52 protein-coding genes and 1 other RNA gene (2 of these 53 only partly in view) are annotated in these 57,671 nt (G+C 37.6%); 19 read left to right on the forward strand and 34 right to left on the reverse strand.

Going from position 1 to position 57,671, the window contains the following annotated elements:
- Both AC1Z3T_RS10555 and nudC read left to right on the forward strand, forming a co-directional pair.
- On the forward strand, positions 1-56 hold the end of the coding sequence (locus tag AC1Z3T_RS10555; protein ID WP_483396639.1) for a chemotaxis protein. It extends 1,588 nt beyond the left edge of the window; the window shows 56 of its 1,644 coding nt (coding positions 1,589-1,644); the start codon falls outside the window, past its left edge; the stop codon is at positions 54-56.
- Complete coding sequence (nudC, locus tag AC1Z3T_RS10560; RefSeq protein ID WP_004831720.1) at positions 56-814, forward strand: NAD(+) diphosphatase; 759 nt, start codon at positions 56-58, stop codon at positions 812-814. Before AC1Z3T_RS10555 ends, nudC begins: the two co-directional genes overlap by 1 nt.
- Before the next feature lie 36 nt (positions 815-850).
- Here the strand turns inward: nudC and AC1Z3T_RS10565 are convergent, their stop codons facing one another.
- The 4 genes from AC1Z3T_RS10565 to AC1Z3T_RS10580 form a co-directional block, all read right to left on the reverse strand.
- Positions 851-1,753, reverse strand: a complete 903-nt coding sequence (locus AC1Z3T_RS10565) for an alpha/beta hydrolase (protein WP_004831721.1) — start codon at positions 1,751-1,753, stop codon at positions 851-853.
- Complete coding sequence (locus AC1Z3T_RS10570; RefSeq protein WP_004831722.1) at positions 1,737-2,441, reverse strand: BON domain-containing protein; 705 nt, start codon at positions 2,439-2,441, stop codon at positions 1,737-1,739. Before AC1Z3T_RS10570 ends, AC1Z3T_RS10565 begins: the two co-directional genes overlap by 17 nt.
- 107 nt (positions 2,442-2,548) lie before the next feature.
- Positions 2,549-2,965 carry a YraN family protein gene (locus tag AC1Z3T_RS10575; protein WP_058971670.1) on the reverse strand — a complete coding sequence of 139 codons (417 nt, stop codon included), beginning with the start codon at positions 2,963-2,965 and terminating at the stop codon, positions 2,549-2,551.
- A gap of 11 nt (positions 2,966-2,976) precedes the next feature.
- Positions 2,977-3,927 carry a penicillin-binding protein activator gene (locus tag AC1Z3T_RS10580; RefSeq protein WP_004831726.1) on the reverse strand — a complete coding sequence of 317 codons (951 nt, stop codon included), beginning with the start codon at positions 3,925-3,927 and terminating at the stop codon, positions 2,977-2,979.
- Positions 3,928-3,937: 10 nt separating this feature from the next.
- Between AC1Z3T_RS10580 and rsmI the strand changes: the two genes are divergently transcribed.
- Together rsmI and lptA are read left to right on the forward strand one after the other, a co-directional pair.
- Positions 3,938-4,780: a 16S rRNA (cytidine(1402)-2'-O)-methyltransferase gene (gene rsmI / locus AC1Z3T_RS10585; RefSeq protein WP_004831728.1), complete on the forward strand. Its 843-nt coding sequence runs from the start codon at positions 3,938-3,940 to the stop codon at positions 4,778-4,780.
- A 125-nt stretch (positions 4,781-4,905) separates the two neighbouring features.
- Entirely contained in the window at positions 4,906-5,421 is a 516-nt protein-coding gene (lptA, locus tag AC1Z3T_RS10590) for a lipopolysaccharide transport periplasmic protein LptA (RefSeq protein ID WP_004831730.1), read from the forward strand.
- Between the two features lie 73 nt (positions 5,422-5,494).
- On the opposite strand, the gene AC1Z3T_RS10595 is transcribed toward lptA, so the two are convergent.
- The 5 genes from AC1Z3T_RS10595 to AC1Z3T_RS10615 form a co-directional block, all read right to left on the reverse strand.
- Positions 5,495-5,746: a hypothetical protein gene (locus tag AC1Z3T_RS10595; protein WP_004831732.1), complete on the reverse strand. Its 252-nt coding sequence runs from the start codon at positions 5,744-5,746 to the stop codon at positions 5,495-5,497.
- Positions 5,747-5,918: 172 nt separating this feature from the next.
- Positions 5,919-7,160 carry an FAD-dependent monooxygenase gene (locus AC1Z3T_RS10600; RefSeq protein WP_004831733.1) on the reverse strand — a complete coding sequence of 414 codons (1,242 nt, stop codon included), beginning with the start codon at positions 7,158-7,160 and terminating at the stop codon, positions 5,919-5,921.
- On the reverse strand, positions 7,157-8,368 hold the full coding sequence (gene ubiH, locus AC1Z3T_RS10605; protein WP_004831735.1) for a 2-octaprenyl-6-methoxyphenyl hydroxylase: 1,212 nt from the start codon (positions 8,366-8,368) through the stop codon (positions 7,157-7,159). The genes AC1Z3T_RS10600 and ubiH overlap by 4 nt, the downstream gene beginning before the upstream one ends.
- Before the next feature lie 287 nt (positions 8,369-8,655).
- Positions 8,656-9,978, reverse strand: coding sequence for a Xaa-Pro aminopeptidase (gene pepP, locus AC1Z3T_RS10610; RefSeq protein WP_004831737.1), 1,323 nt, complete (start codon positions 9,976-9,978; stop codon positions 8,656-8,658).
- 308 nt (positions 9,979-10,286) lie between these two features.
- On the reverse strand, positions 10,287-10,919 hold the full coding sequence (locus tag AC1Z3T_RS10615) for a UPF0149 family protein (RefSeq protein ID WP_004831738.1): 633 nt from the start codon (positions 10,917-10,919) through the stop codon (positions 10,287-10,289).
- 64 nt (positions 10,920-10,983) lie between these two features.
- Between AC1Z3T_RS10615 and AC1Z3T_RS10620 the strand changes: the two genes are divergently transcribed.
- From AC1Z3T_RS10620 to ssrS, 3 genes are all read left to right on the forward strand, one after another.
- Positions 10,984-11,535, forward strand: coding sequence for a hypothetical protein (locus AC1Z3T_RS10620; RefSeq protein ID WP_004831739.1), 552 nt, complete (start codon positions 10,984-10,986; stop codon positions 11,533-11,535).
- Between the two features lie 2 nt (positions 11,536-11,537).
- Positions 11,538-11,822 (forward strand): cell division protein ZapA, encoded by a 285-nt coding sequence (locus tag AC1Z3T_RS10625; RefSeq protein ID WP_004831740.1) that lies wholly within the window; start codon positions 11,538-11,540, stop codon positions 11,820-11,822.
- Between the two features lie 100 nt (positions 11,823-11,922).
- Positions 11,923-12,104: non-coding RNA, 6S RNA (gene ssrS, locus AC1Z3T_RS10630), on the forward strand.
- 269 nt (positions 12,105-12,373) lie between these two features.
- Here the strand turns inward: ssrS and AC1Z3T_RS10635 are convergent.
- On the reverse strand, positions 12,374-12,790 hold the full coding sequence (locus AC1Z3T_RS10635) for a GFA family protein (protein ID WP_151713420.1): 417 nt from the start codon (positions 12,788-12,790) through the stop codon (positions 12,374-12,376).
- On the reverse strand, positions 12,791-12,961 hold the full coding sequence (locus tag AC1Z3T_RS10640; protein ID WP_483396640.1) for a hypothetical protein: 171 nt from the start codon (positions 12,959-12,961) through the stop codon (positions 12,791-12,793).
- A 198-nt stretch (positions 12,962-13,159) separates the two neighbouring features.
- Here AC1Z3T_RS10640 and AC1Z3T_RS10645 point away from each other — a divergent pair, with 198 nt between their 5' ends.
- Positions 13,160-13,591, forward strand: a complete 432-nt coding sequence (locus AC1Z3T_RS10645) for a GNAT family N-acetyltransferase (protein WP_483396641.1) — start codon at positions 13,160-13,162, stop codon at positions 13,589-13,591.
- Positions 13,592-14,206: 615 nt separating this feature from the next.
- On the opposite strand, the gene AC1Z3T_RS10650 is transcribed toward AC1Z3T_RS10645, so the two are convergent.
- The 3 genes from AC1Z3T_RS10650 to AC1Z3T_RS10660 all read right to left on the reverse strand — a co-directional run bounded on the left by AC1Z3T_RS10650 (position 14,207) and on the right by AC1Z3T_RS10660 (position 18,458).
- On the reverse strand, positions 14,207-16,792 hold the full coding sequence (locus AC1Z3T_RS10650) for a TonB-dependent hemoglobin/transferrin/lactoferrin family receptor (RefSeq protein ID WP_483396642.1): 2,586 nt from the start codon (positions 16,790-16,792) through the stop codon (positions 14,207-14,209).
- Positions 16,793-16,936: 144 nt separating this feature from the next.
- On the reverse strand, positions 16,937-17,920 hold the full coding sequence (locus AC1Z3T_RS10655) for a FecR family protein (protein WP_483396643.1): 984 nt from the start codon (positions 17,918-17,920) through the stop codon (positions 16,937-16,939).
- A complete protein-coding gene (locus AC1Z3T_RS10660) occupies positions 17,910-18,458 on the reverse strand; it encodes a sigma-70 family RNA polymerase sigma factor (RefSeq protein WP_483396644.1) in 549 nt (182 codons plus the stop codon). Before AC1Z3T_RS10660 ends, AC1Z3T_RS10655 begins: the two co-directional genes overlap by 11 nt.
- A gap of 160 nt (positions 18,459-18,618) precedes the next feature.
- On the opposite strand from AC1Z3T_RS10660, the gene AC1Z3T_RS10665 reads away from it, so the two are divergent.
- A complete protein-coding gene (locus AC1Z3T_RS10665; RefSeq protein WP_171498184.1) occupies positions 18,619-18,993 on the forward strand; it encodes a hypothetical protein in 375 nt (124 codons plus the stop codon).
- A 256-nt stretch (positions 18,994-19,249) separates the two neighbouring features.
- On the opposite strand, the gene AC1Z3T_RS10670 is transcribed toward AC1Z3T_RS10665, so the two are convergent.
- The 15 genes from AC1Z3T_RS10670 to kdpA all read right to left on the reverse strand — a co-directional run bounded on the left by AC1Z3T_RS10670 (position 19,250) and on the right by kdpA (position 41,129).
- Positions 19,250-21,577 (reverse strand): TonB-dependent receptor, encoded by a 2,328-nt coding sequence (locus AC1Z3T_RS10670; RefSeq protein WP_483396645.1) that lies wholly within the window; start codon positions 21,575-21,577, stop codon positions 19,250-19,252.
- Between the two features lie 581 nt (positions 21,578-22,158).
- Positions 22,159-23,649 carry a surface lipoprotein assembly modifier gene (locus AC1Z3T_RS10675; protein ID WP_100884726.1) on the reverse strand — a complete coding sequence of 497 codons (1,491 nt, stop codon included), beginning with the start codon at positions 23,647-23,649 and terminating at the stop codon, positions 22,159-22,161.
- 62 nt (positions 23,650-23,711) lie between these two features.
- Positions 23,712-24,470 (reverse strand): Slam-dependent surface lipoprotein, encoded by a 759-nt coding sequence (locus AC1Z3T_RS10680; RefSeq protein WP_009586465.1) that lies wholly within the window; start codon positions 24,468-24,470, stop codon positions 23,712-23,714.
- Between the two features lie 202 nt (positions 24,471-24,672).
- Positions 24,673-27,804 (reverse strand): TonB-dependent receptor, encoded by a 3,132-nt coding sequence (locus AC1Z3T_RS10685; RefSeq protein WP_100886264.1) that lies wholly within the window; start codon positions 27,802-27,804, stop codon positions 24,673-24,675.
- 424 nt (positions 27,805-28,228) lie between these two features.
- On the reverse strand, positions 28,229-29,242 hold the full coding sequence (locus AC1Z3T_RS10690) for a FecR family protein (protein ID WP_100884725.1): 1,014 nt from the start codon (positions 29,240-29,242) through the stop codon (positions 28,229-28,231).
- Entirely contained in the window at positions 29,243-29,812 is a 570-nt protein-coding gene (locus AC1Z3T_RS10695) for a sigma-70 family RNA polymerase sigma factor (protein ID WP_004828693.1), read from the reverse strand. It lies immediately after the preceding gene.
- 235 nt (positions 29,813-30,047) lie between these two features.
- Positions 30,048-30,485, reverse strand: a complete 438-nt coding sequence (locus AC1Z3T_RS10700; RefSeq protein ID WP_004828689.1) for a Fur family transcriptional regulator — start codon at positions 30,483-30,485, stop codon at positions 30,048-30,050.
- Between the two features lie 21 nt (positions 30,486-30,506).
- Complete coding sequence (locus AC1Z3T_RS10705) at positions 30,507-30,932, reverse strand: YbaN family protein (protein WP_100884724.1); 426 nt, start codon at positions 30,930-30,932, stop codon at positions 30,507-30,509.
- 30 nt (positions 30,933-30,962) lie between these two features.
- Complete coding sequence (locus tag AC1Z3T_RS10710) at positions 30,963-31,559, reverse strand: biliverdin-producing heme oxygenase (protein ID WP_005030494.1); 597 nt, start codon at positions 31,557-31,559, stop codon at positions 30,963-30,965.
- A 41-nt stretch (positions 31,560-31,600) separates the two neighbouring features.
- Complete coding sequence (locus AC1Z3T_RS10715; protein WP_100884723.1) at positions 31,601-32,458, reverse strand: TonB family protein; 858 nt, start codon at positions 32,456-32,458, stop codon at positions 31,601-31,603.
- A 367-nt stretch (positions 32,459-32,825) separates the two neighbouring features.
- Positions 32,826-33,536: a response regulator gene (locus tag AC1Z3T_RS10720; RefSeq protein WP_004828685.1), complete on the reverse strand. Its 711-nt coding sequence runs from the start codon at positions 33,534-33,536 to the stop codon at positions 32,826-32,828.
- Positions 33,537-33,563: 27 nt separating this feature from the next.
- Complete coding sequence (locus tag AC1Z3T_RS10725; protein WP_100884722.1) at positions 33,564-36,221, reverse strand: sensor histidine kinase; 2,658 nt, start codon at positions 36,219-36,221, stop codon at positions 33,564-33,566.
- 519 nt (positions 36,222-36,740) lie between these two features.
- Positions 36,741-37,343 (reverse strand): potassium-transporting ATPase subunit KdpC, encoded by a 603-nt coding sequence (gene kdpC, locus AC1Z3T_RS10730; RefSeq protein ID WP_100886263.1) that lies wholly within the window; start codon positions 37,341-37,343, stop codon positions 36,741-36,743.
- 20 nt (positions 37,344-37,363) lie between these two features.
- Positions 37,364-39,394, reverse strand: a complete 2,031-nt coding sequence (kdpB, locus tag AC1Z3T_RS10735) for a potassium-transporting ATPase subunit KdpB (protein ID WP_100884721.1) — start codon at positions 39,392-39,394, stop codon at positions 37,364-37,366.
- A 10-nt stretch (positions 39,395-39,404) separates the two neighbouring features.
- Positions 39,405-41,129 carry a potassium-transporting ATPase subunit KdpA gene (gene kdpA, locus AC1Z3T_RS10740; protein ID WP_100884720.1) on the reverse strand — a complete coding sequence of 575 codons (1,725 nt, stop codon included), beginning with the start codon at positions 41,127-41,129 and terminating at the stop codon, positions 39,405-39,407.
- Between the two features lie 315 nt (positions 41,130-41,444).
- Here kdpA and AC1Z3T_RS10745 point away from each other — a divergent pair, with 315 nt between their 5' ends.
- Positions 41,445-42,245 carry an undecaprenyl-diphosphate phosphatase gene (locus AC1Z3T_RS10745; protein WP_100884719.1) on the forward strand — a complete coding sequence of 267 codons (801 nt, stop codon included), beginning with the start codon at positions 41,445-41,447 and terminating at the stop codon, positions 42,243-42,245.
- 191 nt (positions 42,246-42,436) lie between these two features.
- Here AC1Z3T_RS10745 and hfq read toward each other — a convergent pair whose 3' ends face one another.
- A complete protein-coding gene (hfq, locus tag AC1Z3T_RS10750) occupies positions 42,437-42,778 on the reverse strand; it encodes an RNA chaperone Hfq (RefSeq protein ID WP_005030511.1) in 342 nt (113 codons plus the stop codon).
- A gap of 153 nt (positions 42,779-42,931) precedes the next feature.
- Positions 42,932-43,198, reverse strand: coding sequence for a hypothetical protein (locus tag AC1Z3T_RS10755; RefSeq protein WP_100884718.1), 267 nt, complete (start codon positions 43,196-43,198; stop codon positions 42,932-42,934).
- Positions 43,199-43,352: 154 nt separating this feature from the next.
- On the opposite strand from AC1Z3T_RS10755, the gene AC1Z3T_RS10760 reads away from it, so the two are divergent.
- Together AC1Z3T_RS10760 and AC1Z3T_RS10765 are read left to right on the forward strand one after the other, a co-directional pair.
- Positions 43,353-44,033 carry a heavy metal response regulator transcription factor gene (locus tag AC1Z3T_RS10760; RefSeq protein ID WP_004828666.1) on the forward strand — a complete coding sequence of 227 codons (681 nt, stop codon included), beginning with the start codon at positions 43,353-43,355 and terminating at the stop codon, positions 44,031-44,033.
- Complete coding sequence (locus AC1Z3T_RS10765; protein ID WP_100884717.1) at positions 44,026-45,402, forward strand: heavy metal sensor histidine kinase; 1,377 nt, start codon at positions 44,026-44,028, stop codon at positions 45,400-45,402. The genes AC1Z3T_RS10760 and AC1Z3T_RS10765 overlap by 8 nt, the downstream gene beginning before the upstream one ends.
- A 300-nt stretch (positions 45,403-45,702) precedes the next feature.
- Here the strand turns inward: AC1Z3T_RS10765 and AC1Z3T_RS10770 are convergent, their stop codons facing one another.
- Positions 45,703-48,072 (reverse strand): heavy metal translocating P-type ATPase, encoded by a 2,370-nt coding sequence (locus tag AC1Z3T_RS10770; protein WP_100884716.1) that lies wholly within the window; start codon positions 48,070-48,072, stop codon positions 45,703-45,705.
- A 268-nt stretch (positions 48,073-48,340) separates the two neighbouring features.
- Between AC1Z3T_RS10770 and AC1Z3T_RS10775 the strand changes: the two genes are divergently transcribed.
- From AC1Z3T_RS10775 to cueR, 4 genes are all read left to right on the forward strand, one after another.
- Positions 48,341-48,712, forward strand: coding sequence for a copper resistance CopC family protein (locus AC1Z3T_RS10775; RefSeq protein ID WP_100884715.1), 372 nt, complete (start codon positions 48,341-48,343; stop codon positions 48,710-48,712).
- Positions 48,713-48,774: 62 nt separating this feature from the next.
- Complete coding sequence (locus AC1Z3T_RS10780; protein WP_100884714.1) at positions 48,775-49,656, forward strand: copper resistance D family protein; 882 nt, start codon at positions 48,775-48,777, stop codon at positions 49,654-49,656.
- Positions 49,657-50,302: 646 nt separating this feature from the next.
- Entirely contained in the window at positions 50,303-52,783 is a 2,481-nt protein-coding gene (locus AC1Z3T_RS10785) for a heavy metal translocating P-type ATPase (protein ID WP_100886262.1), read from the forward strand.
- Positions 52,784-52,800: 17 nt separating this feature from the next.
- Positions 52,801-53,262 carry a Cu(I)-responsive transcriptional regulator gene (cueR, locus tag AC1Z3T_RS10790; protein ID WP_100884713.1) on the forward strand — a complete coding sequence of 154 codons (462 nt, stop codon included), beginning with the start codon at positions 52,801-52,803 and terminating at the stop codon, positions 53,260-53,262.
- A 76-nt stretch (positions 53,263-53,338) separates the two neighbouring features.
- On the opposite strand, the gene AC1Z3T_RS10795 is transcribed toward cueR, so the two are convergent.
- Positions 53,339-53,527 carry a heavy-metal-associated domain-containing protein gene (locus AC1Z3T_RS10795; RefSeq protein ID WP_100884712.1) on the reverse strand — a complete coding sequence of 63 codons (189 nt, stop codon included), beginning with the start codon at positions 53,525-53,527 and terminating at the stop codon, positions 53,339-53,341.
- Positions 53,528-54,157: 630 nt separating this feature from the next.
- On the opposite strand from AC1Z3T_RS10795, the gene AC1Z3T_RS10800 reads away from it, so the two are divergent.
- The 3 genes from AC1Z3T_RS10800 (at position 54,158) to AC1Z3T_RS10810 (ending at position 56,525) form a co-directional block, all read left to right on the forward strand.
- The gene (locus AC1Z3T_RS10800; RefSeq protein WP_100884711.1) at positions 54,158-55,051 is read left to right on the forward strand and encodes a LysR family transcriptional regulator; all 894 of its coding nucleotides are present in this window, start codon (positions 54,158-54,160) and stop codon (positions 55,049-55,051) included.
- Positions 55,052-55,148: 97 nt separating this feature from the next.
- Complete coding sequence (locus AC1Z3T_RS10805) at positions 55,149-55,472, forward strand: hypothetical protein (protein WP_004828645.1); 324 nt, start codon at positions 55,149-55,151, stop codon at positions 55,470-55,472.
- Between the two features lie 153 nt (positions 55,473-55,625).
- Positions 55,626-56,525, forward strand: coding sequence for a LysR family transcriptional regulator (locus AC1Z3T_RS10810; RefSeq protein WP_100884710.1), 900 nt, complete (start codon positions 55,626-55,628; stop codon positions 56,523-56,525).
- Positions 56,526-57,199: 674 nt separating this feature from the next.
- Here the strand turns inward: AC1Z3T_RS10810 and AC1Z3T_RS10815 are convergent.
- Positions 57,200-57,671 carry the 3' end of a fimbrial protein gene (locus AC1Z3T_RS10815; RefSeq protein WP_100884709.1) on the reverse strand. The gene runs 686 nt beyond the window's last position, so the window shows 472 of its 1,158 coding nt (coding positions 687-1,158); its start codon lies off the right edge, out of view — the gene reads right to left on this strand; it ends in the stop codon at positions 57,200-57,202.

Raw genomic sequence — 57,671 nt, forward strand, 5'->3', positions numbered from 1 at the left:
AAACGATGTTTGATGTAGCATTAGCAAGTAGTCAAAATTTAAAATTGGTAGCCTAATGTCAGAATTATCAGTTGCTTATATCTTTCATCACCAACAACTTTTAGTAGATGAAAACTTACAACTTCCGAAAGTAGAGAAATTGGCAAGTGATATCAGTTTTAACTCGGGTGATCAAATCATTGCCCGAGATCTTTTTATCGAAGATGAAATTCCACAAGGTTATCAACTGATTCCAATTCGACAGCTCATCTCACAATGGACAAAATCTGAATTTGAACAAGCCAGCCGAGCAGTGCAACTGCTTGAATGGCGTCGAAATCATAAATTTTGTAGTCACTGTGGACATGAAACAGAAGTTCACCCGATTGAATATGCAATGGTTTGCCCTGCCTGTCGTTATCACCAATACCCTCGTGTACAGCCGTGTATTATTACGGTGATCACACGTGGCGAGAATGAAATTTTATTGGCTAAAAATGCCAAGAATAAAAGTAATATGTATGGTCTGATTGCAGGTTTTGTTGAAGTCGGTGAAACCCTTGAAGAAGCGGTAAAGCGTGAAACTTTGGAAGAAGTCGGTTTAAAAGTAAAGAATGTACAATATTTATCGAGTCAACCGTGGCCTTTTCCAAGTAATTTGATGCTCGCCTTTAAAGCCGAATATGAGGCGGGTGAAATCGTATTACAAGAAGAAGAGATCAGTGATGCGCAATTTTTCAAATTTGATCAATTGCCTGAAACGCCGTTCACAGGCAGTATTGCACATGCCATGATTGAACATGTGATTCACAATACACCGATGCACCAAGATTAATTTGATCCATATCCTTAATAAAAAGCCTAGCGATTGCTAGGCTTTGTTCATTGCATCATCGAGTACTTTTATAATTTCCGATCGTGTCATAAAGAAACGACTGAATAAACTCGAAACACTTCCCATAATCGAGATATGTCCCGTTTTAGGAATCGTCAAGATTTCACAATGATTACCTTGTTCATGTAATTGTTGTTTGAAATCAAATGAGTTCGAAGGCTTTACGATTTGATCATTTTCAGCCAGAAATAAATAATGCTTTACATCATTCTTAGCAACAAAGTAATAAGGCATCACTTGTTGATATGGAATCGCCTGATCAAATGCATCTTCAGCCAAAGCATCACCTTTATAATCAAAATGATAAGGTCCCGCAATTCCAATCATAGCTTTGATGTTTGGTTTTAGCGCCAAAGCATAACTTTTGGGATGATAAAGCAATGAGGCAATATTAAATGCCCCAGCTGAATGCCCCATGAGTGCAATTTTATCTGTAGTAATCCCTAAACGTGTTTGCTGTTGTTCAAGATAATTCAAAGCAACGGCTAAATCATCAACATAGCTTGGAAACTTATGTTCAGGTGCTAAATGATAATTCATAATCGCAACGTTATAGCCATAGCGACTAAATGCTTCACCTACAAATTTATAGGCACTTTTATCACCATGATTCCAAGCACCACCATGTACAAAAACAATTAAAGCTTTGTTATGTGTTTGATGGGAAAGATATAGATCTAAACGTTGTCGAGCTTTTAAACCATAAGCAATGTTTGATTTTATGGAATACCCTTTTTTAGGGGTTAGTCCATTGATCGTTATGCTGCCTAAATCATATAAACGAAAATCTTGATAATGTGCTTTAAACTTAACTTTAAGCTGTTGAAATTGCTTATCAAGTTTAATTTTTAGCAATTCTAATCTATTGTTGGATAACATTATTGTTTTGCCCTGAAGCATCTGGATCAATTGCAACAGGGGTTTGCACATCTGGTTGTTGTGCATTGTTTACCACAGGTGCCGTAAACGATGAAGTTTGAACTGAATTATTTGCTTGCTCAACATTGTCAATCAAGGTCACAATTTTAGTCACATTTCCAACCTTTTGTAGAACATCATTTAAATCTGCGATTTCAGCATTATTTAAACGACCCAAAACATACAGTACGCCATCTTCAGTATGAACCAAAACTTTGTTATCAGAAACGACAGGCGCTTTCATGATTAAGCCACGCGTATTTACGGTTACAGAAGCGTCTTGCATAATCGTGCTATAGCCGATTTGATTGCCAACAGTTAAATAATTATGTACCGCTTTTACGTCACTCATTGCACGTAAATTGTCTTCGGCAAGCTGCTTTAAATGTGCATCAGGCACTTGTCCAGTCAGTAAAACATTACTATGGAAACTATTAATATTTACACGAGATTGTTTAAATCGAGCATCCAGCTTATATAGATTAATTTTCGCAGTACGCTCAATAGAAGAATCAATAAAAACCTGCCCTAAAGATCGGACACCGCTTTCTGTTCCCACTGGTGAAGAACCAGTACCACCTGAGATAAAACTAGCGCAACCAGACAAACTTGCTACACACATCATGGTGATGACAATACGCTTTAACACTCAGCAAGACTCCTAATGATTTTAACTGACAACACAACATCCTGATTACTCATTAAGATGTTGGAACATATCTTTTTTTTGATAAAAAACTGTGAGGCAATTCTTCATCACAGATTAATCAAGTCTGCATCCAAAGTAAATGCATTTTCAATCCAAGACTGATCATAAGAGATTTTACTTAAGTCTTGCTGTACGTTTTTTGCAATTTTATGATGTAAATCAAACCCAATTACATCAAAACGACAATAATACTGTTCATATTGCGGATATTCTTGTAAAAACCTAAACGCCGTTTTGATCATTTTTTGTTGCTTAATCAAATTCACAGCTTCAAAGGCATATCCCCTATAGCTTGACGTTCTGGCTTTCACTTCAATAAAAACTAATTCTTGCTGTGTCTCAGCAATAATATCGATTTCGCCAAAGCGAGAAAAATAGTTCAATTTGACAATCGTGTAGCCAGACTGCCGCAGTATTTTTACTGCCTCATGCTCTGCCCATTGCCCTAAATTATTTTTAGCCATCGATCATTCAACTATAAGGGCACTAAGTTATTTTTAGAGCGCTCAAAACATTGTGGAATGCGCTCAACGCGATTACCTTCAATTTTAATTTTTCCTGTCCGCCCATTAAAGGTTAGACTTTTGACATTGGGATCTAACACAAATTGTTCAGCAATGTACCAAGCATCACCACCAAACGCATATAAACGTTGATAAGGTAATGACTTTGGTTGATCCTTATAGGCTTTCACCACATCTTCCCATTCTTTGATATACAAAGCAGGCACATCACAGAACTTCATCCCTTTCGGTAATGTTTTACTTTCATTTACGGCGATCGCTTGAGTATAAATATTCTTTTTCTTTAACTTCTTTAAATTTGCCAACCATTGATTTGACCCAAGCAATAAAATACCTTCACTTGCTTTGGTCGTATTTGGCATCGCATCTACTGGGTCAACTTCTCCTGCATAATTTGCGAAAAGTGCATTTAAAAAGCTGATTGATTCTGCCTCAGTGCCCTTTTCACGAACAACATAGAGTTTGCTCACTTTATCATGCTGAATATAATCCAGAAGTGCTAAAGCATCGTCATTTTTAGACAGACTATATTGCCAAACATTTTTATGGGTCGGATACACCTCATTCAAAGCAAGCACTGGAACTTTAGGTTTTAAATTAATCAATGCTTCTACATCTGGACGTGCCAAAGGACCAATAATCATTTTGGTCTTTTTATTCACATTTTGCTTCAATATGGTTTTGATGGTTTTTTGATCAGAATCGACAAATTTTAATGGAATTTGGTTCTTGGATGCATGAGATGCATTCAATATTCCTTGTTTGATACTTAAACCTGCTCGCGACATGGGACCTGTTTCAGGTAAGATAACAAGAATTTCTGCGTGAACTTGGATTGTAAATCCAATTATTCCCAAACATCCCAGTCTTTTAATACTGTTCAACACTATCTTATTTTTCATGGAGACCTTTATGAGTGCTCAATTATTTGTCGTAGCGACCCCAATTGGGCACTTAGATGATATGACTTTCCGTTCTATTGAAGTTTTAAAGTCGGTTTCTATTATTGCGGCAGAAGATACCCGCCAATCCGCTCAATTATTAAAACATTATAATATCTCAACTCCACTTACAGCGTGTCATGATCATAATGAAAGTAACAAAATTGATATACTTATCGAAAAATTAAAGCAAGGTCAAGATATTGCACTGGTCAGTGATGCTGGAACCCCGCTCATTAGTGATCCTGGATTTAAATTGGTTCGTGCTGCACAAGACAATGGAATCCGTGTCATTCCTGTACCGGGCGCTTGCGCTGCAATTGCAGCTTTGTGTGCTGTTGGCTTGCCTAGTGACCGTTTTAGTTTTGAAGGCTTTCTATCTTCAAAACAATCTCAGCGCTTAATACAACTAGAAAAATTAAAATATGAAACGCAAACCATGATTATCTATGAAGCACCCCACCGTATTTTAGACAGTGTCAAAGATATGGCTCAGGTTTTTGGTGAACAACGCCCCGTCGGTTTCGCTCGCGAGATCACCAAGACCTTTGAAACTATTAAAAAAATGACGCTAGGTGAATTGGTGAGTTTTATTGAAAATGATCATCACCAACAAAAAGGTGAGATCGTTTTAGTCATCGGTGGTCTACCTGATGCCAAAGATCAAGATGTTGAACAAGATAAGTTAGATCAACTACTCACACGATTATTACAGGACTTATCTGTTAAAGCTGCATCGCAACTCGCAGCTGATTTAATGGGTATCAAAAAGAAAATTGCTTACCAACGAGCGTTAGAACTCACCAATCAATAATCACTTGATATAACAATAAAAGTAGAATGATCATCATTGAGGAATAGGATGTTTAGTGGCTGTTCCTCAATGTATCTAAGAATATGATTGAACATTTATTTTTTATTTATCAGAAATTTTAACTTATGATCAATAAACCAAAGATTCAAATTTTTAAAATATCAAAACCACGACTCTTTTTATTGTCATGGCTGATGACATCATCTTTATTTGCTGCACAAGATCCGGATTTTAATGAACCACTTCAACTGTCAGGTGATTTTGCTCAATTTAATATCCATAACTCCTCTGGCTATTACAAAGGGAACTTTAGCGCCAAACAAGGAAGTATGCAGATCAAAGGAAATGAAATACAGCTCAATCAAGATAAAAATAAACAACTTGTGTCTATCATCGCTTTTGGCACCCCTCTAAAACTGAATAAGAGAATCTATAAAACGAAAGAAAACATTCAGGCTTCTGCAAATAAAATGATTTTCGATGCGAAAAAATCAATAATCACTCTAGAAGGTAATGCAATAATTAGAAGTGATGTTGGAAAACAAATTAAAAGTTCAAAAATTACTTATGATTTAATCAGTAATGACTTTGAAGCGATTGGGAATGATCAACAACGTGTTGAAATCATCATGCAACCTTAAGCGTTGAATCAATCAGCCGCCCCCTAATCAAATTTTAAAGACATTAAAAAAGCACCTGACGGTGCTTTTAAAATCAATCTCTTGCAGATTCATCAGGGGGAACTTCAGTAATTTTCCCACCACGCGCTAAAAATGCAGCGATTTCATCTTCTAATGCTTCACGTTGTCTTTTTTTCGCAGTCACCGTGAGTGTTTCTGCTTCAGCCAAATCTGTATCAGACACCGTTGATTCACTTACCGCAGCACCTTTTTCCGCTGCTTTAGCTTCATCATCGTCAACTGCATGATCTTCTGAATTATCATCATAATCATTTGTATCTGTCATCTTGAACTCCCCATCAACGACGTCAATTTACCATCCAAAAAATGGTGATGTTTTACAGAGAAATGTACCAATCTCTTGCGGATTCGACTAGTCTCTAGATACATAAAATCGTGTTTTTTTTCATCAAATTCGTAATATTGTTTAAATGATTGTTTAAAAAGTATCAGTCAACTCATGAAATGGCATATTGCGTGCTTTTTAACGTTTCTAATCCACTGGCTTTTGTTAAAAATTGATCTTTTAAAAGCGGAGTATTTTCCACTTGTTTCAGTCCAAAATTACGCGCCCAGATCATAGGAAAGAATTCAGCAGTTTCCAAGAAACCAATCATCGACATGCTATGCATCATGGCATCATTTTGCCCTTTACGAGTGTGTTCATAACGTTTTAAGGTCTGTTGGTGTGCCCACACACCACGCTTTTTATCTTGCAATAAGACATCACAAAGCACTGCCGCATCCAAACAACCTATATTCACTCCTTGCCCAGCCAAAGGATGAATCACATGTGCTGCATCACCAATCAATGCCAACCCTTCCTTGACATAACGCTGCGCTGCGCGTGCTTTGAGTGGAAATTTTGCACGTGGTGTTGCTTCAATTATTTCACCCAACATATGATGACTTTCACGAGTGAGCAACTGGCAAAAATCTACATCATTCAAACTGGCATATTCATCTGCATAATCATCAGGCAGTGTCCAGACAATTGAAATCCAATACTCAGCTTGTTGAGGATTCAAACTCGCCATCGGTAAAAATGCCAAAGGACCAGTTGGATGGAAAATTTGACGAGCCACATAACGGTGCGGTTGTGTGGTACGAATCGCACAAGTCAAACCTGCTTGCTGATAATCAAGAATATCGTAATCAATAAAAGCCTGCTCACGCACAAATGAGTTTGCCCCATCTGCCCCAATGACCAATTTGGTCTTTAACTGACTGCCATCTGCAAGATGGATTATCCAACAACCAACGCCTTGTTCAACACGAACGACTTTCACCTCGGTACGATAGTCGTTTAATTGTTCCAGCATTTGTTGTTGAATGGCGAGATTTAATAAGCTGGGTTCAACCATTGAACCTAAACTATGTTCATCAGTCGGAAAATTTATGGATTCTTGACCAAAATTAATTTCTCCATAGCCATTTTTATTCCAGACTTGCATCCCTGTATAAGGCATTTTTCGGGCAATTTTATCCCAAACATTCACAGTTTTAAGTAAATGAATGGTTGCTTGACTGAGTGCCAAAACTCGTGGATTCGCTTGGGCTAAAACTTTTTGCTCGTCTAAAATGGGTGCTGCGTCTAATACTGTTGCTTGAACACCGCCTTGCGCCAAAAGTAATGCGGTTAAACCGCCTACCAGACCACCACCAATAACAATAACATCTAAAACATTTTGTTCTATCATGCTTTTAACCCCATTGCGTAATTGGCAACCAAGGGTTTTATTCCAGGGATGACATCAAATGCAACTAACCCTGTATTACGTAATAATTTTAAAACTGGATTCTGATTACTAAAGCCTCGTACAACCGAATCACAAAATTTGATGACCCGTTGTTGATCTGTTAAGCGAGCCTGTTCGTATGCCTTTAACATCTCAGGCTCACCTATATCTTCAGACTTAGCCATTTGTGCTGTGATATAACGCAGTAATACATCAGCATCACGCATGCATAGATTAAATCCTTGCCCTGCCACAGGGTGAATCGTATGTGCCGCATTTCCCATTAAGATCACACGTCCAACTGCCTGTTTATCTGCCAGCACTTGTGACAATGGGAAACTAAAACGTTTGCCTGTCTTTTGGAATTTACCTGCACGATCGCCATAGGTTTGCTGTAAGGCATCCAGAAAATGTTGATCATTCTCTTCCCCTAGCCACTCACCCTCTGTTCCTTTTTTTACCGGCCAAACAACTGAACGGCGGCATTCACCAGGCAAAGGTAATAATGCTAATGGACCTAAGTGGCTAAAGCGTTCAAAGCCCACTTGCTGATGCGGTTTAGACGTTTGTACAGTGGTGACAATTGCAACTTGATCATAATCATGCACATCCACACCGACGCCTAAGGCTTGACGGCAAAAAGAGTCTCGACCATCTGCTGCAATCACCAATTTAGCTTTGATTGAATGACTATATTCTTCACCACGACTTGCTTCTATATAAACAAAGTCATTGTCTTGTTTTAAAGAGTTTACTTGCACACCATCAATCAACTCTATAAGAGGTTGTTGTCTTACCTTAGTAAGAAGTACCCTTCCAAGCCATGCATTTTCAATCACTTGCCCAAAGCTTTCGACTTTTTCTTGATCTGCTTTTAAACGGGCTTTACCGAAACTGCCTTGCTCTGTGATATGGACTTCAAGAATCGGAGTTGCATGCTCTTGTAAAGCATTCCACAAGCCGAGCTTTTGATAAATTTGTACAGTACGACGTGAAAGTGCTGTATTTCGAGCATCAAAACTTGAATGATAAGCTACAGCATTGTTGTCATCATAATTTGGGTATTTCACCGCTTCTAAGAGCTTTACCGCAATATTCGCTTTCGCCAACATGAGAGCCAAACTCAGCCCAACCATTCCACCGCCAACGATGATGACTTCTTGTTGCATGCTTTGATCCTTTCTATACGTGATTCAGCTTACTGAATACTTATGATCTTGATGAATTTTATCTTACATCAAGCGCGATTATTTTTATATTGAAATAGGAAATTGTTGCTATCATTTGTACTGAATCAATACGTTATTTTAAAAAAGACACATCATATCTAATCAAGAGCTAACAATGACGTTGTAAGAGTTTTAAATTTAGAAAAAAGCGCAATATTGTCAAAACATTGCGCTTGTTGAAACCATTTCAATGCAATGGCTCAGTCGAACATCAATAATTAACATATTCAGTTGTGGGATGCCATCAAGGCTTCAATATCCTCAATCGTTTTCACAACATTCTTAGTCAACACCAAAGGACCGTGTTCGGTTGCCACGACATCATCTTCAATTCGGATACCAATGCCACGCCATTTTTCCTCGACAGTTTCATCATCTGGCGCAATATATAGACCCGGCTCTACTGTAACCACCATGCCTTGCTCATAGGTTCGCCATTGACCATTGTCATCTTTATAAGCACCAACATCATGTACATCCATACCTAGCCAATGCCCAGTTCCATGCATATAGAACTGACGATAACTTTCAGATTCGATAATTTGATCAACATCACCTTGCATAATTCCAAGTTCAACCAAACCTTCAACCAGAATTCGTACTGCTACCGTATGCGGTTCTTTATAAGAGTTTCCAATTTGAATCGCTTCTATCGCTGCAATTTGCGCATCTAAAATAATTTGATACAAGGCTTTTTGTTCAGGGCTAAATTTGCCATTCACGGGAAAAGTCCGTGTGATATCTGAAGCATAACATTCATATTCACACGCCGCGTCAATCAACACCAGATCACCGTCTTTTAGCGACTGATTATTTTCTACATAATGTAAAATACAGCCATTTTTACCACCACCAACAATGCTGTTATAGGCAGGGACACAACCATGCTGACCGAAAATATAATTCAATTCAGCTTCTAAAGCATATTCCATCATTTCTGGACGAACTGTTTGCATGGCACGAGTATGCGCATCCGCACTAATGTTTGCTGCAATTTGCATCAATTCAATTTCTTCAGCTGATTTATGCAAACGCATTTCATCTAAAATCTGATCAAGTTGCATAAGCTGTGTTGGCACGCCGAAACTACGACTGGATTCTTGTGCTTTGGAAATCCAATGCGTTATTTTGGCATCAAACTCTGCTCGTTGACCAATCCGATAGAATAGTTTTTCTTTATTGAGGATTTTGGCAATAATCTCTTCATCAAGCAAATCTATGGCATATGCTTCATCTGCTTCATAGTCATCAATTGCTCCATCAATTCCTGCTCGATAACCATTCCAAATTTCCATTTCACGGTTTCGCTCACGGCAAAATAGACTATAAATATACGTTTCACCAGTTTCATCTGTTTCGAACACTGCTACTGCTTGAGGTTCGGCAAAACCTGTAAGATAAAAGAAACTACTGTCTGCACGAAACTTATAGTCAGCATCTCTATTTCGCATGACTTCCGGACTAGTGGCGATAATTGCAATACTATTGGGACCCATTTGTTCAGCGAGGCGGTCACGACGTTCCTGAAAATCTGCTTGAGTTAATTTCATTCTCTATTCAGCTTGTCTTTCAGTTCATTAAATCAATTGGTGAATGTTTAAATTACAGTTTGATGGGGTAAGATGTAAATACGAATACAACAATATTTATCCATTTATTTTAAAAACAAAATCAGCAGTATTCTATGAGATTGATTGATCGATCCTTATCAATATCCTTAAAATGACTTGGTTTTGTTATCAAAATATATCCGCATATCATGATAAAAAAATGGCTGATTGTGGTCTCTAAATTTTAGAGATTTATACAATCAACCATTTCATTAAAACTTAGCAGTGCTTCATCTTGAACAAAAAATTTAACTTGGACGGTGTGGTGTAAACATTTCGACCACATTGTTACTTTCAGATGAGTCTATAGCTTGCTTCATTTTGCTATGGAAATTTTGCAACAAAGGGCTTTCTGAAACTGGTACTTTTTTGCGCCCTACAGATAGGGATACTGGAATCAAGCGAACAAACTCGTATAACTCTTCATAGCTTGCTTCACCCTCTTCATCATCATCTGATTCATCAAACTCAACAGATGCCACATCTTGTAAACTTTCAATTAACTCTTGTTCGTCTGAACGAATGTGACCTGAAGCCAAACCAAAACCTAAAACTACACCAGCACACCAGTCAGCCAAAGCTTGAACACGCTCCGATAAAGTATGTTCATCATCTGGAAGCATCGGAAGATAGTCTAAATCATCTTCAGCAAGCGCATGTGACACATCTTCGGTTTCATCTGAGAGTACAGCCAATGCTTCATCGTCTAATTTTGGTACATCCAACGTCGATAAAATTTGTAACCATTCATCTCGGGTTGGTACTTCGGTAACACAAACTATACCTGTTAATAAGCCATGTAACTCACTCGGGCTTGAAATTTCCTCAATCCCTTTAAAATTTTGGTTCCAATCTGACCAACCTGAAATATCGTCTTGCATTCGCTTATCCAATCTCTATACTTCTGTATATATTACCTTTGATTGCAAATCTGTGCGACCCGTTATGTTAGAACAATTACAGCGTCTACAAACGCATATTGGTGTTTTAAAAACACGAATCGAGACTGTTGAGAAAGAAAATGCATCGCTGTTAAAAGAAAAAGATAACAGTGAAGAGCAAGCTCACGCTCAAATCAGCCATAAAAACAGTATTATTACCCAAAAACAAGATGAAATTGATTCGCTCACTGAACAGCTTGCTCAGTTGCAAAATCAATTTCAACAGCTTAACACTGATGCCTCATCTTTAGCTGAACGCTATAGCCGTTTAGAAAAAAGCTGTACAGATTTAAAAAATCGTTTTCAGGAAATTTTAGCCGAACGTAATGAATTACGCGTGGTTAAAGAGAAAATGGCAAATGAACAGCGCCATCATTTGCAGGACATTAAAAACCTGCAAGATGAGCGTGAACGTTTAATCCAAAAAAATGAACATGCAAAGACCAAAGTTGAAGCAATTATTCAACGTCTTTCTATTTTAGGGACTGAACAAGATCATCATGCGCAAGAGATTCAACAACTTGCTCATCCTTCAGAATCTAATGAGGAAGTATAATTATGTCTGAACATGTTACCGTAGAATTGCGTTTAATCGAACAGACTTTCCGTCTAGGTACGACAACAGAAAAAAGGCACGAGTTAGAACGTGCTGGTCAGCTGTTAAATGATAAGTTTCAAGAGTTCCGTCGCAAAGCACCCAACGTTGAACATAATAAGTTGGTGATTATGGTGGCGTTAGAGTTAATGCAAGAAGTTTTGAGCATGAATAAAACGTTACAAGAATACGCACAATGCGAACGTTTATTAGAAGCAATGCTCGAAGATGTTGAAAAAGCGGGCTAAACCGCTTTTTTTTCGTGCAGTTGATTTCATTTTTTTATCTATATTTATAATTTGTGACCTTTGATGATTTGCCACAAACGTCAGATTATGTATACTTAATACAACTCTGGGGTGTTCGCCAGTACGTCTATTCCCCTGCCGATACTTAAACTTATGGATGTGTTCTGTATATTTTGAGTGTATGCCCACCGCGAGTGGGAAACCCAGTAAGTGTACGTCACGTCCACCTTGAACTCATCGGGTTCAGGGTAACGACCATGCAGCGGCATCACCGGAGTACTTATTTTTATTATAAAAATTTAATGTTTAAAATTCATTGTAGTTCTCTGACGAGTCTCTTTATACCGTATCCTCTTAAAATTTTCATGTTTTGATTTATATGGTCATTTCGATTGTATGATCCGCATAATCCATACACTTATAACTCAACATCACATTAGGTTCTCAATTTAAGACCTGATACTTCATAAATACGTTCATTTAAACACAACACAGATCAACTTCATATTTTGACTTGAAAAACTTGATATTTTGCTAAAGCTTGATTGTGTCTATTTATGATTTAGCGCTTCATAGCAAAGATAGCCTGTTACACCACCACCCCCATCTTTCGGGTGCTGGATACCATCCATAACTGGAACTTTTTCAAAATCAAACGGTGAGACTCCAACGATACAGGAAACATTCACTCCAAACTGCTTAGGATTGGAGCGACGTTGATGAAAAGTATAAATTCCACAAACTGAACAAAAATAATGTGCTGCTTGTTTTGTGTTAAATCTATACTCTGTTAATTTATCACGACCTTCATAAACATTTATTCCTGAAAGTGGAGCAGACACGGCTACAGCTCCCCTCATACGACAAAATGAACAATTACAACGTCGTATTGTCTCAAAATTATCTGACAACTCTACGGTGAATTTCACTGCCCCACAGTGGCATTGCGCATTTAAAGTCATATTCATTCAGTTATTAAAGTCATGTTTATTATGTCTAAAATAAGCGATAACCCTTGCTATAAGTAAAATATTTTCACTATTATCTAAATCAGGGACTTCTTGTATTCTTTTAGGAATACTATCCAGTTTCAAAGCAATCTCATATAAATCTGAATAAATAGTTTCTAATGTGCTCATTTATACTCTCTTACAAGAATTTTGGCTCATGACCTACAGGTCATTGAAAGTCATTTTTTAATCATAAATTCTATTCTTTTAAAATTATAAAAGAATAGTCGATCAATAAAGTCAACCATTTCTTGAATATTGATACTGCTTAGACAAATCTAATCATCTGAAATGTTGCTATAGTATTTATCCGAATGACAAGAGTAGATGGATATAATGTTAATTCGCCTCGCCAGTGAAGCCGATCTGAAATATTTAATAGCGATTGATAGTGTTGCCTTACATGAGGCACAACGAGTATTACAAATTCACGCTTGGTGTGCTCAAAGTACATGTTTTCTTGCTGAAAAGGATGGCGAAATCATGGGTTATGGTGTTTTAAATTACCATTTCTTTGGATGTGGATTTATTGAAATGTTAATGGTTGGAGAGCATTATCGTCGTCATGGCATCGGACTTGCCTTACTGAATGACTTGAAGTCAAAATGCCTACATCCAAAACTTTTCACCACCACCAATCGTTCTAATTTGCCAATGAAACGCTTGTTACGCACTTCTGGATTTATAGAAAGTGGTCAAATTGAAAATCTTGATGAGGATGATCCAGAATTAGTATTTTTTATTCCAATCCCCCAATAAGTTAGTTTTAAGCAGTCGCGTTTCTAACTTTAAGGGCAATCCGTCACTACTGCTTTCAGATTGAAAGGTGGAACGATAGCTCCATATGATTTAATCAATGAAGACTACATTTATATATCAAATCATGAAGTAAAAATTGGTCATTTAGTTCTTGGGCTAATTGTTAGAATCAAATTGTGATTATTTACCACTTTTAAAGTTTGCAATAAGAAAATTAATTTCAAACAATATCAATGACAAAAAAATACCCACTTGATGGAGTAAAGTGGGCGATAAAAACTGCGTATATAGTTGAAGCACAACCTTCAGCACTATGATTTGAATATGGCAAAGAAAACTTTAAAATTCAAGTTTATTTTTTACCCATTGGTAAATTTTTACGATCATTAAGTAACCAAAATGTAATTTAAAAAATGATAATTAATACTTGGTTTACGTGTAAAAATAAAGTTTTGTTATTTCAATCGTTTGTAATTCCAATAGCTTATCAGTAACCCAAAACACATCATCTTTTCAATACGTTTAGATCCAACAAGATATAAGTAGCCCATTTTCAATGAAACCCTATGGGCTACTCATGAGAGATACTAAGTGTTCAACATCCAGACTTCAACTTTAGAATTTTTGAGAAATACTGAACTTATAATCGCGCCCTGTACCCGTCATATATTCACCCAAATACATTTTATAGTCTCGATTAAACAAATTATCTATTGAGAAATTAAGTGTTGGTCCTTTCTCACCCACAGGTTGCCAATCTGCATATACGCCATGAAGCGAGTAGCCTTTGGTTTTAGGTAAAGAAAAAGAAGATGCAGCGATTGATTTATCATTATCAGATAAACTTCTGTCTTGAGCCGCAACAAAAATTCCTCTCCATCCCATGGTTAAGTGATGCTCAGGCACATTTACCCCTAAAGTTGCTGTGGCTTTTTTAGGTGGGATATCAACCATCCATGTTTTTTGGTCAAACCATGGATTCACAGGTGAATTATCACGTTGCCCACGAATATATGAATAAGTTAAACCAGCAAACCAAGTCGGTTGATTGTAGAAAACTTCAGCTTCATAGGCTTTAATGGTGTAATCGGTAACGTTTCGATAGAAACCATGATTGTAATTACCATTGCAGTCTTTAACACTGCCCTCACCTGTACTTGCATTATTTTCTGCTTGGGCTTGGCAAAAGGTTGAACGGTTTCTAAATATTTCGTCAGCACCACGATTACGATGATAGGTCAATCGTACTTGCAGATGATCATCTGTACTGAACAAATCATCAAAGTTCATTTCATTACCGATACGTATCGCCAGCATTTTTTCAGGAAGCAAATAACGACTGGTCGATGGAACAGTGGTTGCCGCTGATTGCACATAATACTGCTCATCAACACGAGGAGCACGCCATGTCTTACTCACATTGGCAAACCATGTCATGTAGTCTGTTTGCTTCCAAGACATTGCCAAACGAGGTGACCAACCTGTATAGGTTTTACTTGAGTAATCATGTCCTGCACTAGGATCATTATAGCGTGATGCTCGATTGGGTTTTCCTGTGTTTTCAATATGATCGTAACGTAACGATGGTGTGATAATGATATTATTGAACTGATATTGATCTTCAACAAATGCGCTCAACATTTGCTGATCGCCTGCTGGCATATAATTGGGTTCATAATAGCCAAAATTATAATCAGGCTTCTTCACATTGTTTTTATCAAAAATCAGGGAATTCTGTTCCATCTTTTGATATTGCGTACCGAATTTTAACTTATGATTACCATATTTAGTTTCTATATCACTGATATTACTGAGTTTAAATGCTGTATTGGTATAGGTTACCCAACTTTCATTGCCTAAAAGTGCTGCTGAACCATTTACGCTTGGTAGTCTTTGGTCATGCTGATAGGTTTTTGAATATGAAGCAACCGCTTTGAGATTCAAATATGGATTGTCTGCTGGATTAAACTCATAATTTGCTGAATAACTGGTATCTTCCTGATCACGATAAACCAAGCGTCGTTTCCATGCTTCATCATAGCCATATTTTGCAATATCTGCCTGTGTAGGCACAGCATCCTGATCACGCATGGCAGCAAATGGCTCCCAACCCTCATGTCCGCTGCGCATAGCATTGAGAGAGATTTTATGTCCATCTGCAGGATAAAAATTAAGTTTTGCTAAGTAGGTCTCTTGCTCTTGGGCAGAGTATAAAAATGTACTGCCATCTGGACGTTTAACATTACCACTGTCCCGGTTGGTATAATAAAACAGACCATCTACTACGCCATTATCAGCTTTACCATATACCGCACTGGTGTAGGTATTTTGGCTATTATTTGAATATCGAGAATACTTTAAAAAAGCCCCTACATTTTTATCTTTATCTAACAAATCTGTCGCATCTTTGGTTTCTAAAGTAACCTTCCCACCAAAACCACCATTTCCAACTTCAACATTATGCGGACCTTTATCTACAGTGATTTTCTTTAAAATTTCAGGTTCTATAAATACCGATCCCTGACGATATTTATCAAAACTTTTTACAGAATCATCTAAAGTAATCGGAACATCTGCTACCCCACCCATACCCAGAATATTGATCGTTTGACCGCCGGGGCGAGGAGATCCAGCAGACCCAACACTTGGCATGTTGTCTAAGAGTTGTGCCACATTATTGGCCTGATAACGATCAATTGCTTTTTGGTTTAAAACACTTTGTCCAAACTTAATTGTATCTTTTTGAACGGCTTCTACCACAATCGGCGTCATTTGATAAATTTGATTTTGCCCATTCTGATTTGAAGGCAGATTTTTGTCTGAACTCACTTTTACATGGTTCATTACAGGGGCACTTTCAACACTGGACTTTTCCGTTAATACATAGCCAGCTGAGGTTTTTTGGATTTGAAAGGGGGTATTTTGAACCAGCATTGTAAATATCTGGTCTAAGGTATATTTACCTTGGATACTTTTAACCTGATAACGATTGGTTTTGTTGGAATCAAGCAATAATGAAACATTGGCTTGTTGTGCCAAACTGTTTAAAGCTTGAGTGAGTGAACCACGCTGCACTTGATAGAAAGTCGTGGGCACAGCAGTTTCTGCGTAAATTTGTGTACTGACGACTCCCATAGACAAGGCTATGGCAGCGGTCAATGCAAGCGGTTTTATGGCATTTCGATATAAAGACTGGGACATTTTGAAGCCACCTAAAGTTAAATGATAATCATTCACTTCATTCAGTTAAAAAAAAATATGTGTTCTAACTTATATGACGAAGACCATCAAAAAAAACCGCAATGAATGATCATTTTTTTTAGAGGACACTGTTTAGACGTTTTATCACTCTGCACTTATTACAATCACATGTTGCCCTATTTTTTTGATTTTTAAAGGATACTGTGTTGCCAAGAGTGCAAGCGTCTGTTCCAAATCTTGTTGAGTATTAATCACACCGCTCACTTTGTATTGCGCTAAAGTTGCTTGGTTAAATAATAAATATTGGTGATGATAGCGCCCTAAACGGCTGAGTAAATCTGACAGTGGTAAATCATTTGCCAAGATTTGCTGTTTCTGCCAAGCGAATTCTGTTGAAGCAGTATCTATTTTAGTTATCTGGCTTAAACCTTGTGAATCCGCTGTAATATTTTCACCTTGCTGAACCACTTTAGACAAAGGAGCTGCCTGCAAAGCCGTCGCTTCGACTTTAGAATGCAGCATATTCAATACACTGCGCTTTGGATATTGATTCACAATAAAGCGAGTTCCTAAAGCTTTATAGTCTGCTTGTGGCGTGTGGATAATCAGTGGTCTATTTGGATCTTTGGCAACATCGATATAAATGTCACCCTGAACTAAGTCAATTCGGCGTTTATCCGCTTTGAAATCCAATTTAATTGCAGATCGTGCCCCCAAAGATACTTTTGAGCCATCCTCCAAAGTGAATGACTGCATTTCACCTGTATCTGTTTTTAAATCAGCCGTATAGTAAGAGAATATTGTTGAGTGATAAGCAAAATATGTTGCGCTTCCTATACTTAAACAAAGTACAAAAGCTTTGGTAAATAATTTCTGGATTTCTGTTTTACTCTGCTGACTGATTTGCATTGAATGATGGACATTCTGACTGGAAATGCCATGTGTCATCGAAAGCTGTTGCATCGTTTCAGAAAAACTCAACATTTCATCTAATTGATCCTGATATTCTGGGTATTGATTACGCCAAAGATCAAATTCAATCTGAGCCTGACGGCGCTCCTCTTGATCATCCGCATTTAAGCGAACAATCCACAGCGCCATATCTTTACGCAACTGTTTAGCGTTCATCTTGCTCCAGCTCAAGCAGATTATTTTTTGCTTCGTAACATAGTTGTAGACATTCAGCTAAATACAATTGTGTACTACGCAATGACCGACCAATCTCTAAGGCAACCTCACTTTGACTATAGCCTTCAAAGTAATACATGATAAAAGCCTTACGCATCAGTGAGGTGGTATTTTGTAGCGCAATCGTCAAAAAGTCTAAAATTAACACTGCTTCTTCGATTTGATTGGATGACAGCAAGCTTTCTTGTTCATCTACGCGTTGCTTTAGGGTCTCTAAATAATTTTGCTCTAAGATATAACGACGGTGTTTATCAATAAGCAAATGTTTAGCCACATTGACCAAATAGGCTCGAGGTTCTTGAATGGAAAATAGCTGTTTGGTTTGCAACAATTTTACAAAAGTATCTTGAACCAAATCAGCTGCGCTAAATGGATACTTGATCCTTAAGCTTAGCCACTGACGAAGCCAATCATGATGATCCAGATACATTTCTTGCAGTAACTGCTGACGTGATTGAGTTGTGGGAGTCTGAATCATAAAATGTAGTACGCAAATACAAACAATAATAATTATCGTTTACATAAAGACTTTTGTAAATGCTCTGATCGACAACTTTTTGTCCTTTATTGAATGGACTTTTCTTAGAAATTAATCGATAATGATTATCAATTGCATTATTTGAAATTTGGTGAATATTGTGGAACAGCCTACTCTAGCAACAGAAGCCATCCGAGCATTTTTCACACTACAATGTTGTTGGCTAAATAATGAAGAAATTTATCTTGAAAAAGGTTGTTTACATTGTGGTTCTGCAGCCACCTATTTAATCTACTTTACCAATACGCCGATTCAAAACTTATTGTTGAATTTTATTCAAAAATACAATTGTCATCATAGCCGTAAATTGGACTTACTTGATCTGTTAGATTTTGAAGAACAATACAATGATTTCCTACAAATCTTAGAAAACGCCGTTAACAGTTACGCTTGCCAATATCAAAATCGTCCAAGAGCACTTGCTTTTGAACAGGTTGATTCTATTTTTGAGCGAGAAGCTGCCGTTGCATGTTAAAGCGCTATATATTAAACCGTAGTAAGCCAAATCAATACACGGCTTAATTCTCAAAGCGTCAACGACGACTCAAATCATTGGAGCTTATAACCACGCCCTGCTCTCATTGATCAATTAAAAAATCAAGCATCATAAATCATATTGAAAGCGCCCTATTCTCAAAGAACAAGGCGCAGATGATCAGTTGATTTCTGTTGAAATCCAGCATGATTAAGATAGCGAAAACAATACTTTTCAATCAGGCTAATTAAGCCAATTAGATTTTTATATTCACACCGACTTGAAAGCCACGTCCAGGAAGCGGTGCAATATATTTTAACGGCGAGTTTTGTGGTCTTGCATCTTCATTCAATAAATTCGATCCATTTAAAAATACGTCCATACTGGTTTTTTGTAGTTTGAAGTGTTTTTGAATTTGAAAATCCATCATGTTATATGCTGGCAATGGCACTTCTTCAGACACGCTTTTTCCCAAATATTGAGGCTTATCATAATAGATACTGGATAATCGTGCAGACCAATCATTTTGTGCCCATTCAACACTCATGCCATAACGGTTGGTTGGCATATTGGGTAAATAGTTTCCGTCATTAAACAGACTAAACTGATTCGGATGAAGGTTTTTATTTTTAACAAAATCGGCAAATGCGGATAGCACAACTGAGCCATAGGCATTAAATTCAACTTTTTGTTTTAAATCAACTTCAAACCCTGTTATTTCAGCATCTGTCTGTGTCCAATATTTAAGCGGCAAACGGTTTTGAGTCTGCACACCTGAATGGGTTAAGTATAAGTAATTGTCATATTTCATTTTATAAACAGTGGCAGTTAAATTAAAATTTTGATAATTCAATAATCCTGTCAATTCTAGATTTTTCGACTTTTCTGCTTTGAGCTTTTGATTTCCTTCCTCTTGCATCATGGTAGAGTAATGCGCATTACTCGCATAAAGCTCATTGATTTCAGGTGCTCGATCTGAAACCGAATAGCGTAATTTTAAGCCCAATAAATCATTATATTTGAAATAAGACCCAAAGCTATAACTGTCTAAATCAAATTCAGTATCCTTTAACTTAGTATTTGGTGAGTTTCTTGCTGTTTTAAAATCACTCGCTTGAATTCTGTGTTCTACTTTTTCATTACGGTAACCTGCATCTAATTCTAACCAGTCAAAGTCTAATTTTTCCTTAATAAATACAGCTTGTGTTCGAGTATCAACATGAGGTAAATAACGTAATTTCCCTTGCCCTTCAACTTTACGATCTATTTGATTTAGGCCGACAAAACCACTCCAAAATTCGGTTGGTCGATGTTTAAGTAATAATTCTGCTTGTTGTGTATCAAATTGATAACGATTGGCCATCCCAGTACCCAGATACTCAGCAGAGGTATTGACTGTTTTACTGGCATTAAACTGAATTTGATTGAGCAGCAATGGGCTAAAGTTAAGTTCACTCGCAAGTGAATATCTTCGTTGATCCGTTTTAACCCCTACTGGGACGCTTTCACTGGTCGATTGAAAAGATTTATTTTCAAGAGAAAATCCCGGAACACCGTATTCACTTTTTTTCGAATCAGCACTGAGTCCGATATATCCTTGATCAAGAAAATATGTTGTGCCTACTGCAAAATGCTGATTGTCTAAGTAACTGTTTCCAAGCTTATCGCTATAGTTCGGGGTAACGTCCTTATTAATTTTATTTTCCGTAAACTGTTTGCTATTCGGAACATAATTGGGATTTACAGGATTGGTATAAGTTTTCCCACTCCATACAGATGTTGGCTTGTCTGTATAAAAAGAAAATGTACCATCTGCCCAATCTGGATTTTCTGTCATGAATTGGTCAATATATGGCTGTGATGCCGTGTTATACACCTGTTGAATTCGTGCTTCTTTTTGGCAAGCATCAGCTAAACCTGTATTCACTCCACCTGTTGCAGGAAATAGTGCGCTATTACAGACTTTTGCTTTACCGTTACCCGGAATTTTATATGCCGCCATCTCTTGCGTCGAAAATAAGAAATTGGTCGAAAAATTCTTTTGGTTATTTAAATTTAATTTAAAGCCCTTTGCATCAAAATCATTCCAGCCCTTTTTAGCGACAAGTTCCAGTTCAGTTTTTTTTTCAGGAAGCACTTGATCAATGATTCCTGTATCAATGTTCACACTCCCTCCAATAGCATTCCCACCATAACGCACCGTATCAGAGGATTTATTGACCGTAATTGATTGACTAAACAATGGATCAAATGGAATATTAATATTGCCACTGATTGCATTCATTCCATAAAGCGATTGACCATTTTCTAAAACCTGTACCCGATTGCCGCCTAAACTACGGATGACTGGTGCACCAGCATTTGGACCAAAAGCACTACTTTGCACTCCTGAAACTTGCTTTAAGGCATCTCCTAAAGTTTTATTGTCCGCATTTTTATTTTTTACAACCACAAAATCTTGTTTAAAAATGTCTTTTTCTGCATCTACTCGAATGATGGGTAAAACATTGAGCTCTTTATTATCCACTGCATAGGCAGGAAAGATCGGTAAAGAAATTGCAATGGCTAAACTATGACGACGCACGATGATATATCCAGATTGTAATTTATTGTTATGTTATAATATTACATTTAACTATTCAACGACAATAATCTTAATGATTTATCCAACAAACACTATCGTGATAAAAATAATTTAAATAAGTATTTGATCTAAATTAATAATTTAACCTGAGCTCGATAAAAATTCTTGATGAAATATGATACTCGGAAACGTCATCCGCAGTTGTTTGAGGCAGGACTACTTTTATAAAGTATTGTTTCTGCGACTGATTGAATATGTTGCTGGTCGTTGACGAGTTTTGCGGTGAGCAGCGATACCGCTGCGCAAGATGGTTGCCCTTGCGGAGCTTCGCTCCTCATGCCAAAACAAAAGTATGGCGAGCCGCAGGCTGATCCTGAAATTGGGTGAGAACTTAGCAAGACTCCGCATAGATTTATTTTTTTCAATAAGTTAAAGAAGTGGTTGCATCGAACTCACGTTAATTTAAAAAATTTATGCTATCTATGAACAATTTTCTTTGTTCTGAAATGCTGCATCGCTGAACTGATACTTATATTGATGAATTAAAGTTGATTTTTAAGAGCTTAAGTTAAAATATCAGTTTAAAAACGATGTTCTAACTTTAAGCTGATATTGTGTTTATCATAGGAATACAACCACTCTACATTACTGTTATTTTGATTATATTGATAAGTAAGATTCGGTGTTAAACCGTAAAAAGCCCAACGCGGCGCACTTAAAATCAAGGTATAGTTTTGTTCAAAATCATGTCGCCTAGCCTCTAATGCAGGCGTAAATTTATCAAATTGACGCCAACGAAAAGAACTAAATAAATTGGTGTTAAAGCCTGCAGTAAAGTTTTTGGACAGCCCTAAACGTATGCCTTGTTGTTGATATGCTGTGAAATATTGCTCTTGGGTATTATGGTCAACGAAATCCAGTCCACCAAATAAGGTCCAGTTTTTTGGTAAAATTTTCCAAAAAGTTGAATAGACTGAATATTCCGTGCCATTCTGCCCCTTATACTGAGAATAGTTCATATCTTTCATTTCAGCCTCTAACTTGACGGCTTTATCGTTGGAAATAAAGCGCATCCACTCGCCTCTTAACCCATAAGCACTGTAGAGTGGATCATGTGCATAGTATTTATGTTCAAATACAGGAGCAACCAAGACTTGATTACGTTCATTATAAAAACTATAACCCGCATTTAAATTAAAAGTTAATTCATTATAATCTGTCTGATCTGGGTAAACTTGACCATAGAATAATCCACGTAAAGCAATACCATGCTGTCCAGAAAGTGACCAACGCTTGGTTAAAGTGGCTTCATAATCCAGACCTTGCGCACTGATCGCATCTGGTGTACCTCGCTTTAATTGTTCGACAGGCATGACTTCCTTCGTCTCTGGGTCAATACCGTAATAGGTCACAATGTCGTATTTATTTGAAGCGTTATTGATATTACTGGCATAACGTGAACCAAAAGCTAAGGAACCTTGCCATGCATCACGTTGTTTAAGTCCTTTAAGATACATCTCTACAGTTTGAAGAATACCTTGAGCAGCAGGATCGGTAGACATGCTCAATTGAGATTGAATCTGCTGAAATAACTGTAGTCCTTGCTGATTTTTTTGTTGTTCGGTGTAGACACGTGCCAGCTCAAGCTGTGTCATTAAATTATTGGATTGAATCTTTAGACTGTGTTGTAGTTTACTTTCAGCCAAGCTTAAATTTCCCTGTGTTCGTGCCATGACGCCTTCAGCGAATTCAGTCAAAGCCTGATCATAATTTGGAAATTTTTTATATTTTTCTAAATAACGTACAGCGACTTGCCATTGTTTTTGCATCACCGCCAAATAAAGCGCATAAGCAACTTCTGCGGGTTCATCCTTCACCATATATTCCTGACCTTGTATGATCAGATTCGGTAATGCTTGGTCTTTTTTGGGATCATCTGATTTGAGTAGTTTCTTATCATTTTGATATTGCTGCTGACTAATTTCCTGATTTAACCTGATACTGGTATCATCTGCTGCATAGACAGATTCTCCACACAGTACCACAACGCCAAGCAATACTATTTTTTTCATTGATCACCCTATAAAATAAAAAAAGAAAGACTTACCGAAGCAAGCCTTTCTTATTCAAATCATTATTTCTTACCGCCGAATGCAACATCATATGTATTGTTACCTACAAATGTTGCAATGCCTGCTAAGCTGCTTTGGCTATTATAAAACTGACCTGAAACATCACCACCAGAAGGTCCACCTGTCCAAGATGCATTTGAACCACTAATCGTAGCGTCATTATTAATTGTTGCAGTACCTAAATTAAAGGTACGTGAACTATCGCTCAATGAACCAGTTAACTGTTTGGTTGCAAAGTTTGCAGTAAACGTACCTGACAACAAATTAGAGCCATTATAATTATTAACACCTTGAACGCTATAATTTGCAGTACCTGTAGACGGTACGCTGGTATCCGCATCTTTACCATTGTAATAAACAGTATGTGTTGTTGGATCAACTGTACCTAGACGGTTTCCACTGGCATCTTTGGCTTCGGCATTCCACTCACCAAACCAAACGTCTTGCGTAGGCACTTGTTTATAGTTGGCATAACCGATAGCAGCATGTGTTGGCGGAAGACCTGGTAAATACGGGTTCAAACGCACTACCCCATTGCCATCTGCATAACCGTTAAAACCCGAGAATGCAACAACTGCGCCGTTATAAAAGTCTTTAATTCCGAAACCTACACCCGAGTTTGGATGAGTTGGTCCAAGTGAACCTGTAGCTGCGACCTCGATTTTACTAACATCACTCGACTCACCGACTATAGCTGCCTGAGCAGCACCGACTAAACCAATAGATAGTAAAACAGCCAGTGAGATAGATTGAAGTTTCATTTTAAATTCCTCGTTATGAGTTTAAAGTTTTACCATTAAGAATAAAAATAAAAAACTTAATGATTATCATTTAAAATAAAACATGTGCTGCACTGATTTTAATTTTTCAATTTAAGTGTAAAATCAAGGAGTACCTGTCTTATTTTCCACACATTTATTGCACACCACGTGCAATAAATTCGGTTAATTACCTTTAAGTTCCTTAAAACTTATGGGTAATGCTTAGCTTAAATGTTCGACCAGGTGCTGCGATTGCCGAACGGGTTAAAGGATCAATATAGAATTCATCGGTGAGATTGGTTCCCACCAGTTCAAATAAAGTATCCTGCTTCAGTCGATAATTGATATAAGCATCTAAAATGGTCATTGAGTTCCAAGCCAAAGGGGTATTGGCGTAATAACTCATCTCTATCCCGTTATAGTTTTTCGTTTCAGGATTTTCATATTTTTGGTAATAACTCGCTCGTGTCCCCAATTCCAGTTTCTGATCAAAGAAACGTCCTCCAAGCGTCAAATTTACTGAATATTTGGGAATTGCCATACTGACCAAATATCCCCCTACAAATCCATCATCGACACAGCGATTTACTGAGAACTGCTTATTTGCCCCCAAAATCATTGCTGAATTTTCATCACATACTTTATTCTTAAAACGGTAATTGGCACTCAAATCCGTAAAGAAACGTCCATTGTCAAAGCGACTTTGTAGTTCCAGTCCTTCTGTAGTGAGACTATCGACATTACTAAATACCAAAGTTGGACTACGCTCAATCGCATTCTTGGTTTTGTTATAGTAATAAGCCAATTTAATATCGGCATAACTGCTGTTTTTAAAAAACTCTGAAAGATTATGGACATAGGCGAGTTCATAGTTCGATGCATGTTCAGGTTCTAACTTATAACCACTTAAAGTTCCAGAAAAACCAAGCGTACTTTCAAACATACTTGGCATTCTATATGCTTCGCTATAGCGCAAATACATTCGACTATTCGAGTTAAAGTTAACCGTTGCTGAAGCCGTCGGTGTCCAACCACTATCTTTGCTTTTTTGCACACCTGTTTGGGTTAAGTCAATATCTTCATAAGCACTAGGAGTGCCGCTCGCATAATATCCATAATCCCGCCCCTCCACTAAAGTCCCATTTAAAAAGGGATTATTGGCAATGGTTAATTGTCCACGACTATCCTTTTGATAGTTAATCGTATTACGTTGAGTATATATATACCTTTTTAATTCTTTTTGCTTATATTCTTCCGTCCAGCCCTGAGCCAAAGCGGATGCATCTAATGTATTTCTTATTTGTTGTTCGCGTTCTGGGGTCATATTTGCTTTTTTGGTAAAATAAATCATGCTTAATGCAGTGGCTTTTTTAATCAGGTTAAACTGGGGATCACCTGCATTGACCCGTTCATTAAGAAAATCATCAAAGGCCCAATAGTTTTGATATCTTGCACCTGCATTTAGCGTCAGCCATGATACAGGCTGATAGTCAAAGTTAAAATTAAACTCTTTTTCTTCTCGACGCCCTGCTCTCGGTACCATTCGATAACCTGAATTTGTTCCGTTAATATTCGGGTCTTTATAAATATCATCTGAACTGAGCTTTTCTTTTTGAAAACTACCACCAACAGTCAAACCAAGACTAGACAGTAATTTAAACTTATTGCTCAAGGTTATTCCTTGGCGAGTATTCTCTGAGTTTGCGGCGGCACTGTTCACAAAGATGCCCAAGTTCTCATTGGTATCATTAGGAAATCCACCAGAACTATAGGTATTGCTTTTGGTATCAGTTCGCCAAATATTGCTGTAAAAATCGACTAAATTATTGTTTTTAGGCTGATATTTGTATTCCATATTATAGGCTTTGGAGTCAATATGACTTAGAGGCCACTGTGGTACGCCTGTTTTGTTTTTTACCAATGCCTCCCAAGCAATTCTTGAGGGCAGTATTTCTCCATTGGTGATTGAACTGTCCCGATAACCAAACTCTAAACGCTGTTCATCAGTCGGCTTCCATGTTGCTTTTAACAAATAAGATTCTGTTTCCAGAGATGTATTCGGAACTTCTGTACCTCCCGGATAAACTTTGGCAAGATAAGGAACATAGTTATAACGCTCCTGTGATGGTTTATTATAATATTCACTGCCATTTTTTCCGGCAAAATGATTGCCCTTATTCCGATAAGCATAAGCAGCCAATACTTCAAAGTTATCAGTACGCCCCGCCAAAGCGATACGAGTCGCAACATCATCACCAGAGTATATATTGTTCTCTTTATTCTGGCGTGCCACCTTAAATAAAGACGGATCATAATAAGGTTCGAACATTGGCTTACCTTGCCAGTTCGTTGCTATTGGTGGATAGTTGGGATTATCATAAATACTTTGACCTGTGAGTAATTGCGGTTCTCTAGGTTTCACTGCATTACTGCTGGTTTCTACTTTTATTTCTCCACCAAAATTTTTACCTTCTTTTAAAACATCATCTACAGCCAAAGTATGAATAACGACAGCACCGCCGACACCTGTGTTTACATTGCGGGTGATGGAAGGTCCTTTGATGACTTGTAGCCCACCGATTAAATTCGGATCGATATAACTACGGTTATTTGCACCGTTATAACCGCGCCATACTGTTAGTGCTTGCTCTGTCCCATCAATAAGCACTGGCACTCGTCCTGGTCCTTGAACGCCACGTATGCTTGGATCTAAAGCACCACTATTTCGAGCATCCCCACTGTATACTCCGACCATTCCCTTAAATAAGTCTGCTGGCTGAGCGCCTTTATATCGTTCTATTTGCTCTTTGCTGGCGTAGACGCTAGAAATATCTTGGTCATAAACATCATTCTGCCCTTTTGTATCTCGACTAACTGTGCCAAAAACAGTCATTGGGCTAAGTTGTACCGCATTTTCATATTCGGTGGCTGTTGATTGAGTGGTTGCTACTGCGGTTTTAAGTTCAGCTTGAGTCACTTGCTTGAGCATATAGCCACTACCCACTTTTGCTGCAACAAATTCAGTGGGTGCTAAAATACGCTGGAAACCACTTTCCACATCATATTGCCCAGTCAAACCAGAACTGGATTTTCCTTTTAATAAATTGGCATCTATGGCAATCGTGGTACCTGCTTGTTCAGCAAAAGTGTTTAAAACACTGGCAAGTGAACCTGCTGGGATATGATAAGAACGTGATTCCAAAGTTTGCGCAGAGACGCTCTGAGCCAGCCCCATTGCACCAATCCCCACACAAGCAACATGAATAGCAAATGCCAATGATGAAACTCGAAAAGAAGATTTTGTTTGCTTTTTATCCCAAGCAGCTTTGCTCATTTTACGCCCCAGTAAATGTAAATAAGAATCATTCAATACATGCAATTAAATGAATCCTAATTTTTGCTTCTACTTAATATGACGCACGAGAAATAAAAAAGTGGAACCTAGAATTAAAATTTTTTTTTAAATGAAACTTGAACGGGTCTTAGACTTATGACGAAACGGAGCTTTGGGAAGCTTTCTAAATCTGATTGATCTTGATCAGGCAAGAAACTTTTGTCTTTAACCTGAGTTCGATAAAATTCTTGATAAAATATGAAACTTGAAAAAGTCAGCCACAATTTCCTGAGACAGGGCTTTATTGATAAAATGTAATCGTCTGTTCTCATTAATCAATGCGTTTCAGATCACTCATTGTTGAGTGGTGAGAGCAATGTGGTTGATTGAGATGTAAACCGACTCATAGATGTAACTACTTATTTTATTGAGTCGTTACCACAGTCAGATACGGCGTGATTTGATAAATCTTGAGCTGTGGAAAAACACTATTCAACAACTTCAAAGCATTTTCAGTATGATCTAAAGGCAGGACTGCATTGACTTGGATTTTTTCCAGTTGATCCGTTTTAAATATAATTTTCGTTCGGCTATTTTGATCTAATTCCGTCAAAACTTTCGATAAAGGCATATTTTCAACAATCAACTGACCTTGCATCCATTTTTGTTGTTCGTTATGGATGTTCAAATCATGAATGGGTTGTATAGCATATCCATTAAATGTGACTTCCTGCCCTGCGGATACAATCACGGAAGATGGCTTGGATGGTTCTTTAACGAAGTAAGAAGTTTGTACTTGCACTTTAGAATGCAACATCTTGAGTTCTGTAAGTTCTGGCTGATAACGAACACTAAATGCAGTGCCTAAAGCTTCGATTTGACCATGTTGTGTTTGAACAATAAACGGACGTGCTTGGTCTTTAGCGACATCTACGAATATTTCTCCTTGGACCAATTCAATGACACGTTGATTAGCAGAAAAATGTACATTGACCGCACTTTGACCACGAAATTTCAGCGTTGACCCATCGTTTAAGCTTTGAGTCTTCCATTCTCCTGTAGAAGACTTGAGGTCAGCCGTGAGGTAAGCGATTGGATGATAGGCAAGATAAGTATAAATCCCCCCCAAACTGCATAATGCAATGGCAAAGAGGCTACCATAACGTAAATTCTTTTGTTTATTTGCACTTTGCAAACCTGCTTTCAGCACGGATTGCGTCATTTGTTGCTGTTGCGGGGTCTGTACCAGTTTTTGAATGGAATACAGATAATGTTCAATATCTTGTGCAATTTTTTGTCGTTGCGGACTCATACTTTTCCAAGCATCAAAATCCATTTTAGCCGCTTTTTTTGTTGAATCATCATCAGCACTGAGCAATACAATCCACTCTGCGGCTTCTTCAATTAATTTTTGTTTGCTTTTCTGATCATCTATCATTTATACAAACAGATCCTTCTCTTGCTTTAACACATAACATTGCACCAAGCATGTTGCGAGATATTTTTGAATCATTTTCGTTGAAACACCAATCTGCTCGGCAATCTCTTTATGAGTCAAACCTTCAAAATAATGTAAAACAAACGCACGTTGGGCTTTTTCAGAAACAGATGCCAATGCTTGACAAATCTGATCAATCGCTTGAATAATCTGTAGTTGGTCTTCAGGTGAAGGAATCGCATCTAAAAGATATTCCATTTGACCTAATTCATCCAAATACGCTTGTTCAATGCGTTTACGGCGGACTTGATCAATCATTAAATTACGTGCGATCGTGACTAAATAAGCACGTGGCTCTTTAATCCCAAACAACTCATCACGCGTCTGTAAAATCTTGATAAAAGTATCTTGAACCAAATCAGCCGCATGTTCACTGCTACCCATCTTTTTTCTCAGCCATTGATGTAACCAAGACTGATGATCACGATACAATTGATCTACAAATGCAGGATTTTTGTTCACAATAGAATCAACTCGTTTTAAGCCCATACAAATGATAATAATTATCATTTAAATGTCAAGCAAGTCTTTCTTAAAATCCTTGAATTTTAAATTACATTTTTGTCGACCAATCGTATATTGATGCAGTATATGGGGTAAAAATAACAATTATTTTTCTATAAAAACCTTATTAAAAAATGTATGACAGCGCATCATTTTTGTATCCAAATTTATTTACCTGCCCTTATGAATATTTTCAAATAAATATAGGTTTTATTGTGATCAATATAAGTGAAACATCATTTTAACCATCACAATAGAAACACTCCGACTTTTCCAAAGTGAGATGATAGGTGCTTGCACCATGTGCCAGCATCAACGCTTGAAGGTGACCTTCCAAATCTTGATCATGAATCAACTGTAATTGACCACATTTTTTACAGCATATTCTGATATTGGTCTGGCAATTTTTAAATGAATAGAGTGCCTGTTCATTTCCAAGTTTAAATTTCACCAACACCCCTGCTTCTTCCAACTGCCTCAAGGTCTGATATACACCTGCAAAAGACAGCTTTTTAACCTGAGGTGATGGATTGTATAAAATTTCTGCGGCAGTGAGTTCACGCCGTGCATTTTTTAAAATATTCAGTACTGTTAATCTTGTTGTAGTCACTTTTAAATTTGCTTGTAGAAGTAAATGTTTTAATTCTTCAATATTTTTATAGGGGTTAAAGATTTCCATCCAAAGATAATCCTCATTGATTCATGCCTTAAGCCACATCCATAATTGTACGCAAATCATCATCATAATAATTGCACCGACTGCCCACGGATGAGGCACTGTCCAAATTAAAATTCCAGCTGCCACACTCATACTCAACAAAGAAAATAACTTCACTTTTGTAGGTAATGTGCGCTGGGTCTGCCACTGCTGTAAAATTGGTGCAATCAGTCGATTGTTTACAATCCAGTGATGCATTCGTTTTGAGCCTTTAGCTGCAAAAATTGCTGCAAGAAAATAAAAATCAAACGTAGGCAAACCTGGTACAACTAAACCAATGGTACCCAAAATCAAACATAAACCTGCGAGTGCAATACACACGCAACGTACCAACCATGACTTCGCCAGTTTCGGTTCTGGGAATGTCATACTGGTATTAATATCTGTTTCAGTTCCTGTTTGCTTCATTGTTTGATTCCCTTTTCAACGATTCATCATTTATTTCAGTGTTTTCAATTGTGCTAAAAGCTCACCAAAACGCTGAAAGCCTTGCATCGCTCCTTCAATAATTAGTTGTTGATCTTCTGAACTAAAATTTGCCTCATCCAGCGTTTGCTTGAAACGTTTCCATACTAAGCCTCGACCTTCTGGATATGCTGCCAAATTACGTGCACCAAACTCTGCATTAAAGCCAAATTTAGCTTGCGCTTCTTTGAGTAAAAATGCTGCACCTAATGTCGAACCTTCAGAGACATAAATCCAGCCTAATGATTGAGGAAAGCTCACGGTATGCGTCGCAATATCGCTTTGTTGTGGCTGCACACCTAAATCAGCCAAATCCTGCAATGCTGCATCAGAACGACCACGCACATCTAAATCAGGAATCAACTGTTGCACCTTTGAATCTTCATATAAATGTTCAACATCTTTCTGAAAGTAATACTGTGAAAGTGTGAATTGGGCATAATTGTCTTGGCTGGCAAAAGCACCCGATTGTTGCATCAAAACTTCCATGCGATCATGTTCTTCAGCAGTCGTTTGCTTTAAACGTTGCATTAAACTTTCTGTCATTGCTTTTTCTGTCGCTGCGTTCATAAAAATTCCTCAATAAACGTTGTATACACCTGTTAGTCCAATCAGCGGTTGCGACCAAGCTTAAGCTGAATGGGAAAATCCACCACGATAGCAACTGCTTCACCATTTAAAATGTGTGGTTTAAATTTGGTTTTTTGTGCAGCCTGAACACCTCGCGCATCTAAACTGCTTAATCCTGTACTTTGTTTCACTTTGACATCAATCGCTTGTCCTTGAGGATTAATCTTGATAGTCAAAACCAGTAAACGCTGTTGATTCTGTAACTCACGGTCATCGTAATTCAGCTTGCCAAAGCTCAATACATCAACCTTACTGACCATAATCGGTTGTTGCGGTTTTGGTGCAGATTCAGCACTTTGTTCCTTTTTATTTTCTCGACCTTCTTCGCCACCAGATTTTTGAGTCTGCTCATTTGATTGCCCAGAAGATGACTGCTGTTTCGTAGTATTTAACTCAGTCTTGGTTTGCGTTTGCATGGATTGTTGTTGATTCGACGCTGTGCTGTTATTTGAAGATTGATCTGTTGTTTTTGTCAGTGTGGCTTTTTGAGTATTTTGTTTTGGTTGATCCATGATCACTTTCTTGGATTCGCTACTCTGAATTACTTTGGTTTGTTTTTGCTTGGATATTGGTGTTTTCGCATTCGGCTGCTGTGTTACTGCTTGCATTTGTGATTGTGTCGAATCGGTTGCTGTATCTGTACGACTCTCTTGAACCGTTTCTGTCTTATTCATAGGGACAAAGCGAATTTTGATCGCATTTTCTGGTGAATGCGTTTCAACGAATTGATCAGTTTGTAAAAAAGTCATCGACCAAATCAATAAGACATGCCCCAGCATGACCCCACATAACGTCATATACGTTTGTCGATCATATCTACTGGTTAATACTACAGACATCAATTGAATTTAATGATGAAGTGATGAAATATTGGAAACAGCATCCTGAAATAAATTGCTCAGGATATCTTGGCTATTTGATCTGTAATGTTGAATTACCATACTCATTCCTCTTTAGCTAAATCAAAGCAGACCCATAAAAAATCTGCCTTATATCTATATAGACGAATGAGAATGGAAAAATGCCTAATGAGAAATGTAATGAAATGTAAACTATTCTTATTTTAGTTCTGTTTTCTCTTAAATTTTATCCACCCTACTGAATCAACTTTCAATATCCATTAAGACCTTGCAAGTTTTATATAACCAAACAACAAACCAAACCAAGATATTGATTTTATTAAAATTATTTAAAAAAGTATCGTACTTATTGTCCTAAAAACCTCAGTCCTACACCTGGCTCGGTGACAATATATGTGGGTTGAACAGCGTTATCATTCAGTTTGCCTCGCAGTTTTGCCACTAAAATTCTTAAATAGTGTGTGTCTTCTTGATGAGTAGGTCCCCACAAATCATTCAAAATTTGCGGTTGAGTAATCAATTGCCCTTTATGCTGGGCCAATAGGGTCAACAATTGATATTCCTTACGGGTCAATGAAATCAATTGTTGGTTTAAAAATACTTGTCGATGTGCAAAGTCAATTTTTAGCACCCCATCATCAAAACAAGCAGACTCCACAGCCACATTTTGATATTGGCGAAGCAGCACCCGTATTCGCGCCATCAGCTCCTGTACGCTAAAAGGTTTTGTCACATAATCATTGGCTCCAGCATCCAATAACTTCACTTTTTCTTCTTCACTTGAACGTACAGACAATACAATGACAGGCACATGTGACCAGACTCTTAACTCTGCCAATACTTCTGCACCATCTAGATCAGGTAAACCAAGATCAAGAATCACCAAATCTGCACCATGCAAAGCTAAAATTTCCAAGCCCTTTTGACCATTTTCAGCCAATAGTGTCTTATAGCCTTGAGCACGAAGTGCAATATCTAAAAATTTACGAATCTGTGTTTCATCATCAATAATCAATACATTGGTCATCGAGCTTGTTGATACATTTTGCTCTGGCATGATATTTCCTTAAATCAAAAAGCAAGATTATCCAATTTGCTGGATCGGGAGTTGCATACGAATACATGTCCCTTGGTTATGCTTTGCAGAAGAAGCCATAATTTTACCCATATGTGCACCAATAATCGCTTTGACAATTGTTAATCCAAGCCCTGTACCATATTGTCCTCGATCACCACGCTCCATGGTGTAGAACATATCAAAAATTCGCTCACGCTCATCTTCAGGAATACCCTGTCCTTGGTCACTGATTGCAATTTCAATTTCATTTTCACTACATTGTACAACGTCGATACATACTGCTTTATGTTCTGGCGAAAACTTAGCAGCATTTTCAAGTACATTGAAAATAGCCTGTTCAATCAGTGCGGCATGAACATATAAACTTAAACTCTGCTCAGGTAAATGTACTTCAACGAGACTGTGTGGCATATAGCGTTTTAAACGACGCACTGCTGAACCAATTAACTCATCTACACCAATCCAATCCCGTTTAAGACTAAGACCTTCATGTCCTAAACGCGTCATATCGAGTAAATTTTGGATATAACGGTCTAAACGTTCACCTTCTAAACGGATGGCTTCCAATAAACTGTCCTGATCTTGTTCATCCATAGAATGACGGTAATTGCTCAAAGTATCTGCTGCACCAATCATAGACGCTAATGGCGAGCGTAAATCATGTGACACCGATGAAAGCAAAGCTGAGCGCAGTTTTTCAGTTTCCGAATTAATATTGGCAATTTCCAATGCTTTGCTCAGTTGAGTTCGAGAAATTGCTTGAGCAATATATTCAATCATTGTTTCGGTTAATTGCTTTTGCTCAGTATTTAAAACGGATAAATGCTTGGGAAACTTGATTCCAACGACGCCTAAACATTGTTTAGATGCCAACAAGGGCAAAAACCACCAGTCATTTTCAGTTAGAGTTTGAGTAAATCGTCCTGAAGGTTGATGATTTTTAAAGGTCCAATCTGCTGAAATTTTCTCTTTATCGCTGATGGTCAATAAAGGACTTACTTCAGCAGACAAACCTGGAAAATAAAACCAGATTTCAGCATTTAAATTTTTACTTAGGCTATTTTCTGCAATCTCTTGAACCTGCTTCAAATCAACGGCGACAGAAAGCTTTTGTCCCAAATCCTGCATAATACTGTTATAACTATTTGCCGCTTTTAACGCGACAACTTGTTCTTTTAAACGTGAAGCCAAACGGCTGGAAATTAAAGCAGCACCCAGAAAAGCGACCACAGTAATCACGCCTTGATGTGCTGAAATCTGAAAAGTAAACTTTGGTGTAATAAAGAAAAAATTATACGCCAAGAAAAATAGAATCGCTGAAAAAACCGCCGCCAACATGCGTGTTTTCGATGCAACAAAAACCACCGCGGTAATAAAAATCACCGACAGCTCTTCAATACCTAAATATTTTTCACCTAGACTCGCAATGAAAATACTCATCACCGTCGTCGATAATACGTAAAATATTTCTCTTAGATTTAAAAACCGACTTTGTTCAAGAATCGTAGAATATGGTTTATTTTCTGCAACAATCGGCACCATACTGAGTTCAAAACTCGGTTGATATTTTAATAATTGATCTACAAAATTCTGCTTAAATTTTAAATGGAACTGAAAGCGCTTTGCCTTAGGTTGGGTGAGTACCAATGTCGAAATACCCCGATCAATCACATAATCAAACAGCGTTTTTGCATGTTGTTTACCATAGAGGATTTCTGTCATTCCGCCCAATTGACGGGTCAAATTTAACGCTCGTTCGATTTCACGTTGCTGAGAATTTTCAGATTTATAATGAATTTGAGAATCTTCTGAAAATGCAACCACAGTCCAATGTGCTTGACGATTTTCAGCTATACGACAACCTGCCCGAACTAAAGCCTCTGCATGCCCTCCACCATCTAACATAATCAGAATATGGTTTTTCAAAGGAATGGGAACAAGTCCCTGTATCGAAAAATTTTCTCGAACATCGCTATCGACATGACTGGCAACGGTTTGCATCGCCAATTCACGCAAAGCCGTCAGATTGGAATGATTGAAAAAGCGCTGTAATGCTTGTTGTGCTTGTTCAGGGACATAAACTTTACCTTGATTTAAACGCTCAAGTAACTCACTTACAGGTAAATCAATTAAACGAATATCTCGAATACGCTCAAATACACGATCTGGGACTGTTTCAGCCACACGAATCCCTGTAATTTGAAATACCACATCATTTAAGCTTTCCAAATGCTGAATATTCATGGTGGTAAAAACATCAATGCCTGCATCCAGCAATTCATTAATATCTTGCCAACGCTTTTCATGGCGGGAATTTGGCATATTGCTATGGGCAAACTCATCCACTAAAGCAATACTAGGTTTAGTTGCAAGAACAGCATCCAGATCCATTTCTTCAAGCTGATGCCCTTGATACTCAATGATTTTGCGTGGAATAATTTTCAAGCCTGCAAGCAAGTTTTCTGTTTCGACACGACCATGCGTTTCAACATAACCGATCACAATATTGTTGCCCTGCAAGGCTAATTCATGTGCACGCACCAACATGGCAAAGGTTTTGCCAACACCTGGAGCAGCCCCCAAAAAGATGGTGAGTCGCCCAGATTGATAACGTTGAGTATGTTGTAACAAGACATCTGCTTTATTATTTCGATCATCTGTCATAGTGCTACTGTCTTCCAAATATTGGCAGTGATGCCATCCTTTTTAAATGTGATTAAATCAGTTTGCTTTACTTATCATGATATTGGTATCTATTTTATGCTGTCTTTTCAAGTTTAGAATACAAGAAAACATTGAGGCAGAATGCGATAAAAATCAAATGCTCCATTAAATTTTTATCACATCCTGTACAGCCTCTAAAAATAACCGATCCAATATGGTCTGTTGACATTTCATAAATGGTTTGCGTTGTAGGTTAAAATTGAGCAGGCATGAGGAGTATACTCCGCAAGGAAATGAAGAAAATAGCGAGACTATTTTCAACTTTCATAACATAGGCTGAGATAATTTTAGCCACAACCCTTCGGGACTAGCGTGTTTTTTGTCGCTTCGTCGTTACGAACTACTCATTTAGAACGACTAAATTTCGTATTTCGCGCCTAGAATCGTCTAAAAAACACACTTAGTCGCAAACCTAGACGAATTGCCAACAGACCCTAATAAACTTGGCAATCTACTGGATTATTTTCCAAGCTGATCCAGCGCTAAATTTAATTCTAGAACATTGACTCGTGGCTGCCCTAAAATTCCAAAAGTAGCTTGAGTGGTATATTCCTCAACAAATTGCACTACATTTTCTTCAGTTAAATGACGTGCTTTGGCAACTCGCTTAACCTGAATCATTGCAGACTGAACACTAATTTCAGGATCAATACCACTTCCCGAAGCAGTCACTAAATCCGCAGGAATTTTGGATTTTTCAACATGCTCTTGCTGAGCAATTTTATCCAAGCGTTCCGCAACAATATGATGTAATTCAGGATTGGTTCTTGCCATATTACTCCCTGCCATGTTCATGGGATCATAGTGTGCAGCCGATGGTCGAGCTTGGAAATATTGCGCTTGTTGAAAAGGCTGTGCGACTAAACGTGAACCCAATACAGCATTATTTTTAATCAACATACTTCCGTTGGCTTGTTCAGGAAAAATCAGTTGCCCAAGCCCAGTAGCTGCAGAACTATAGACAAAACCGCATAGCCCCAAAGCGACGAGTGTCAAACCAAATGAAGCACGAATTAAACTGGATAATGATAAGTCAACATTTTGATGCGTTTCAGTATTCATTTGCATATTCCTCTCTCAGTTTACATTGCAAGCAATGGACTGATCATCAAATCAATCAATTTAATTGCAATAAAGGGCAGAAGCACACCACCAACACCATAAATCAGCATATTACGGCGTAACAATTGGGTAGAAGTTGCAGGTTTAAACTTTACCCCTCGTAGAGCAATTGGAATCAATAACGGTATAATGATGGCATTAAAAATGAGTGCTGAAAGTATGGCACTTTCAGAACTACCCAAATGCATGACATTCAAACTATTCATTTGAGGAATGGCTGCCACAAATAATGCAGGTAAAATAGCAAAGTATTTGGACACATCATTCGCCAATGAAAATGTGGTCAAAGCACCTCGGGTAATCAGTTGCTGTTTACCGATCTCAACGACAGACAAAAGCTTGGTCGGATCTGAATCCAAATCCACCATATTTCCGGCTTCTTTGGCAGCCTGTGTTCCCGAATTCATTGCCAGACCAATATCCGCTTGTGCCAATGCTGGCGCATCGTTGGTACCATCCCCGACCATAGCAACCAAATGCCCTTTATTTTGCTCAGCACGAATACAGCTTAACTTATCTTCAGGTTTGGCTTCTGCAATATAGTCATCTACCCCAGCTTCTGCTGCGATTGCAGCTGCAGTCAATGGGTTATCCCCTGTAACCATCACAGTTTTAATTCCCATTTCACGCAAACGTGCAAACTTTTCCTTAATTCCTTGCTTAATCACATCAGAAAGTTCAATGACCCCAAGAATATTTTTGTCTTTTGCAACGACCAGTGGCGTTGCACCTTTGGATGCCACCTGCTCTACACGAGTTTTTAACTCACTATGATTTTCTAGACGCTGTGATGCAAATTGAAGAATTGCATCCAATGCTCCCTTACGAATTTGATGTCCATCACTTAAATCTATGCCTGAGATGCGTGTTGATGCACTAAAGGCAATAAATGCAGCATGCTCAGGTTCGCTTACACGTTCCCCCAACTCTTTTGCCAAGGCAACCACTGACTTTCCTTCGGGCGTAGGGTCTGCAAGCGATGCTAATATGGCAGCTTGACGAAGTTGTGATTCAGTTACACCAACTAAAGGATAAAAAGCTGTTGCTTGACGGTCGCCATAAGTAATCGTTCCTGTTTTATCCAACAGCAACACATCCACATCACCTGCAACTTCAACGGCTTTACCTGATTTCGCAATCACATTGGCTTTTAATGCTCGGTTCATCCCAGCAATCCCAATTGCTGGCAATAATCCGCCAATCGTGGTGGGAATTAAGCAAACCAGTAATGCTACTAATACAATCGGATTGATTTCGATTTTTAAGAAATGTCCAATAAACGGTAAACTGAGAACCACCACGATAAAAGTTACAGTCATGACGGTCAGTAAAATACCCAATGCAATTTCATTCGGTGTTTTTTGTCGATTGGAACCTTCGACCAATGCAATCATACGATCAAGGAAACTATGCCCAGATTCGGCTGTAACTTGCACAATAATCTGATCAGTTAAAACTTTAGTTCCGCCGATCACGCCAGACTTGTCTGTTCCTGCTTCACGTAACACAGGTGCAGACTCCCCAGTTACCGCAGCTTCATTAATGGTGGCAAAGCCCTCAATAATTTCACCATCCGCTGGAATCAATTCACCTGCACGAACTTCAATCAAATCATTCATTTTTAATTGGGTTGCTGCAATCTGCTCACCCTCCGTATCTGTTTTAGATTTGAGTCGTCGTGCGGTCAAATTTTGGCGAGCTTGTCGTAACGAAGAGGCTTGACCTCTCCCCTTCGCTTCCGCAATCGCTTCGGCATAGTTGGCAAAAAGTACGGTGATAAATAAAATCAAGGTGACTGATAGACCAAATAATACATTTGCTTTGCCCATCACTGTACTGATCAAAGTAATGATCGTACCCAGCCATACGATTGCCATAACCGGATTTTTTATAGCATGTTGTGGGAGTAATTTAACCCATACATTCTTCCAAGCTTCAGCTTGAAAAAGCGTAGAAGATTTATTTGTATTCAATTGTTTTGAAGGATTCATTTGATTCACCCTAACCTTGTACCAATAACAGATGATCAGCAATCGGTCCTAAGACCAGGACTGGCATAAATTGTAATAAGGTCAACATCACCACAATGGCAATCAGCGTAAAAGCAAATGTTGGGGTCTCAACTTTTAAACTGCCTTTGCTTTCAGGCGCTTGACGTTTAGCAGCCAAACGTGCAGCAATAATGAGCGGTATGATTAAAGTCGGAAAGCGACCAAGTAATAAAGCAATGACACATGTGACATTCCACCACACCGTATTGTCTGCCAAGCCTTCAAAACCAGAACCATTATTGGCAAAAGCAGAAACATATTCGTACAGGACTTGGGAAACCGCGTGATATTGTGGATTACTGTTACCCGTCAATTCAGGGAAAAATAAAGCAATTGAAGTTAAAGTGAGAATCACAATGGGTTGAATCAAAATCACCACTGCCAATAATTTAATTTCGCCTGCTTCAATCTTACGTCCGAATAATTCAGGAGTACGTCCTGTCATTAAGCCTGCAATAAAGACAGCCAAAAACAGATAAATAATGAATTGCTGTAAACCACAACCAATCCCACCCCAGATGGCATTTATCAGCATGTTGGCGAGCGCCACTAGACCTGTTAAAGGGGATGCCGAGTCATGCATCATATCCACTGATCCATTGTTGACTTGTGTGGTCACTGCTGCCCAAAGTGCGGAAGATGCTTCACCAAAACGTAGTTCCTTTCCTTCCATTGCATAGAGTTGTGATGCCGTAGAAGAAAGGCTTTCAGACCAAATCGCAATGGTCGCAGAAAGCACGGACATGAACAGCATTGAACCAAAGACAAAGCCTGCAAATCTTGCGCGTTTGGTGAAAAAACCTAACATGAAAATAACAGAGACTGGAATCAGTAAAATGGCGATCATTTCTAAAAAGTTAGACAGTGGCGTTGGATTTTCTAAAGGCACACTACTGTTTGGTCCATACCATCCTCCCCCATTACTACCGAGTTGCTTAATGGCAACCATCGGTGCAACAGGACCTAAAGGAATTTTTTGTGTTTTTAATTCAGTGGATTGATCTACTACTTGAACGTCTGGACCACCTTGAAAAGTTGCTGGAACGCCTTGGCTATTCAATAACAATGACCACGCCATACACAACGGAATCAAAAAACGAAATGTAGGGCGAATCACATCTGCCCAATAGTTCCCGACATTTATTTTTTGAACTTTACTGTTAAATGGTATTGAATGATCTACTGTGGAAAAATCATTTGTTGGTAAAGAGAATAAAGCACGGACTGTTGCAACAACCATCGCCAACCCCATCATCGGAGTGATGATTTGCAAACCAACGATCCCCACCATCTGAGACAAATATGACAATTGGCTTTGACCAGAGTAATGTTGTTGGTTGGTATTGGTTAGGAATGAAACCATCGTATGCAGTGCCAAATCCCATGACATATTAGGTGCATGATTTGGGTTTAGTGGCAGACTGGCTTGGAACATAAACAACAACCAAGTGATCAATCCAATCACCAAACAACTGATCACAAAACTCAGTGAATAGGTTTTAACATTCATCCCCTGTTTAGGGTCTGTCCCCAATAGCGCATAAATCGGCTTTTCAATCCAATTGAACAGTGGGTCAATTTTCATCTTGCGATTCTGCATAATCCATGCAAGATACTTTCCTAAGGGATAAGCCAGTGCAGTCACAATGACCAAGAGCAAAATAAACTCTAACATGACCTTGCTCCTTGGTTTGAAAGACTGAGCTGAGACATGCCAATCCTATTAATTTGGGCATGTTTTTTAAGTTTTTGTCGTAAGCATATTTTTGGATGCTGTACTTGTTGATGCGCTATATATTTAGCACTCATCTTTTCCATCCTAAACACTGGGATATTCCATTTCCCAGTATCGGAAAATAGCCCGTAAACTCTCTATTCACGGTCAGATCAACTGCGTAAAAATTTCGTAAAATTTTGTCTTTTTTCATTTATAAATAGCGCTAAATACATTAAAAAGGTTCAATTTTTTAAATTCTTGTTTATTTCATTTATGGAAAATTTTGAACTATTAAAAGCTTTATGTTTAGGGCTTATTGAGGGTCTGACCGAGTTTTTACCGATTTCCAGTACTGGTCACTTAATTCTATTTGGGCACTTGATCGACTTCCACTCAGATTCAGGTCGAGTATTTGAAGTGGTGATCCAACTCGGGGCAATCTTGGCTGTATGCTGGTTATATCGTCAAAAAATCATCGAATTAGTACGCGGCTTTTTCTCAGGTGATATACATGCCAGACGTTTTACAATCAATGTCTTGGTTGCCTTTATACCCGCTGTGGTGATTGGCGTACTTGCTGTTGACTTTATTAAACAGGTGCTGTTTAGCCCTCTAGTTGTTGCTTTTGCTTTAATTATTGGTGGTTTAATTATTTTTGCCGTTGAAGCCAGAAAGTTTGAACCGAAAACCATAGAAGCAACTGACATCACCTTGAAACAAGCTATTTTGGTGGGTTTTGCACAATGCGTTGCCATGATCCCTGGAACTTCACGTTCTGGTGCAACGATTATTGGCGGAATGTTATCGGGCTTATCACGAAAAGCATCCACTGAATTTTCATTTTTCTTGGCAATGCCAACCATGTTAGGTGCTGCAACCTATGATTTAATTCGTAATGCTGATGTTTTAACGTCTGATAATCTGATGAATATTTCAGTAGGCTTTGTTGCTGCATTTATTGCCGCTATTTTGGTGGTTAAAGCTTTGGTAAAATTTGTTGAAAAACATACCTTAAGAGTCTTTGCATGGTATCGTGTCGTGTTGGGTATTATTTTATTGATTGTATTTTTATAAAAAATTTAAATCGTTTGAACTGGCTATGATCGGATTGTTATGATTCTGCCCTACCTCTATCGACCCACATTCACTGTGGGTCTTTTTTTAAGTTTAAATTCCCTGAATAGTTTAGAAATATCTTAAGTACTTTAAATCATTGAACATGGTCAATATGAAAACTCTACAAGGAATAACATCATTCTCGCTCATTATTCCTGACTATGAGCATTCATTTCATTTTGCGAAAACGCTTCATATTGAGTTTCATCCCCTAACTCATCTGGACGACCAAAACCATATCGAGTACCGAATTGAGACAGATAAACGCCAATATTAGGACGTGGATTACGTGTTGGAAATACTGTAGAAATCGAGTGTTTATATATGATCTGAATTTGCCCCATAGTATTTTTTAGCAAAACAACATAAGGGTCAAAAGACTCAATATGTCCTTGTAGTTTAATTCCATTGACTAAGAAAATATAAACAGGGATATGTTCTTTTCGAAGTGCATTCAAAAAAGGATCTTGTAAACTTTGATTTTTTGACATTTTTTTAACTCCAAAATTAAAAATAGGGAGCAGACTTAACTAAGTTGTTAAAACTATTCATCCATGAAGCCCACACATTATGTTGTTCAAAACTAAACCATAGCGTGTAAGCTCCTATTCATGTCTCTGTGTTGCATCCCGATTTTCATTGGATTATTTAGAAGTTTTATTTGATATCTTTGAATGATCCATTTTCGACATATCAGTCGAGTTTCCATGCTGATGTTGTGAATGATCATTTTTTTGAGTTTTGCTTTCCTTGGTTGTTTTACAAGGCTCTTTACACTTCTCCTGTTTTTTTACTGTAGTTTTACCGTCAGCTGTTTTATGTTCATCACCATGTGCCCAAGTTTGTGTAGTGCCGATTAATGCACCTATACACATGAATACCATTACACTTTTACTGAATATTTTTTGCATTTTGTCACCCAAGTTGGCTTTGATTCGCTCTACAATAAGACAGTGACTCAAACTTCAAGATGACATGAAAATGACATTTATGTCATTCATGGGCATATTTGCTTTTATAACGTTATGATGACACCGAATGAGATAGGCACTTGAGGAAATTACAATGAGAATTTTATTGGTCGAAGATGAACAAAAAACTGGTGATTATCTCAAACAAGGTTTATCTGAAGCTGGTTATATGACTGATTGGGTCACAGATGGACGCATGGGCAGACATCAAGCGCTTTACGAAGAATATGACCTTATTATCTTAGATGTCATGCTGCCAGAGCTAGATGGTTGGCATATCATTCATGATGTCCGTAAAAGCGGAAAAACCATGCCTATTTTGTTTTTAACCGCACGTGATCAAATTGAAGACCGAGTTAAAGGACTGGATCTAGGTGCAGATGATTATTTGGTTAAACCTTTTGCCTTTGCAGAATTATTAGCACGTATTAAAAGTCTGCTTCGTCGTGGACAACAAAGAGAAGACAGTAACTTAATTCGGATTGCAGATCTTGAGCTAGATTTAAGAAAACGTCGTGTTACCCGCGCAGGACAACGTATTGATCTCACTGCAAAAGAATTTGCACTGATGGAATTATTCATGCGCAGACGCGGAGAAATTCTTCCTCGAGCACTCATCGCATCGCAAGTTTGGGACATGAACTTTGACAGTGACACCAATGTGGTTGAAGTTGCAATTAAACGTTTGAGAAATAAAGTCGATCAAGATTTTATGCCGAAACTGATTCAAAATGTTCGCGGAATGGGCTATGTGCTTGAGGTAGAAGATGAGTAATCGGCTGTTTAATGCTTTAAGTTTTAGAATTGCCATTATTTTTTCTTTTTCTACCATTACTATTCTAATGACAATGGGATTAGTCATCCATAAAGGCGTCACACGGCACTTTGAGAAAGAAGACCAAAAGTTACTTGATGGAAAAATCCAACTCATTCATAGCCTATTAGCGCAAAACCCCACCGACTCGTTTGAGCTGTCCATCTCATTAAATGATGCACTCATTGGGCATGATAATCTGATTGTTCAAGTTGAACGACCAACAGGTAAGATTATTTTTAGTTCAACCAATGCCATTATTGCCACACAGAAAAACACCAAATCTCAGCACTATCCGTGGATTGAATGGAAAGTACAAGATAAAACCTATCGTGGATTTATTTATAAAAAAAATATTAAAAGCAATAATATTGTTCAATCTACCCAAATTCTAGTGGGTATCGACACCTCCGAGCATTTAATCTTTTTAAACGAGTTTAGGCGCCAACTGTTTTATATCGGTTTAATTGGTACACTGTGTTTGATGTTTTTGGGTTGGTACGCCGCATGGCGAGGCTTACGTCCTGTGCAAAGAATGGCGAAAGTCGCAGAAAGTATTTCCGCGCAACATCTTTCTGTTCGTTTAGAACTTAAAAATACCCCTTTGGAATTAAAACCTTTGACCATTGCATTTAATGAAATGCTCGATCGTTTGGAATTTGCGCTGGAAAAGCTCTCAGACTTTTCATCAGATTTAGCCCATGAAATCCGCACTCCGATCAATAACTTAATGACACAAACACAAGTTTGTCTTTCTCGTAGCCGTGATATAGATGCCTATAAAGAAGTTTTATTTTCCAATTTAGAAGAGTTTGAACATCTGGCAAGAATCGTCTCGGATATGTTGTTTTTAGCAAAAGCAGAAAATGGTTTAACTTTAGCCAAAGTTGAACAGATTGATTTATCTACAGAAATCGAAGCATTATTTGAGTTTTATGATGCACTAGCTGCGGAAAAAAATATCCGTTTTGAACAATCAGGTTCAGGTAAAGTCAATGCCGATCCAACCATGTTACGCCGTGCCTTGAGCAATTTATTTTCCAATGCGATCAAATATGGAAAAGCAAATTCAGTCATTCGTGTTAAATTTCAACAACAAACAGAAAATACTTTATTTTCGATAGAAAATGAAGGTCCTGCCCTCTCTCCAGAACAATTATCACGTGTATTTGACCGCTTTTATCGGACTGATGCATCTCGTCAAAGAGTTGAAGATGGCACAGGACTTGGCCTGGCAATCACCAAGTCAATATTGGATATGCACAACGCACTGATTTATGCAGAATCTAGAGATGGGCTGGTGATTTTTTCGATTATTTTTAAGAATTAATACTTTGACTAAGCATTTCAATCACAATTGCGAATCAATAGGCAAAGATCGTCAATCCACCTGATTATTCATACAAGTGATTCGATTTCAATTATTCATATTCAATCAACTTTATACTTTTATAAAAATGATTAGACACTTTTAGAGATTTATTTTTGAATCATAAGTGGTCTTTCTATCGTGAGGCGACATAGATGTCGCCATGTTGAGCGGGGATATAAGTTCCCCTCGCTCAATAGGGTTAAAACCAAGCAGGTTTTGACAACGTAAGCTTTGATAACCTCTCAGAATATGAACTTTTTATGCACTTAGTCGTAAACGTAATGCATTTGCAATCACGGAAGCAGAACTCAAACTCATTGCAAGCGCAGCAATCATTGGAGACAACAACCAGCCCGTAAAGAAATAAAGCGCTCCCGCGGCAATAGGTATTCCCAAAGCATTATAAAGGAAAGCAAACATCAAATTTTGCTTCATATTTCGGACAGTTGCTTCAGAAAGTGCGCGCGCAGTCCCAATTCCTCTAAGATCACCCTTAACCAAAGTGACTTGAGCGCTATTCATTGCAACATCGGTACCTGTTCCCATCGCAATGCCAACATCAGCTTTTGCTAAGGCTGGTGCATCATTAATGCCATCTCCTGCCATTGCAACAATGCGCCCCTCACTTTGTAATTTATTGACCAAATCAAGTTTATCTGCGGGTTTAACTTCGCCATAAACTTGATCTATTCCCAGTTTTACCCCCACTGCACGAGCAGTAGTCATACCATCGCCTGTTGCCATTACGATCGTCATACCATCTTTCTTTAAAATTTCGATCGCTTCTGGCGTGCTGCTTTTTATTGGATCAGAAACTGCCAGTAACCCCATTAGATACCCATCTGCTGCCAGATACATGACACTGGCACCCTCAGATCTTAATTTCTCTGCTTGCGGTACTAAAGCATCCACAGAAACATCCAACTGTTGCATTAAAGCAGTATTACCAAGCGCTAAGCTCAAACCTTCTACTTTACCCATCACCCCGATACCAGAGTCAGAGTCAAAAGATTCAGGTGTAGTTAATTCAATATTTCGTTCACGAGCAGCGTGCACTATGGCTTCGGCTAAAGGATGCTCACTTCCTTGATCTAAGCTTGCCGCCAAACGTAATACATCGTCACTTGAAACACCTTCTGTGGCAATAACACGATCAAATCTTGGCTTCCCTTCAGTGAGCGTCCCTGTTTTATCAATAATTAAGGTATCGACTTTACGTAAATTTTCAATTGCAGCAGCATCGCGAAATAACACACCTTTTGTCGCCCCATTTCCAGTCGATACCATAATGGACATTGGCGTCGCCAAGCCCAGAGCACATGGACAAGCAATAATTAAAACAGCAACAGCATTAATTAAACCATATACCCAACTTGGATCAGGTCCGAAAATTCCCCATCCGAGAAAAGTAGCAATGGATACGCCAATCACGACCGTAACAAATTTTCCTGCAACTTGATCTGCCATACGTTGCATAGGTGCTTTTGATCGCTGGGCTTGCGAAACCAATTGTACAATTTGGGAAAGCATGGTCGCAGACCCCACTTTTTCTGAACGTATAATCAGTGAGCCACTTGTATTTAAAGTCGCTCCGATCACTTGATCTCCAATTTTTTTATTGACAGGCAAAGGTTCACCAGTCAGCATTGATTCATCGATAGAACTTTGCCCCTCTACAATAACGCCATCAACGGGTACTTTTTCACCCGGTCTAACTCTTAATACATCTCCAACATGTACAGAACTGAGTTCAACATCTTCTTCAGTTCCATCAGCATTGATTTTTCTTGCGGTTTTAGGGGCAAGACCAAGTAATGATTTAATCGCAGCTGAAGTTTGTGAACGGGCTTTTAATTCTAAAACTTGCCCTAACAAAGTCAGTGTGATGATTGCGGCAGTTGCTTCAAAATAGACCGATACACGCCCCATAGAAATGAAAGAATCAGGAAAAACCTGAGGAGCAATTGTTGCAACCACACTATAGACAAATGCAGCCCCTGTTCCTAAGCCAATTAATGTCCACATATTTGGATTTCGGTGTACCACGGACTGCCAACAACGAATAAAAAATGGGCGACCTGCCCAAAATACGATAGGTAAAGTTAAAACCAACTCAATCCAACTTTGCGTCGACATCTTAAACCAGTTCACTTGATGACCAAACATAGCAAGAAAAACAACAACAATCGTCATTGGTAAGGTCCACCAAAAACGCTTTTGAAAATCTTCTAATTCAGAATGATCTTCATTTTCTAAAGTGGGCAATTCTGGTTCTAAGGTCATACCACATTTAGGACAATTTCCTGGATGATCTTGTCGAACCTCTGGATGCATCGGACATACATAGATTGTTACGGAATTTTGGAGGGATTGATTCTTCTCACTTGGCTGAGCAGAATGGTGTGAATGATTTGCTTTTTCATGTCCTACTGGATGTTGTATTTCCTTATTGCTGGAGGTGTATAAATGTGGAGCTGCGCTAAATTTTGATTGGCATTTCTCACTGCAGAAATAATACGTTTTCCCTTCAAAATCATGCTGAAGCGCCTCTTGTTTATCTACATGCATATTACAAACAGGGTCTTTCATAGAGTTTTCTATAGTTTGCACTTTTTGTTCGTGTTCCATACTTCTCTCCGTGATTTTTTTCACATGCTCTCTAATTTAATATTTCAATTGTTGTAACAGGTGTTCCTTTCCACATGCTGTTGACTTTAATCATGTTCAAACCAACAATTTATCATTGCCCATTATTTAGATTTACTAAACAACAAAAATGTAATTTTAAAGTCATATTGTTGTATATCTGAATATTGAATAATTGAATAGTTAAGCAATCGTAGAGACTGAGGTGATACGGTTGCTTAACCATCATCTTATTAATAGGAAGTTTCATATGCGCTTTTTTCAGAAGAAAATCTCAACAGTATCCAGCATATTTCTTGGTATTACGCTGCTTTTCACAGCAACCAACGCACTTGCTCATGTGAAATTACTTAGCGCAGTTCCAGCCGTAAATGCAGCTGTAACGGATCAACCTAAAAACCTCACTCTAAATTTTGGAGAAGAGGTCATGTTGATGAACATTAGGTTGTTAGATGCTCAACAAAAAAATATTTCATTGAACTACAAAGTGAATCATGACCTTAAAAAATCCTTTAATGTTCCAGTTCCAAATCTTCAAAAAGGAAAATATACCGTGGTATGGACAACCATGGGCAAAGATGGACACAACATGAGTGGTGAGTATAGCTTCACACTTCAATAAAATATTTGAATCGTCAATGCAACATCAGCAGATTGCTAGCACCGTATTGATTTAGGAAAATCATGATTTCTGAATATTGGATTGGATTAACTTGGCTGAGCAAAGTCACTTTGTATTTAAGTATGGCATTTATTACAGGTGGCGCATTTTGTTACTTGTTATTTAATCGTTTCATCTCACTGAAACAAAGCATTCTTCAATATATGTGCTTTGGAGCAGGTTTAGGGCTGATCTCTAGCACTGCTGGTTTTTTCATTCTGGTCGGTAGCTTTGCCAATTCAGGGCTTGCTGGAATATTGAATACGATGTATATCCAGATCCTTTTGAATACAGTTACTGGTCAAATGTTGATTGGACGTATTCTTATTTTTCTCGTTCTTCTGCTTTTATTGTTCATCAAGTTCACTCAAAAAACCACACAGACATCTTTATTTGAACGGTTTTTATTTGGGCTATTCCTGCTACCGCTTGCCTATAGTTTTTCTCAAACTGGGCATGCAGCAAACTTACCTTTTTTTGCTCAAATTCTACTGACAGTTCATGTGCTATTCATTTCCGTTTGGATGGGTGCTTTATATCCATTATTCAAAGCCACTCATCAATTGGAAGGGCTTGCCTTAAAAGATCGTACACATTTATTTGGGCAGATTGCTGGATTTATTGTGGGCATCTTAATTGTTTGTGGTGCAAGTGTTGCGGTGCTTTTATTCAAAGATATTGATACCTTGATCAGTACCCCTTATGGCTATGGATTTATACTCAAAATCTTGTTTGTTGGTTGTATATTACTTCTCGCTGCATTTAACAAATGGTTTTTTACCCCGCAACTGCACAAACCTCAATTTGGACGATATCTGGGTTATGCCATTTTGTTTGAAATGTCGATTGGGTTAATGATTCTGTTTACCACGGCATATATTACAACAGTCGTCGGGATTGAATGAGTGCCCTATACTGACTGACCCTGTCATCCTTTTTGCCTTACTTATTTCAAAACGCAAGACTTACTGTTCTTAGACTGTATTACCTCATCTTCTGTCTTACTTCTTTGTAAAGCCCATCCAAATATTAAATAAAGTATCAGCTTGTTTGGCTTATATTTTTAAGAATACATCTTACACAATAGTCAAACCGTCTGATGATTCACATAAGTGATTTTATTTCGATCATGCATATTCAATAAACTTTATATTTTTATACAAGTTGTTAGAAGCTTCAGTGATTCATTTATTTTTGCAAGCATGGATGGGCATTCTATCGTGAGGCGACATGGATATCGCCATGTTGAGTGGGAGTATATGAGCAAAAACAAACTCTGATTTGTTTACAGCATAAGAATACGGTTAAACAAAAAATGATTTAGGCAAAGTGAGACATCATCTATACAAAGTTATTCAAACTTTAGATGTAAAGCATGGCAACGAAAGCTAAATATTTTAAACAATAGATTCATCTCATTCATTTTATTGGTCAAGAGAAATTCTATTTTACGATATGAGTTTTACTACAGATTAATTATATTTCGCTTGACCTTCCCATGATGGAAGAGTTTAGGATTAAATCATTCAAGAAAATAGTAAGGTATAAATGATGGCAAATTCTCCATATAGTACTGATTCTGATTTAAAAATGAACTTACAAATCGAGGGGATGACATGTGCCAGTTGTGTGGGTCGTGTAGAAACTGCGCTTAAAAAAGTGGATGGTGTAAAAGATGCAGTCGTAAACTTAGCAACAGAACGCGCAGATATTTCACTCGATAAACCAATACAACGTCAACAGCTCATTCAAGCTGTTGAACAAGTTGGTTATGATGTTATCGATGAAAAAATTGAATTCTCCATCGATGGAATGACCTGCGCTTCCTGCGTAAGTCGTGTTGAAAAAGCATTAAAAGCAGTTGATGGCGTAAAAGAAGCGGTTGTGAATTTAGCGACTGAGCGCGCAACTGTCAGTGGTCATGCCAGCGTCGATGCACTCATTGCCGCCATAGATCGAGCCGGCTATGATGCCAAACAAATCCAAAATGCAGTTCCTAATCAAACACAGCATCTTGAGAAAAAAGATAAAGAACGAAGTGAATTAAAAAGAGATTTAACGTTAGCAACAGTTCTTGCTCTCCCAGTTTTTATACTAGAAATGGGTTCGCATATCTTCCCTAGTCTGCATCACTGGATTGCACAAACCATCGGTATGCAAAATAGTTGGTACCTACAATTTATTCTGACCACTTTAGTACTGATTATCCCAGGTCGTAGATTTTATGCACATGGTTTTCCTGCTCTGTTTCGCTTTGCGCCAGACATGAATTCACTGGTGGCTGTAGGTACACTAGCGGCCTATCTTTTTTCTCTTGTTGCAACATTTGCACCGCAGATTTTACCCGCTGGCACCGTCAACGTTTATTATGAAGCGGCAGCTGTTATCGTCGCCTTGATTTTACTTGGTCGTTTTCTCGAAGCAAAAGCAAAAGGAAGAACTTCCGAAGCCATACAACGCTTAGTCAGTTTACAAGCGAAAATCGCACATGTATCACGTAACAATCAAGTCGTCGATATTCCTATAGATGAAGTAGTTGTAGGTGACTTTATCATTGTGAAGCCAGGTGAACGAATTCCAGTCGATGGTAAGGTGGTGGATGGGCAAAGTTTCGTTGATGAATCCATGATTACTGGAGAACCTATTCCTGTTGAGAAAAAGGTTGAAAGTGATGTTGTCGGGGGCACCATTAATCAAAATGGTACTTTGACCTTCACTGCTGTTGCTGTTGGCGGTGAAACCATGCTTGCTCAAATTATTCGCTTAGTTGAACAAGCACAAGGCTCTAAAATGCCGATTCAAGCAGTGGTTGATAAAGTCACATTATGGTTTGTTCCTGCCGTAATGTTGGCAGCGACACTCACTTTTTTAATCTGGCTTATTTTTGGTCCATCACCAGCCTTAACTTTTGCTTTGGTCAATGCTGTAGCTGTCTTGATTATCGCATGCCCTTGTGCAATGGGTTTAGCAACACCAACATCAATTATGGTGGGTACAGGACGTGGTGCTGAATTGGGTGTACTGTTCCGCAAAGGTGAAGCATTACAACTGCTTAAAGACTCTAAAATTGTTGCTGTAGATAAAACTGGAACTTTAACTGAAGGTCGTCCCGTATTAACGGATTTTGAGGTCATAAAAAAATTTGAATATGATCAAGTCTTAAGTTTTGTCGCAGCTGTAGAGTCGCGTTCCGAACATCCGATCGCACAAGCAATCGTCAATGCAGCAAAACAGCTAAATCTTAAACTTTCTCGTGTGGATAGTTTTGACTCTGTCACTGGTATGGGCGTTTTAGCAACGATCGATGGGCATACGATTCATGTCGGTGCAGATCGTTACATGCTTCAGTTAAATGTAGATATTTCACCATTTGCAAATACCGCGTACCGTCTAGGAGATGAGGGAAAATCTCCACTTTATGTTGCGATTGATCACGAGTTAGCCGGTATTATTGCAGTTGCTGATCCAATTAAATCCACCACACCAAGTGCAATTAAAGCCTTACACCAATTGGGTCTCGAAGTCGCGATGATCACAGGTGACAACGCGCGTACAGCGCAAGCCATCGCGAGAAAATTAGGTATTGATCAAGTGATCGCAGAAGTCCTACCCGAAGGAAAAGTAGACGCGATAAAACAGCTAAAAGCACAACATGGCAACATCGCTTTTGTTGGAGATGGTATCAATGATGCACCTGCTTTGGCGGAAGCAGATGTTGGTCTTGCAATTGGTACAGGAACAGATGTTGCGATCGAATCCGCAGATGTCGTGTTGATGTCTGGAAACTTACAGGGTGTTGCCAATGCGATTGCATTGTCCAAAGCAACCATTGGTAATATTCATCAAAATCTATTCTGGGCATTTGCTTACAACGTTCTGTTAATCCCCGTTGCGGCAGGGCTGCTTTATCCTGCTTACGGTATTCTTTTATCACCCATATTTGCTGCAGGTGCAATGGCATTATCAAGTGTATTCGTTTTAGGAAATGCTTTACGTTTACGTCGGTTTAACCCGACGTTGACTGCACAATAACATTCAAGGAGACTCAGATGAACATTGGAAAACTGTCTAAAGCTGTCGGTATATCTGCCAAAATGATTCGCTACTATGAACAAATTGGTTTAATTCCCGCTGTCGGACGCAATAATTCAGGTTATCGCTCATACAGTGCTCAAGATGTAGAGCGCTTAAAATTTATCAGAAAATCAAGAACATTGGGTTTTTCAGTCAGTGAAATTACCGATCTTCTCGATTTATGGAATGATAAAAAAAGACAAAGTGCAGATGTTAAAAAATTAGCACAATCTCATATTGAAAAACTGGAATTGCGGATTTTTGAATTGCAGAAAATGACGGAGACTTTACAGAATTTAATCAATTGTTGTGCTGGCGACCATCGACCAGACTGCCCTATTCTTGATGGATTGCAGACAACAGATATCGAAACAAGTGATGTACATCACCATAACGATACTTTATCCCTGTCACCACTTGGCACATCCAAAGCATAATCCTCTTCCATTTTGAGTTTATGTGAATAAATATAAAAAAAGCTACTGACCAGAGTAGCTTTTTATGCTTTACATTTTATCGTGCTGGATAGCCAATTTCGACTAACTTATCCCTAACATCGTCTTCTGTCACCATTGTGCTGACTTTCAAATGGCGATTCGGTGTATCCGCGATAATTTCTGCGTCCTCGTCTAATGTTTGAATCGCTTTTGCTATACGGCGCACGCACGCACCACAGGTCATATTTTCAACATGGAATTCCATATTTGGCTCCTTAATTAATCGTAAACTCATGATAAAAGTTGCCATTATTGTAAGGTCAAGTGTTTGAAATCATTTCTTTAACGATCATTGTAATTTTAAAATAATCAGCATGAATGACTTTGATTAAACGTATTTATTTATCTTTAAAGCTTGTTCATATTTAACACATCTTTATATTGTTTTAATCATGCATTGTGTATAAATAAAAATTTAAATAATTTTTTAAATTAAAAATCAGTACTTAAATAAAAATGTTTACTCAAACAAAATCACGCAATATCAAAAAATTTACTTAAAAAATCAGCAATAATCAAAATTTTTATCATAAAAACCTTAAAGCGACCAACATACAAAAAAACTCATTAACATATCTAACAAAACAACTTAAGCAAAAGAACATGGCATTACTTATAATTAATAAAAAATATGACTTTTTGTAATGCTAAATTTAAAGTAAAACAATAAAAATCAATTTTATCGCTATAAAAAAATGTATTACATTTTCTCAACCATACACTTGATAAATCATCAAATTAATAAGATTGCTAAGAATAACTTCACTATATAAACTAATCTTGTTTATTCATATAAATATAACCTCAAACCCAAAAATATAGAGCAAGGTCTTAAATGGTTAAAAGGATTTCACTAAACTCATTTAAGTTTTTTTATTATGTAGCGATGTATGAAAGTGTGACAATTGCCTCAGAAAAGCTTTTCGTTACACAAGGTGCGGTTAGTCGACAAATAAAAAACTTAGAAGATGATTTGAATACAGCTCTTTTCATCAGAAAAGGAAAAACGTTAGATTTAACCAATGAAGGGTTGTTACTTTTAAATTGTTGTCAAGGTATTTTTCATGAGATCGATAAATGTCTTATTCGACTAGACAATAAAAAAGAAAATATCAAAGAATTGGTGGTTTCTTGTGAATCCACATTATGTATGAAATGGTTAATTCCTAGGCTAAAAAACTTTAATGAATTAAACAGTGGTTTTGATTTAAAGATTACTACAAATGATAGATCTATAAATTTCAATAATACAGATATCGCCATACGCAGGGACGATATTAATTGGAAAGAGCATATTTATAGCATCAAACTCATGGATGAAACCATGTTCTTTGTTAAAAATTCAACCAAAAGTAATAATAACATTCTAATATCATCATCAAGACAGAAGTTCTGGGGGACTTTATTAAAGATCAATCATATTAGAGATAAGATCACCCAGCTGAACTATAAAGAGCTTGATCATTTTTATCTCTGTATCGAAGCATGCTTATCTGGTTTAGGTTCAACGATTGTGTCTGGATACATGATAGAAAAATACTTAAATAACGGTAACTTAGAATCAATAACAGAACCATTTCAAGATGGCTCTTCCTACTATTTACTGTCAGCATCGCCTTTAGAAGAGGATTATCGCAAAGTTGTTTTCAAAAACTGGTTAATTGAGGAGATAAATAAGACACAGTTAAATTTAGAAAAGTTTTATTATCAAAAAAAAGCATTTAATTAATGAGATTCATCATTCAATAAAATCATAAAAATCATAAAAATTTACTCAATTAAATAAAAAATTTAGATATGAGAAAATAATCAAAAGGAGAAACTAAATGCTTAAACCCAATATTTCATTTAAAACCAAGAAGTGGACTTGCAAACATTGTGGTCTACTCAAAGATATTTCAAAATGGCGAATTAAAATTGGTGACTCCGTTTTTTTTAATACGGGGCATCTTGATAAAAACTTTGAATATATTAAAACAACGACTCATGGCATTGTGATTGATCGGCAAAATAAATTTCTAACTGTATTAGATCAAAACAAGAATCAAACCTACTTTATTGACCAAAATGAGGTCTATCTAACAAATTCTCCTGCTTTATTTTTATATCACATGTATGGAAAGTGTGCCTGTAAACATGATAAAAATTAAATAAAATAGATGATTTTTACGAATCTTTACGACTAAATGCATTGCGACACATTACAAAAACTTTTAATATCTATTAAAATAAAATACTAATACTTGATTCAGGTGATCAAGTAAATCAACTAATTCTATGTATGGATTACACGAGCTTTTAACATGATAGAAAGATTATCACTTAATTCATTAAAGTTTTTTTATTATGTGGCGATTGAGGGAAGTGTAACCATTGCAGCAGAACGGCTTTATGTTACCCAAAGTGCAGTAAGTCGACAAATTAAAAATTTAGAAGATTTACTGAATGTTGCTTTATTTGAAAGAAAAAATAAATCATTAATTTTAACCGCAGAAGGTAGAGTGCTTTTAGATTGCTGTCAACATGTTTTTAATCAATTAGATCATTGTGTAATCAGTATCAAACAACAAAAATATAAGAACGATAATTTAATCATCTCCTGTGAACCCACGATTTCGATGAAATGGCTAATTCCTCGCATGGTCAGATTTAATGAATTAAATCTTGGTTTTGGAATCACCCTTTTAACTGGTGGTGGACCTCTAGATTTTCAAAATCAAGATATTGATCTTGCCATTCGAAGAAATGATTTTGCTTGGGGTGATCATATTTTCAGTACCAAAATCATTGATGAATTTATGTTTATGGTGAATTCCAATCAACAAAGTGCTGCAAATTTGTTATTAAGTACATCACGTCCAAAGTTTAAAAATTACCTAGCGAAAGAATATCCTGAAATCTCAAAATTAAACACCATTGAGCTTGATCACTTTTATTTATGTATTGAGGCATGTTTATCCGGTTTAGGACAAACAATTGTTTCTGGCTTTATGATTGAACATGAACTTGATCACGATTTCTTTCAAGTTGAAAAGTATCTCCACTTTGATGATTCAGCCTATTACCTATTGGCATCCTCTTCAATCGAAGAAGACAACAGAAAAGTGATTTTTAGAGATTGGTTGATTAAAGAAATGCAACAAACTCAACAAAACCTGTTGCATAAATTTGGCTTTGCCAATAGTGATCGAGAATTTGGTTGATCTCGCATAAATTTTTATAGCCGCTTGTATAATCTTATTTCAACATCCCCTTTTCCAACTTTCTTCCCCGATGGAGAGGCAACTTAGAAAATCTACAGGATGTAGATACCATGAATTTAATCAAAGCCACGAGATATTTTTCATAGGTTAAAAATAAGGATGTAGAATTTTCATATTTTTAAAGAGTGATAAAACATAGAGTCAAACCGTCTGATTGTTTATACACATGATTTAATTTCAGTCATTCATATCCATCGAACTTTATGTTTTTTATCAAAATTTTTAGAAGATTTTATGATCCATTTATTTTGTAAGTTTGAATCATCGATGGTCTTTCTATCGTGAGGCGGCATGGTTGCCTGAGTTGTTCAAAGGCGATATGAGCAAAAACAAAGCACTGCTTTGTTTGCAGCGCAAGATCCCTGTTAAAGAAAAATTTTTGCTCTCTTTTCATCTCTAAAAAGTAAGGTATCGCTTACACAAATCCATATAAACTTTAGAAGCAAAGCGGAGCATTAAAAGGTTTATATCATTCGACACTATTTTTATCGTATTGAAGTAATTAATCAATAGAAATAATATCTTACGGTATGCATTTTTTAACAAATCAAACATCGAAGTCAGTTTCTTATACGCAAAAAGCTAAAAATGAATATTTTTAGCTTTTGATTGATTTATTGATAGTCTATTGAAACTGTTGCCTGAGTCTGCACATAACCTGGTGTTGCTGTTGCTAAAGTCCGGTAATATCGTGCTTTTAATGTTTTCATAAATGTCGTTGCAGTTGAACCAACAGGAATCGAGTAAAAAGGGCTTTGTGCCCCAATCGCCAATGGCACATCGGTACTGTCTCTTAACTGCACATCGACATTACTGCGATTTGCTAAACTCGGTGAATTTTTTAAAATTCCGTTGTTATTTATATTGCTTGGCGTATAGCTGTCAGTGATCGTTGCCAATAGAACTTTGTTTGGCATTGCTGCGGTACAATTAATATTGACATTAAAAGCTTGTTCATTGGCTGTTTGATTACTATTCAATGTTGCCGTCGGCACAGGTGCCAAATTCACCACTTGATTGAGCATGGTACACGTAGGTAGTACAAAGTTCATTTTAACGTCTATATATATTTCTGTTGCTCCCACT

This window comes from Acinetobacter sp. B-6 (assembly GCF_056930735.1).

Bases quoted from the DNA above. Each gene is read 5' to 3' on its own strand.
- AC1Z3T_RS10810 (WP_100884710.1), top strand. From the start codon at position 55,626: ATGATAGAAAGATTATCACTTAATTCATTAAAGTTTTTTTATTATGTG.
- AC1Z3T_RS10690 (WP_100884725.1), bottom strand. From the start codon at position 29,242: ATGATAGATGATCAGAAAAGCAAACAAAAATTAATTGAAGAAGCCGCA.
- kdpC (WP_100886263.1), bottom strand. From the start codon at position 37,343: ATGAATACTGAAACGCATCAAAATGTTGACTTATCATTATCCAGTTTA.
- AC1Z3T_RS10620 (WP_004831739.1), top strand. From the start codon at position 10,984: ATGTTAGAACAATTACAGCGTCTACAAACGCATATTGGTGTTTTAAAA.
- pepP (WP_004831737.1), bottom strand. From the start codon at position 9,978: ATGAAATTAACTCAAGCAGATTTTCAGGAACGTCGTGACCGCCTCGCT.
- AC1Z3T_RS10695 (WP_004828693.1), bottom strand. From the start codon at position 29,812: ATGATAATTATTATCATTTGTATGGGCTTAAAACGAGTTGATTCTATT.
- AC1Z3T_RS10645 (WP_483396641.1), top strand. From the start codon at position 13,160: ATGGATATAATGTTAATTCGCCTCGCCAGTGAAGCCGATCTGAAATAT.
- AC1Z3T_RS10575 (WP_058971670.1), bottom strand. From the start codon at position 2,965: ATGGCTAAAAATAATTTAGGGCAATGGGCAGAGCATGAGGCAGTAAAA.
- lptA (WP_004831730.1), top strand. From the start codon at position 4,906: ATGATCAATAAACCAAAGATTCAAATTTTTAAAATATCAAAACCACGA.
- AC1Z3T_RS10785 (WP_100886262.1), top strand. From the start codon at position 50,303: ATGGCAAATTCTCCATATAGTACTGATTCTGATTTAAAAATGAACTTA.
- AC1Z3T_RS10755 (WP_100884718.1), bottom strand. From the start codon at position 43,198: ATGCAAAAAATATTCAGTAAAAGTGTAATGGTATTCATGTGTATAGGT.
- AC1Z3T_RS10675 (WP_100884726.1), bottom strand. From the start codon at position 23,649: ATGAAAAAAATAGTATTGCTTGGCGTTGTGGTACTGTGTGGAGAATCT.
- AC1Z3T_RS10760 (WP_004828666.1), top strand. From the start codon at position 43,353: ATGAGAATTTTATTGGTCGAAGATGAACAAAAAACTGGTGATTATCTC.
- hfq (WP_005030511.1), bottom strand. From the start codon at position 42,778: ATGTCAAAAAATCAAAGTTTACAAGATCCTTTTTTGAATGCACTTCGA.
- AC1Z3T_RS10725 (WP_100884722.1), bottom strand. From the start codon at position 36,221: ATGACAGATGATCGAAATAATAAAGCAGATGTCTTGTTACAACATACT.
- AC1Z3T_RS10635 (WP_151713420.1), bottom strand. From the start codon at position 12,790: ATGAATATGACTTTAAATGCGCAATGCCACTGTGGGGCAGTGAAATTC.
- AC1Z3T_RS10580 (WP_004831726.1), bottom strand. From the start codon at position 3,927: ATGAAAAATAAGATAGTGTTGAACAGTATTAAAAGACTGGGATGTTTG.
- kdpA (WP_100884720.1), bottom strand. From the start codon at position 41,129: ATGTTAGAGTTTATTTTGCTCTTGGTCATTGTGACTGCACTGGCTTAT.
- rsmI (WP_004831728.1), top strand. From the start codon at position 3,938: ATGAGTGCTCAATTATTTGTCGTAGCGACCCCAATTGGGCACTTAGAT.
- AC1Z3T_RS10685 (WP_100886264.1), bottom strand. From the start codon at position 27,804: ATGAGCAAAGCTGCTTGGGATAAAAAGCAAACAAAATCTTCTTTTCGA.
- AC1Z3T_RS10795 (WP_100884712.1), bottom strand. From the start codon at position 53,527: ATGGAATTCCATGTTGAAAATATGACCTGTGGTGCGTGCGTGCGCCGT.
- AC1Z3T_RS10770 (WP_100884716.1), bottom strand. From the start codon at position 48,072: ATGGAACACGAACAAAAAGTGCAAACTATAGAAAACTCTATGAAAGAC.
- AC1Z3T_RS10650 (WP_483396642.1), bottom strand. From the start codon at position 16,792: ATGTCCCAGTCTTTATATCGAAATGCCATAAAACCGCTTGCATTGACC.
- AC1Z3T_RS10625 (WP_004831740.1), top strand. From the start codon at position 11,538: ATGTCTGAACATGTTACCGTAGAATTGCGTTTAATCGAACAGACTTTC.
- ubiH (WP_004831735.1), bottom strand. From the start codon at position 8,368: ATGCAACAAGAAGTCATCATCGTTGGCGGTGGAATGGTTGGGCTGAGT.
- AC1Z3T_RS10800 (WP_100884711.1), top strand. From the start codon at position 54,158: ATGGTTAAAAGGATTTCACTAAACTCATTTAAGTTTTTTTATTATGTA.
- AC1Z3T_RS10745 (WP_100884719.1), top strand. From the start codon at position 41,445: ATGGAAAATTTTGAACTATTAAAAGCTTTATGTTTAGGGCTTATTGAG.
- AC1Z3T_RS10600 (WP_004831733.1), bottom strand. From the start codon at position 7,160: ATGATAGAACAAAATGTTTTAGATGTTATTGTTATTGGTGGTGGTCTG.
- AC1Z3T_RS10710 (WP_005030494.1), bottom strand. From the start codon at position 31,559: ATGAACGCAGCGACAGAAAAAGCAATGACAGAAAGTTTAATGCAACGT.
- AC1Z3T_RS10565 (WP_004831721.1), bottom strand. From the start codon at position 1,753: ATGTTATCCAACAATAGATTAGAATTGCTAAAAATTAAACTTGATAAG.
- AC1Z3T_RS10655 (WP_483396643.1), bottom strand. From the start codon at position 17,920: ATGAACGCTAAACAGTTGCGTAAAGATATGGCGCTGTGGATTGTTCGC.
- nudC (WP_004831720.1), top strand. From the start codon at position 56: ATGTCAGAATTATCAGTTGCTTATATCTTTCATCACCAACAACTTTTA.
- kdpB (WP_100884721.1), bottom strand. From the start codon at position 39,394: ATGAATCCTTCAAAACAATTGAATACAAATAAATCTTCTACGCTTTTT.
- AC1Z3T_RS10775 (WP_100884715.1), top strand. From the start codon at position 48,341: ATGCGCTTTTTTCAGAAGAAAATCTCAACAGTATCCAGCATATTTCTT.
- AC1Z3T_RS10640 (WP_483396640.1), bottom strand. From the start codon at position 12,961: ATGAGCACATTAGAAACTATTTATTCAGATTTATATGAGATTGCTTTG.
- AC1Z3T_RS10680 (WP_009586465.1), bottom strand. From the start codon at position 24,470: ATGAAACTTCAATCTATCTCACTGGCTGTTTTACTATCTATTGGTTTA.
- AC1Z3T_RS10705 (WP_100884724.1), bottom strand. From the start codon at position 30,932: ATGAAGCAAACAGGAACTGAAACAGATATTAATACCAGTATGACATTC.
- cueR (WP_100884713.1), top strand. From the start codon at position 52,801: ATGAACATTGGAAAACTGTCTAAAGCTGTCGGTATATCTGCCAAAATG.
- AC1Z3T_RS10615 (WP_004831738.1), bottom strand. From the start codon at position 10,919: ATGCAAGACGATATTTCAGGTTGGTCAGATTGGAACCAAAATTTTAAA.
- AC1Z3T_RS10700 (WP_004828689.1), bottom strand. From the start codon at position 30,485: ATGGAAATCTTTAACCCCTATAAAAATATTGAAGAATTAAAACATTTA.
- AC1Z3T_RS10595 (WP_004831732.1), bottom strand. From the start codon at position 5,746: ATGACAGATACAAATGATTATGATGATAATTCAGAAGATCATGCAGTT.
- AC1Z3T_RS10715 (WP_100884723.1), bottom strand. From the start codon at position 32,458: ATGTCTGTAGTATTAACCAGTAGATATGATCGACAAACGTATATGACG.
- AC1Z3T_RS10720 (WP_004828685.1), bottom strand. From the start codon at position 33,536: ATGCCAGAGCAAAATGTATCAACAAGCTCGATGACCAATGTATTGATT.
- AC1Z3T_RS10660 (WP_483396644.1), bottom strand. From the start codon at position 18,458: ATGATTCAGACTCCCACAACTCAATCACGTCAGCAGTTACTGCAAGAA.
- AC1Z3T_RS10765 (WP_100884717.1), top strand. From the start codon at position 44,026: ATGAGTAATCGGCTGTTTAATGCTTTAAGTTTTAGAATTGCCATTATT.
- AC1Z3T_RS10780 (WP_100884714.1), top strand. From the start codon at position 48,775: ATGATTTCTGAATATTGGATTGGATTAACTTGGCTGAGCAAAGTCACT.
- AC1Z3T_RS10805 (WP_004828645.1), top strand. From the start codon at position 55,149: ATGCTTAAACCCAATATTTCATTTAAAACCAAGAAGTGGACTTGCAAA.